General features: G+C 67.8%; 51 protein-coding genes (1 of these 51 cut by a window edge). 20 read left to right on the top strand and 31 right to left on the bottom strand.

Annotated elements, in window-relative coordinates; genetic code table 11:
- From ACZ54P_RS30820 to ACZ54P_RS30765, 12 genes are all read right to left on the bottom strand, one after another.
- A protein-coding gene (locus tag ACZ54P_RS30820; protein ID WP_465465100.1) for an alpha-L-arabinofuranosidase C-terminal domain-containing protein crosses the window boundary here: on the bottom strand, positions 1-175 show its beginning. The gene continues 2357 nt to the left of window position 1, outside the view; only the first 175 of its 2532 coding nucleotides appear in the window; its start codon is at positions 173-175; its stop codon lies off the left edge, out of view.
- 104 nt (positions 176-279) lie between these two features.
- On the bottom strand, positions 280-1527 hold the full coding sequence (gene mmsB, locus ACZ54P_RS30815; RefSeq protein WP_465465099.1) for a multiple monosaccharide ABC transporter permease: 1248 nt from the start codon (positions 1525-1527) through the stop codon (positions 280-282).
- A gap of 4 nt (positions 1528-1531) precedes the next feature.
- Positions 1532-3055, bottom strand: coding sequence for a multiple monosaccharide ABC transporter ATP-binding protein (mmsA, locus tag ACZ54P_RS30810; protein ID WP_465465098.1), 1524 nt, complete (start codon positions 3053-3055; stop codon positions 1532-1534).
- Between the two features lie 5 nt (positions 3056-3060).
- Positions 3061-4191 carry a multiple monosaccharide ABC transporter substrate-binding protein gene (chvE, locus tag ACZ54P_RS30805; RefSeq protein WP_465465097.1) on the bottom strand — a complete coding sequence of 377 codons (1131 nt, stop codon included), beginning with the start codon at positions 4189-4191 and terminating at the stop codon, positions 3061-3063.
- 26 nt (positions 4192-4217) lie between these two features.
- Positions 4218-5723, bottom strand: coding sequence for an L-arabinose isomerase (araA, locus tag ACZ54P_RS30800; protein WP_465465096.1), 1506 nt, complete (start codon positions 5721-5723; stop codon positions 4218-4220).
- Positions 5720-6406 carry an L-ribulose-5-phosphate 4-epimerase gene (locus ACZ54P_RS30795; protein WP_465465095.1) on the bottom strand — a complete coding sequence of 229 codons (687 nt, stop codon included), beginning with the start codon at positions 6404-6406 and terminating at the stop codon, positions 5720-5722. The genes araA and ACZ54P_RS30795 overlap by 4 nt, the downstream gene beginning before the upstream one ends.
- A complete protein-coding gene (araB, locus tag ACZ54P_RS30790) occupies positions 6403-8085 on the bottom strand; it encodes a ribulokinase (protein ID WP_465465094.1) in 1683 nt (560 codons plus the stop codon). The genes ACZ54P_RS30795 and araB overlap by 4 nt, the downstream gene beginning before the upstream one ends.
- Before the next feature lie 68 nt (positions 8086-8153).
- Complete coding sequence (gene yjfF, locus ACZ54P_RS30785; RefSeq protein ID WP_465465093.1) at positions 8154-9140, bottom strand: galactofuranose ABC transporter, permease protein YjfF; 987 nt, start codon at positions 9138-9140, stop codon at positions 8154-8156.
- Positions 9137-10183 (bottom strand): ABC transporter permease, encoded by a 1047-nt coding sequence (locus ACZ54P_RS30780; RefSeq protein ID WP_465465092.1) that lies wholly within the window; start codon positions 10181-10183, stop codon positions 9137-9139. Before ACZ54P_RS30780 ends, yjfF begins: the two co-directional genes overlap by 4 nt.
- Complete coding sequence (locus ACZ54P_RS30775; protein ID WP_465465091.1) at positions 10180-11700, bottom strand: sugar ABC transporter ATP-binding protein; 1521 nt, start codon at positions 11698-11700, stop codon at positions 10180-10182. The genes ACZ54P_RS30780 and ACZ54P_RS30775 overlap by 4 nt, the downstream gene beginning before the upstream one ends.
- A gap of 35 nt (positions 11701-11735) precedes the next feature.
- A complete protein-coding gene (locus ACZ54P_RS30770) occupies positions 11736-12737 on the bottom strand; it encodes an ABC transporter substrate-binding protein (protein WP_465465090.1) in 1002 nt (333 codons plus the stop codon).
- Between the two features lie 55 nt (positions 12738-12792).
- A complete protein-coding gene (locus ACZ54P_RS30765) occupies positions 12793-13827 on the bottom strand; it encodes a LacI family DNA-binding transcriptional regulator (protein ID WP_465465089.1) in 1035 nt (344 codons plus the stop codon).
- Positions 13828-14581: 754 nt separating this feature from the next.
- On the opposite strand from ACZ54P_RS30765, the gene ACZ54P_RS30760 reads away from it, so the two are divergent.
- Entirely contained in the window at positions 14582-17701 is a 3120-nt protein-coding gene (locus ACZ54P_RS30760; RefSeq protein WP_465465088.1) for a family 43 glycosylhydrolase, read from the top strand.
- Between the two features lie 329 nt (positions 17702-18030).
- Here ACZ54P_RS30760 and ACZ54P_RS30755 read toward each other — a convergent pair whose 3' ends face one another.
- Positions 18031-19077: a LacI family DNA-binding transcriptional regulator gene (locus tag ACZ54P_RS30755; RefSeq protein WP_465465087.1), complete on the bottom strand. Its 1047-nt coding sequence runs from the start codon at positions 19075-19077 to the stop codon at positions 18031-18033.
- A 199-nt stretch (positions 19078-19276) separates the two neighbouring features.
- Between ACZ54P_RS30755 and ACZ54P_RS30750 the strand changes: the two genes are divergently transcribed.
- The 4 genes from ACZ54P_RS30750 to ACZ54P_RS30735 are packed head-to-tail and all read left to right on the top strand — an operon-like array spanning position 19277 to position 23846.
- Positions 19277-20578 (top strand): ABC transporter substrate-binding protein, encoded by a 1302-nt coding sequence (locus ACZ54P_RS30750; RefSeq protein WP_465465086.1) that lies wholly within the window; start codon positions 19277-19279, stop codon positions 20576-20578.
- Between the two features lie 3 nt (positions 20579-20581).
- Complete coding sequence (locus tag ACZ54P_RS30745; RefSeq protein WP_465465085.1) at positions 20582-21571, top strand: carbohydrate ABC transporter permease; 990 nt, start codon at positions 20582-20584, stop codon at positions 21569-21571.
- Entirely contained in the window at positions 21568-22440 is an 873-nt protein-coding gene (locus tag ACZ54P_RS30740; protein WP_465465084.1) for a carbohydrate ABC transporter permease, read from the top strand. The genes ACZ54P_RS30745 and ACZ54P_RS30740 overlap by 4 nt, the downstream gene beginning before the upstream one ends.
- Before the next feature lie 2 nt (positions 22441-22442).
- A complete protein-coding gene (locus ACZ54P_RS30735) occupies positions 22443-23846 on the top strand; it encodes a GH1 family beta-glucosidase (protein ID WP_465465083.1) in 1404 nt (467 codons plus the stop codon).
- A 73-nt stretch (positions 23847-23919) separates the two neighbouring features.
- Here ACZ54P_RS30735 and ACZ54P_RS30730 read toward each other — a convergent pair whose 3' ends face one another.
- On the bottom strand, positions 23920-24291 hold the full coding sequence (locus tag ACZ54P_RS30730) for a hypothetical protein (RefSeq protein ID WP_465465082.1): 372 nt from the start codon (positions 24289-24291) through the stop codon (positions 23920-23922).
- A gap of 518 nt (positions 24292-24809) precedes the next feature.
- Between ACZ54P_RS30730 and abc-f the strand changes: the two genes are divergently transcribed.
- The gene (gene abc-f / locus ACZ54P_RS30725) at positions 24810-26429 is read left to right on the top strand and encodes a ribosomal protection-like ABC-F family protein (RefSeq protein WP_465465081.1); all 1620 of its coding nucleotides are present in this window, start codon (positions 24810-24812) and stop codon (positions 26427-26429) included.
- A gap of 512 nt (positions 26430-26941) precedes the next feature.
- Here abc-f and ACZ54P_RS30720 read toward each other — a convergent pair.
- From ACZ54P_RS30720 to ACZ54P_RS30690, 7 genes are all read right to left on the bottom strand, one after another.
- Positions 26942-27355, bottom strand: a complete 414-nt coding sequence (locus ACZ54P_RS30720) for a RidA family protein (protein WP_465465080.1) — start codon at positions 27353-27355, stop codon at positions 26942-26944.
- Positions 27356-27652: 297 nt separating this feature from the next.
- Complete coding sequence (locus tag ACZ54P_RS30715; protein ID WP_465465079.1) at positions 27653-27997, bottom strand: MmcQ/YjbR family DNA-binding protein; 345 nt, start codon at positions 27995-27997, stop codon at positions 27653-27655.
- 69 nt (positions 27998-28066) lie between these two features.
- Positions 28067-29530, bottom strand: a complete 1464-nt coding sequence (gene menE / locus ACZ54P_RS30710) for an o-succinylbenzoate--CoA ligase (RefSeq protein ID WP_465465078.1) — start codon at positions 29528-29530, stop codon at positions 28067-28069.
- A complete protein-coding gene (locus ACZ54P_RS30705; protein WP_465465077.1) occupies positions 29520-30845 on the bottom strand; it encodes an MFS transporter in 1326 nt (441 codons plus the stop codon). Before ACZ54P_RS30705 ends, menE begins: the two co-directional genes overlap by 11 nt.
- A 16-nt stretch (positions 30846-30861) precedes the next feature.
- Entirely contained in the window at positions 30862-31314 is a 453-nt protein-coding gene (locus ACZ54P_RS30700) for a MaoC family dehydratase (RefSeq protein ID WP_465465076.1), read from the bottom strand.
- Between the two features lie 7 nt (positions 31315-31321).
- The gene (locus ACZ54P_RS30695) at positions 31322-32203 is read right to left on the bottom strand and encodes an amidohydrolase family protein (RefSeq protein ID WP_465465075.1); all 882 of its coding nucleotides are present in this window, start codon (positions 32201-32203) and stop codon (positions 31322-31324) included.
- A 1-nt stretch (position 32204) separates the two neighbouring features.
- Positions 32205-33110 (bottom strand): SDR family NAD(P)-dependent oxidoreductase, encoded by a 906-nt coding sequence (locus tag ACZ54P_RS30690; RefSeq protein WP_465465074.1) that lies wholly within the window; start codon positions 33108-33110, stop codon positions 32205-32207.
- A gap of 97 nt (positions 33111-33207) precedes the next feature.
- On the opposite strand from ACZ54P_RS30690, the gene ACZ54P_RS30685 reads away from it, so the two are divergent.
- From ACZ54P_RS30685 to ACZ54P_RS30670, 4 genes are all read left to right on the top strand, one after another.
- Positions 33208-34044: a PaaX family transcriptional regulator gene (locus tag ACZ54P_RS30685; RefSeq protein ID WP_465465073.1), complete on the top strand. Its 837-nt coding sequence runs from the start codon at positions 33208-33210 to the stop codon at positions 34042-34044.
- A 50-nt stretch (positions 34045-34094) separates the two neighbouring features.
- Positions 34095-34724: a class I SAM-dependent DNA methyltransferase gene (locus ACZ54P_RS30680; RefSeq protein WP_465465072.1), complete on the top strand. Its 630-nt coding sequence runs from the start codon at positions 34095-34097 to the stop codon at positions 34722-34724.
- Positions 34725-34752: 28 nt separating this feature from the next.
- Positions 34753-35505, top strand: coding sequence for a glycosyltransferase family 2 protein (locus ACZ54P_RS30675; protein ID WP_465465071.1), 753 nt, complete (start codon positions 34753-34755; stop codon positions 35503-35505).
- Positions 35506-35802: 297 nt separating this feature from the next.
- On the top strand, positions 35803-36255 hold the full coding sequence (locus ACZ54P_RS30670; RefSeq protein WP_465465070.1) for a carboxymuconolactone decarboxylase family protein: 453 nt from the start codon (positions 35803-35805) through the stop codon (positions 36253-36255).
- Between the two features lie 4 nt (positions 36256-36259).
- Here the strand turns inward: ACZ54P_RS30670 and ACZ54P_RS30665 are convergent, their stop codons facing one another.
- The gene (locus tag ACZ54P_RS30665) at positions 36260-36979 is read right to left on the bottom strand and encodes a helix-turn-helix transcriptional regulator (protein ID WP_465465069.1); all 720 of its coding nucleotides are present in this window, start codon (positions 36977-36979) and stop codon (positions 36260-36262) included.
- A gap of 132 nt (positions 36980-37111) precedes the next feature.
- Between ACZ54P_RS30665 and folE the strand changes: the two genes are divergently transcribed.
- The gene (gene folE, locus ACZ54P_RS30660; RefSeq protein ID WP_465465068.1) at positions 37112-37708 is read left to right on the top strand and encodes a GTP cyclohydrolase I FolE; all 597 of its coding nucleotides are present in this window, start codon (positions 37112-37114) and stop codon (positions 37706-37708) included.
- Here folE and ACZ54P_RS30655 read toward each other — a convergent pair.
- Positions 37698-38948, bottom strand: coding sequence for an MFS transporter (locus ACZ54P_RS30655; protein WP_465465067.1), 1251 nt, complete (start codon positions 38946-38948; stop codon positions 37698-37700). The two genes, folE and ACZ54P_RS30655, sit on opposite strands and share 11 nt — an antisense overlap.
- A gap of 106 nt (positions 38949-39054) precedes the next feature.
- Here ACZ54P_RS30655 and ACZ54P_RS30650 point away from each other — a divergent pair, with 106 nt between their 5' ends.
- Positions 39055-41598 carry a P-loop NTPase fold protein gene (locus ACZ54P_RS30650; protein ID WP_465465066.1) on the top strand — a complete coding sequence of 848 codons (2544 nt, stop codon included), beginning with the start codon at positions 39055-39057 and terminating at the stop codon, positions 41596-41598.
- Here ACZ54P_RS30650 and ACZ54P_RS30645 read toward each other — a convergent pair.
- On the bottom strand, positions 41547-42287 hold the full coding sequence (locus ACZ54P_RS30645; protein ID WP_465465065.1) for a flavin reductase family protein: 741 nt from the start codon (positions 42285-42287) through the stop codon (positions 41547-41549). The genes ACZ54P_RS30650 and ACZ54P_RS30645 overlap by 52 nt on opposite strands.
- 255 nt (positions 42288-42542) lie before the next feature.
- Between ACZ54P_RS30645 and ACZ54P_RS30640 the strand changes: the two genes are divergently transcribed.
- Complete coding sequence (locus ACZ54P_RS30640; RefSeq protein ID WP_465465064.1) at positions 42543-44612, top strand: AMP-binding protein; 2070 nt, start codon at positions 42543-42545, stop codon at positions 44610-44612.
- Between the two features lie 253 nt (positions 44613-44865).
- On the opposite strand, the gene ACZ54P_RS30635 is transcribed toward ACZ54P_RS30640, so the two are convergent.
- Positions 44866-45075 carry a hypothetical protein gene (locus tag ACZ54P_RS30635; protein ID WP_465465063.1) on the bottom strand — a complete coding sequence of 70 codons (210 nt, stop codon included), beginning with the start codon at positions 45073-45075 and terminating at the stop codon, positions 44866-44868.
- On the opposite strand from ACZ54P_RS30635, the gene ACZ54P_RS30630 reads away from it, so the two are divergent.
- Entirely contained in the window at positions 45052-45285 is a 234-nt protein-coding gene (locus tag ACZ54P_RS30630) for a response regulator transcription factor (protein WP_465465062.1), read from the top strand. The two genes, ACZ54P_RS30635 and ACZ54P_RS30630, sit on opposite strands and share 24 nt — an antisense overlap.
- A gap of 1 nt (position 45286) precedes the next feature.
- Here ACZ54P_RS30630 and ACZ54P_RS30625 read toward each other — a convergent pair whose 3' ends face one another.
- Positions 45287-45889, bottom strand: a complete 603-nt coding sequence (locus tag ACZ54P_RS30625) for a hypothetical protein (protein WP_465465061.1) — start codon at positions 45887-45889, stop codon at positions 45287-45289.
- A gap of 93 nt (positions 45890-45982) precedes the next feature.
- Here ACZ54P_RS30625 and ACZ54P_RS30620 point away from each other — a divergent pair, with 93 nt between their 5' ends.
- Together ACZ54P_RS30620 and ACZ54P_RS30615 are read left to right on the top strand one after the other, a co-directional pair.
- A complete protein-coding gene (locus tag ACZ54P_RS30620; RefSeq protein ID WP_465465060.1) occupies positions 45983-46960 on the top strand; it encodes a GlxA family transcriptional regulator in 978 nt (325 codons plus the stop codon).
- An 81-nt stretch (positions 46961-47041) separates the two neighbouring features.
- The gene (locus ACZ54P_RS30615) at positions 47042-48031 is read left to right on the top strand and encodes an alpha/beta fold hydrolase (protein ID WP_465465059.1); all 990 of its coding nucleotides are present in this window, start codon (positions 47042-47044) and stop codon (positions 48029-48031) included.
- Between the two features lie 252 nt (positions 48032-48283).
- On the opposite strand, the gene ACZ54P_RS30610 is transcribed toward ACZ54P_RS30615, so the two are convergent.
- Both ACZ54P_RS30610 and ACZ54P_RS30605 read right to left on the bottom strand, forming a co-directional pair.
- Complete coding sequence (locus tag ACZ54P_RS30610) at positions 48284-48553, bottom strand: hypothetical protein (RefSeq protein ID WP_465465058.1); 270 nt, start codon at positions 48551-48553, stop codon at positions 48284-48286.
- Positions 48547-49236, bottom strand: a complete 690-nt coding sequence (locus ACZ54P_RS30605; RefSeq protein ID WP_465465057.1) for a hypothetical protein — start codon at positions 49234-49236, stop codon at positions 48547-48549. Before ACZ54P_RS30605 ends, ACZ54P_RS30610 begins: the two co-directional genes overlap by 7 nt.
- A gap of 158 nt (positions 49237-49394) precedes the next feature.
- On the opposite strand from ACZ54P_RS30605, the gene ACZ54P_RS30600 reads away from it, so the two are divergent.
- On the top strand, positions 49395-49712 hold the full coding sequence (locus tag ACZ54P_RS30600; RefSeq protein ID WP_465465056.1) for a dsRBD fold-containing protein: 318 nt from the start codon (positions 49395-49397) through the stop codon (positions 49710-49712).
- An 8-nt stretch (positions 49713-49720) separates the two neighbouring features.
- Here ACZ54P_RS30600 and ACZ54P_RS30595 read toward each other — a convergent pair whose 3' ends face one another.
- Complete coding sequence (locus ACZ54P_RS30595) at positions 49721-51463, bottom strand: GAF domain-containing sensor histidine kinase (protein ID WP_465465055.1); 1743 nt, start codon at positions 51461-51463, stop codon at positions 49721-49723.
- 128 nt (positions 51464-51591) lie between these two features.
- Here ACZ54P_RS30595 and ACZ54P_RS30590 point away from each other — a divergent pair, with 128 nt between their 5' ends.
- Positions 51592-52572 (top strand): Acg family FMN-binding oxidoreductase, encoded by a 981-nt coding sequence (locus ACZ54P_RS30590; protein WP_465465054.1) that lies wholly within the window; start codon positions 51592-51594, stop codon positions 52570-52572.
- An 8-nt stretch (positions 52573-52580) separates the two neighbouring features.
- Here ACZ54P_RS30590 and ACZ54P_RS30585 read toward each other — a convergent pair whose 3' ends face one another.
- Positions 52581-53213 carry a response regulator gene (locus ACZ54P_RS30585; protein WP_465465053.1) on the bottom strand — a complete coding sequence of 211 codons (633 nt, stop codon included), beginning with the start codon at positions 53211-53213 and terminating at the stop codon, positions 52581-52583.
- A gap of 185 nt (positions 53214-53398) precedes the next feature.
- Here ACZ54P_RS30585 and ACZ54P_RS30580 point away from each other — a divergent pair, with 185 nt between their 5' ends.
- Positions 53399-53704 carry an ANTAR domain-containing protein gene (locus tag ACZ54P_RS30580; RefSeq protein ID WP_465465052.1) on the top strand — a complete coding sequence of 102 codons (306 nt, stop codon included), beginning with the start codon at positions 53399-53401 and terminating at the stop codon, positions 53702-53704.
- Positions 53705-53805: 101 nt separating this feature from the next.
- A complete protein-coding gene (locus ACZ54P_RS30575) occupies positions 53806-54180 on the top strand; it encodes a response regulator (protein ID WP_465465140.1) in 375 nt (124 codons plus the stop codon).
- Positions 54181-54245: 65 nt separating this feature from the next.
- Here the strand turns inward: ACZ54P_RS30575 and ACZ54P_RS30570 are convergent.
- Positions 54246-57671 (bottom strand): HAMP domain-containing protein (locus tag ACZ54P_RS30570; protein WP_465465051.1); only part of this gene is annotated, 3426 nt, incomplete at its 5' end.

The raw sequence follows: 57671 nt of genomic DNA, 5'->3' as shown, positions 1-57671 counted from the left end.
TGTCCTCGAAGAAGACGCCGTACAGCGAACGGTCGATCGTGGCACCACGCCCCGCCCCGTCGACGGCGAGCGTGTAGTCGGTCTGCGCCTGGCCCGAAGCGGGTTGAACGGGCACGAGGACACCGGCGGCGATGGTCAGGGTCAGCACACTGAGCCGGGCGGATCTGCTGCGCACAGCACTTCCTTTCGCGACATTGCGAGGAGCCTGGGGTGGGGAGGTGGGGCGCGTTGGTCGTGAGTGGCGTTTCGGGTTCTCACCCGAAACGCCACTCACGACCGTCAGGCGGCGGTCCGGGCCCGCCGTTTGGTCCAGATGTCGTAGGCGACGGCGGCGAGCAGCACGAACCCCTTGACCAGGTTCACGCTCTCGGTCGGCGCGCCGATGAGGGACATCCCGTTGTTGATGACGCCCATGATCAAGCCGCCGGTGATCGCGCCGACCACCTTGCCGACCCCGCCCTGTACGGCGGCACCGCCGATGAAGGCCGCGGCGATGGCGTCGAGTTCGAACATGTTGCCCGCGGTCGGACCGGCCTGGTTGAGCCGTCCGGCGACGATGATGCCAGCCAGCGCGGACAGCACGCCCATGTTGACGAAGATCCAGAACGTGACCGCTTTGACCTTCACCCCGGACAGCGTCGCCGCCTGGACGTTCCCGCCGATGGCGTAGATGTGGCGGCCGAACACCGCCCGCGTCGTCACCAGCGAATACCCGATCACCAGTACCGACAGCAGGATCAGCACCCACGGCAGGTTCTTGTACCGGGCCAGCTGGACCACCACGAACAGCACGACGGCGGCCGCGGCGACCATCTTCAGCAGGAACATCGGCAACGGGTCGACCTCTTGGAGGTAGTTGATCCGCGCCGTGCGCTTACGCCACTGCGAGAAGACCGCGCCCGCGATCGCCAGCACGCCGACGAGGAGGCTCACCAGGTCGGCACCGCCGAGCGGGCCGAGCCCGATGTTGCCGAGATAGCCGCCGGTGAACCCGTTCGCCAGTGTCCGCACCTCGTCGGGAAACGGGCCGATCCCCTGGTTACCCAGGACGGTCAGGGTCAGGGCGCGGAAGATCAGCATGCCGGCCAGCGTCACGATGAACGCTGGAATGCCGAAGTAGGCGACCCAATATCCTTGCCAGGCGCCGATCACCGCGCCGACGAGCAGCGTGATGAGCAGCGCCAACGGCCACGACATGCCGAGGTTCACCATCAGCACGGCCGAAATCGCGCCGGTCAGCGCCACCACCGAACCGACCGACAGATCGATGTGCCCGGCGATGATGATCAGGATCATGCCGATCGCGAGCACCAGCACGTAAGTGTTCTGCACGATCAGGTTCGAGATGTTCTGCGGTTCCAGCAGCGCGCCGCCGGTGAGGATCGAGAACAGCACGACGATCAGGGCGAACGCGACGTAGATACCGCTTTGGCGCGGGTTGAACGAGATTCGCCTCGGCGCTTTGGCCGGAGCGTCGTCGTTCCGTTCCGGGGCACCGCTGACGGTGCCGGCGGAGACGGTACTCATGGTGTTACTCCTGTTCCCTGGTCATGGCACGCATCAGGACCTCCTGGGTCGCCTCTTCCCGGCCGACCTCACCGGTGATCCGCCCGGCCGACAACGCGTAGATCCGGTCGCACAGACCGATCAGCTCCGGCAGCTCGGAGGAGATGACCAGCACGGCCTTCCCCTCGTCGGCCAGCCGGTTGATGATCGTGTAGATCTCGTACTTCGCGCCGACGTCGATTCCCCGCGTCGGCTCGTCGAGGATCAGCACGTCCGGATCGGTGAGGATCCACTTGGACAGCACGACCTTCTGCTGGTTGCCGCCGGACAGCGTGCCCGTCACGCTCTGCACGTTCGGGGCCTTGATGTTCATGCTCTTGCGGAAGCCTTCCGCGACCCGGTGTTCCTCGTTCCAGTCCACCCAGCCGCGACGCGCGATCTTGCCGAGCGCGGCTCCGGAGACGTTGCGCTGGATGTCCTCGATGAGGTTCAGCCCGTAGCGCTTGCGGTCCTCGGTGGCGTAGGCGATCCCGTGTTCGATGGCCTCGCCGACGGTCCGCGCTTCGATCTCCTTGCCGTCCTTGACCAGCCGGCCGGAGATGTCCTTGCCGTACGAGCGCCCGAACACGCTCATCGCGAGTTCCGTCCGGCCGGCGCCCATGAGTCCCGCGAGGCCGACGATCTCGCCACGGCGCAACGTCAGGTTCGCACCGGAGACCACCACCCGGCCACGCTGGGTGGGGCTGTGCACGGTCCAGTCCTCGATCCGGAGCACTTCGTCGCCGATCCGCGGTTCCCTTGGCGGGAAACGGTTCTCCAGTTTCCGGCCGACCATTCCGGCGATGATCCGGTCTTCGGTCACGCTGGCCGCGTCGAGTGTCTCGATCGTCCTGCCGTCGCGCAGGATGGTGATCGAGTCGGCGATCGCGGCGATCTCGTTGAGCTTGTGCGAGATCATGACGCAGGTGACGCCGTCGTCACGCAGTCCTCGCAGCAGCTCGAGCAGATGTGCCGAGTCGTCGTCGTTGAGCGCGGCCGTCGGCTCGTCGAGGATGAGGAGCTTGACCTTTTTGGACAGTGCCTTGGCGATCTCGACCAGTTGCTGTTTGCCGACACCGATGTCGAGCACCGGCGTCACCGGGTTCTCCCGCAGGCCGACCCGCTTCATCAGCTCGCCGGCCTCGTGGTTGGTCCGGTTCCAGTCGATCAGGCCACCGCGCGCCTTCTCGTTGCCGAGGAAGATGTTCTCCGCGATCGACAGCTGCTGGCAGAGGGCGAGTTCCTGATGGATGATCACGATGCCGCGGCGTTCGCTGTCGCGGATCGCGGAGAACGCGCACGGCTCGCCGTCGAAGACGATCTCGCCTTCGTACGAGCCGTGCGCGTACACGCCCGAGAGCACCTTCATCAGCGTGGACTTGCCGGCGCCGTTCTCACCGCAGATCGCGTGGATCTCACCCCGCCGCACCGACAGGTTCACGTCCTGCAGTGCCTTGACCCCGGGGAAGGTTTTGGTGATCCCCCGCATCCGAAGGATTTCGTCGGTCACTTCCACTACCTCAGCTGTTCCGCTTTGTAGTAGCCCGAGTCGATGAGTTCCTTCTGGTAGTTGCCCTTGTTGAGGATCACCGACTCCAGCAGGAACGCCGGGACGACCTTCTGGCCGTTGTTGTAGTCCTTGGTGTTGTTGACCTCGGCCTTGCCGCCCTTGAGCACCGCGTCGGCCATCTTGACCGTGGTGTCGGCGAGCTTGCGAGTGTCCTTGAAGATCGTCGAGTACTGCTCGTCGGCGATGATGGACTTCACCGACGCGACCTCGGCGTCCTGCCCGGTGACGACCGGATACGGCTGCCCCGGCGTGCCGTAGCCGTTGCTCTTGAGCGCCGAGAGGATGCCGATGGAGAGCCCGTCGTACGGCGAGAGCACGCCCTGCACCTTGTCGCCCGAGCTGTAGGTCTTGGTCAGCAGGTCTTCCATGCGCCGCTGCGCGGTCGCCGCCTGCCAGCGCAGGATCGCCGCGACGTTGAACGCGGTCTGGCCGCTCTTGACGACCAGCGTGCCGTTGTCCAGGTAGGGCTTCAGAACCGACATGGCGCCGTTGAAGAAGAACGTCGCGTTGTTGTCGTCCGGCGAACCGGCGAACAGCTCGATGTTGAACGGGCCCTTGCCCTCGCCGGGGGAACCGTCCTCCTTGAGCACCTTCAGCCCGGTGAGCAACGACGTCGCCTGCTGCACGCCGACCTTGAAGTTGTCGAAGGTCGCGTAGTAGTCGACGTTCGGGGTGTTGCGGATCAACCGGTCGTAGGCGATGACCGGGATCTTCTTGTCCGCGGCCTCCTGCAGCTGCGTGGTGATCGCGGTGCCGTCGATCGAGGCGATCACGAGCAGCTTCGCGCCCTTGGTGATCTGGTTCTCGATCTGGTTGACCTGGGTGGGGATGTCGTCCTCCGCGTACTGCAGGTCGACCTGGTAACCCAGCTTCTCCAGTGCCGCCTTGATGTTGTCGCCGTCGTGGATCCAGCGCTCCGACGATTTGGTCGGCATGGTGACGCCGACGAGACCACCCGCGGCACCCGCGCCCGCCGCCGGCTGCTGCTCTCCCGTCTTGGTACTCGAACCGCAGGCGGTCAGCGCCGCTCCGACGCCGATCGCCATGGCCAACGTGGCCAGTTTCGTGAACTTCATTGTTCCTTCTCTCCGGTGGGGACCGTTCAGAAACCTTGTGCGAGCCGGTAGTACGCCTGGTTCCAGCGCATCCGGTCCGCGATCGACTCCGGTGTCGTCGTCCGATCGATGACCAGCAGTTCGACGTCGAGCATGGTGGCCAGATCGCGGATCGATTCCGCGCCGACCGCCTGGGTGAGCACCGTGTGGTGCGGCCCGCCCGCGGTGATCCAGGCCTCCGCGGACGTCGCGAGCGACGGCGCCGGCTTCCACACCGCGCGAGCGACCGGCAGGTTCGGCAGCGGTTCGTCCGGTGCGACGACCTCGACCTCGTTGGCCACCAGGCGGAACCGGTCGCCGAGGTCGGCCATGCCGATCACCACGGCGTCACCGGGAGCGGCGTCGAACACCAGCCGGACCGGGTCTTCGCGGCCGCCGATGCCGAGCGGGTGGATCTCGCACGACGGACGGGCGGCGGCGATGCTCGGGCAGACCTCGAGCATGTGCGCGCCGAGGATCTTCGGTTCGCCAGGGCCGAAGTGGTAGGTGTAGTCCTCCATGAAGGACGTTCCGAGCGCGGAATCGCGGCCCATCGCCTTCACGGCGGTCAGCAGCGCGGACGTCTTCCAGTCGCCCTCGCCGCCGAAGCCGTACCCGTCGGCCATGAGGCGCTGCACGGCGAGGCCGGGGAGCTGGCGCAGCCCGCCGAGGTCCTCGAAGTTCGTGGTGAACGCGCCGAAACCACCGTTGGTGAGGAAAGTACGCAAGCCGTGTTCGATGCGGGCCGCGTAGCGCAGGGATTCGTGCCGCTCCGCGCCCTTCGCCAGCTCCGGCACGAGCGCGTACGAGTCGGCGTACTCCTCCACCAGCTTGTCGACCTCGGCGTCCGGCACCGCGTCGACCAGGGCGACGAGTTCGTTGACGCCGTAGGTGTTCACGGAAACGCCGAGCTTGAGTTCCGCCTCGACCTTGTCCCCGTCGGTAACCGCGACGTCGCGCATGTTGTCACCGAAGCGCGCGAGCTTGAGCGAGCCGAGGGTCTGGCGTCCGATGGCCGCCCGGACCCACGCGTCGATCCGCTTCACCACCGCCGGATCCGCCGCGTGCCCCGCGATGGTCTTGCGCGGCACGCCGAGGCGGGTCTGGATGTAGCCGAACTCACGGTCGCCGTGCGCGGCCTGGTTCAGGTTCATGAAGTCCATGTCGATGGACTGCCACGGCAGCGCCTCGTTGAGCTGGGTGTGCAGATGCAGCAACGGCTTCCGCAGCGCGTCCAGCCCGGTGATCCACATCTTGGCCGGCGAGAACGTGTGCATCCAGGCGATCACGCCGACACAGGCGTCGTCCGCGTTCGCGTCGAGCATCACCCGCCGGATCGCCGACGGCTCGGTGAGCACCGGCTTCGCGACGATCTCGGCCGAGATCCGGCCGGCGTCGGCCAGCATCCGCTGGATCTGCAACGACTGGCCCGCGACCTGCTCCAGGGTCTCTTCGCCGTAGAGCGCCTGGCTCCCGGTGAGGAACCAGACCTCGGTCTTCCGCTGTGTGCTCACTTCTCTCCCTGCTGGCCGTAGACGTTCTGGTAGCGCGCGTAGAGCCGGTCGATGTCCTCTTCGGACAGTGGCTCCGGTTTCCCGAGCGCGGAGGCGATGTGGACGGTCCTGGCGACGTCTTCGACCATCACCGCGGCCTTGACCGCGTCCTTGGCGGTCCGGCCGACGGTGAACGGTCCGTGGTTGCGCATCAGGACCGCGGGCGACCGGCTGGACCGGAGCGTCTCGACGATCCCCCGGCCGATCGAGTCGTCCCCGATCAGCGCGAACGGCCCGACCGGGATCTCTCCGCCGAACTCGTCGGCGATCATCGTGAGCACACACGGGATCGGCTCCCCGCGCGCCGCCCAGGCGGTGGCGTAGGTCGAATGCGTGTGGACGACGCCGCCGACCTCCGGCATGTGCCGGTAGACGTAGGCGTGCGCGGCGGTGTCCGACGACGGCGCGAGGTCACCGTGGACGACCTCGCCGTACAGGTCGGTGACGACCATCGTCTCGGCGCTCAGCGTGTCGTAGGAGACACCGGACGGCTTGATCACCATCAGGTCGTGGCCGGGGACTCGCGCCGACACGTTGCCCGCCGTCCAGATGACCAGTTCGTACCTGGTCAGTTCGCTGTGCAGCCGGGCGACGGTGCCGCGCAGTTCCTCGAAGGTGTCCGTGATCTCGGCGGCCAGGCTCATCGTTGCGGTCCTTTCCGGGCGGACGCGATCGCGCGACGGCGGGCGGCGAGGCGGTGCATGACGTCGTTGGTGCCGCGGCCGAAGTAGTCGTGCAGCGCGGCGTACTCGGTGTAGAGGTCGTCGTAGGCCTTGACGTTCTCGGCGATCGGCCGGTAGACGGCGCGGCGGACCGAACCCATCTCGGCCGCCGCGGCGGGGACGTCCGGATGCGCACCCGCGGCGACGGCGGCGTGGATCGCCGAGCCCAGCGCGGGACTCTGCGCGGACCCCGCCACCGAGAGCGGCAGGTTCGTGACGTCGGCGTAGATCTGCATCAGCAGCGGGTTCTTGACCAGGCCGCCGGCCACGATCAGTTCCGTGACGGGGACACCCGCGCGTTCGAAGGTCTCGATGATGGTCCTGGTGCCGAACGCGGTGGCTTCCAGAAGTGCCCGGTAGGTGTCTTCGGCGCGAGTCGCCAGTGTCTGCCCGACGATCACGCCGGAGAGTTCGTGATCGACCAGCACCGAGCGGTTCCCGCTGTGCCAGTCCAGGGCGACGAGGCCGTGCTCACCGATCTCCTGCGTCGCGGCGAGCCGGGTGAGCAGCTCGTGTACGGAGACGCCCGCTTCCTGCGCGTCGTACACATAGGACGCCGGGACACCGTGTTCGACGAACCAGCCGAAGATGTCGCCGACCCCGCTCTGGCCCGCCTCGTAGCCCCACTGCCCGGAGATGATCCCGCCTTCGACGACGCCGCACATGCCCGGCACCTCGCGCAGTTCGGCGCCGTTCATCACGTGACACGTCGACGTGCCCATGATCGCGACCATCTGCCCCGGCCCGACCGCTTGGACGGCGGGTGCGGTGACGTGCGCGTCCACGTTCCCGACGGCGACCGCGATCCCTTCGCGCAACCCGGTCCACTCGGCGGCCTGCGCGCTGAGCGTGCCGGCCTTGTCGCCCAGCGAACCCAGCGGATGAGCGAGCTTTTCGTCCACAAAGGACCCGAAGCCCGGTGCCAGCGCTTCGAGGAAGCCGACGCCCGGGTACCGGCCGTCCTGGAGGATCCCCTTGTACCCGGCAGTGCAGGCGTTGCGCACGTAAGTACCGGTGAGCTGCCAGACGATCCAGTCGGCCAGTTCTACCCAGTGCCGCATCCGGGCGTAGACCTCGGGCGCCTCTTCGAAGATTTCCAGGGCCTTGGCGAACTCCCACTCCGAGGAGATCAGCCCGCCGTAGCGCGGCAGCCAGGACTCGCCGCGCTCGCGGGCCAGCGCGTTGATCCGGTCCGCCTGCGGCTGCGCGGAATGGTGCCGCCACAGCTTCACGTAGGCGTGCGGTTCGCCGGCGAAGTCCGGCAGTTCGCACAGCGGTGTGCCGTCGGCCGTGGTCGGCACCATGGTGCACGCGGTGAAGTCGGTCCCGATGCCGATGACGTCGGCCGGATCCACTCCGGCGGCCCGGACGGCCTCCGGCACGGCGGTGCGGAGGACGTCGACGTAATCCGACGGCACCTGCAACGCCCAGTCCGGCGGCAGGCCCTGGCCGGTCTCCGGCAGGATCCGGTCGATCACGCCGTGGCGGTACTCCGAAACCGCGCTGCCCAGTTCCGCGCCGTCACGGACCCGGACCACCACGGCCCGGCCGGACAGCGTCCCGAAGTCGACGCCGACGACCAGCGGTTCCCCTGTACTCACTTCTTCTCCCGCAATGTTAGCGTTCACATTCTTGATCGTTGGCCACCGCGGAGAGCGGTGGCGCGGCTTTATGTCGCCCGCCTCCCGGCGAGCCGTTGCAGGACGATGAAGGCGAACAGCAGCGCTCCCGTGATGATCGAAGTCCACCAGGAGTTGAGCGTGCCGTCGAAGGTGATCAGCGTCTGGATGATGCCCAGCACCATGATCCCGAGCACCGTGCCGAGGACGTAGCCGGAGCCACCGGTGAGCAGCGTGCCGCCGATGACGACCGCCGCGATCGCGGTCAGCTCCAGCCCCACCCCGTTCAGCGGGTCACCGGAGGACTTGTACAGCACCAGCAGCAGCCCGCCGAGCGCCGAGCAGAACCCGCTGAGCGTGTACACCGCGATCCTCGTGCGGCCCACGTTCAGGCCCATCAGCAGCGCGGACTTCGGGTTGCCGCCGATGGCGTACACCGTCCGGCCGAACCGCGTTCCATAGAGGACGTACGCCGCGACGGCGACCACCACGAGTGCGACGACCACGCCGATCGAGATGTGCAGTTCCGGACCGAGCGGGATCTGCGTCTGCGCCAGGCTCGCGACCGTGGGATCGTCGATCGAATACGCCTGGGTGCTGATCGTGTAGCAGAGCCCCCTGGCGAAGAACATCCCGATCAAGGTCGCGATGAACGGCTGGATCTCGAAGACGTGGACCAGCACGCCCATCCCGAAACCGAGCGCCGCGCCGATCACCAGTACCGCCGGGATCACCGCGTACACCGGCCAGGACTGGTTCTGCAGCAGGTCGGCGGAGACCACTGTGGACAGTGCGACCACCGAACCGACGGACAGGTCGATCCCGCCGGTGAGGATCACGAACGTCATCCCGACCGCGACCACCAGCAGGAAAGCGTTGTTGATGAACAGGTCGAGCACGACCTGGCCGGATCCGAACGCCGTGTAGCTGGAGGCGCCGTAGACGTACGCGCCGATGAGCATCGCCATCGTCGCCAGGATCGGGAGGTGCCGCCGCTGGGGCCGGTAACCCTTGACACGGGTCAGCATGGTGGTCATACCCCGGCCTCCACCTTCTCCGGCGCGACGATGGGTGACGGTGGCGGCGTTTTCCGCCGCCTGCCGAACTTCCTGCGGAACACCGGCGACTGCAGCAGGCAGACCACCAGCACGACCAGCGCCTTGAACAGCATGATCGCCTGCGGCGCGATGCCGAGCGCGTAGACCGTGGTGGTCAGCGTCTGGATGAGCAGCGCGCCGATCACCGATCCGGTGAGCGAGAACCGGCCGCCGGTCAGCTGTGTACCGCCGATGACGATGGCGAGGATCGCGTCGAGCTCGATGAACTGCCCGGCGTTGTTGCCGTCGGCGCTGTGCACGTTCGCGCTGATCATCAGCCCGGCGATCCCGGCGCAGAGGGCGCAGAAGACGTAGGTGAGCCAGATCAGCCGGGCCGACCGCAGGCCGGCGAGCCTGCCGGCCTCCGGGTTTCCGCCGACGGACTCGACCAGCAGCCCCAGCGCGGACCGCCGCACCAGCACCGCGGCGATGGCGAACACCGCCAGCGCGAGGAGGATCGCGCTCGGCAGGCCGAAGACGAACCCGCTGCCGATCCACTCGTACGGCCGGGCGTTGACGGTGATGATCTGGCCGCCGGTGATCAGCTGCGCGATCCCGCGCCCGGCGACCATGAGGATCAGCGTCGCGATGATCGGCTGGATCCCCAGCACCGCCACCAGCCAGCCGTTCCACGCGCCGAGCGCGACGGCCAGTCCGAGCGCCATCCCGACCGCGGCGAGAGTGCCGCCCAGACTGTTCTGATCGCCCAGACCGCTGATGTGCAGGCAGGCGAGCGCGCCGCTGATCGCGACGACGGCGCCGACGGAGAGGTCGATCCCCCGGGTCGCCACCACCAGGGTCATGCCGATCGCGATGAGGATCAGCGGTGCGCCGTTCTTCAAGATGTCGATCAGGTTTCCGTAGAGATGCCCGTCGCGCAGTTCGAGGGCGAAGAACGACGGCTGCGCGATGAGGTCGCCCAGCAGCAACGCCAGCAGCGCGACCACGGGCCAGAACAACCGATGCCCGGTCAGTGCCTTCATCGGCCGACTCCTTCCGCCATTGTCGCCATGACCCGTTCGGCGGTCAGGGATTCGTTGTCCAGCACCGCGACCACCGCCCGGTCGCGCAACACGGCGACGCGGTGGCTGAGCCGGAGCACTTCTTCGAGTTCGGCCGAGATGAACACCACGGCCATGCCCTCCCCCGAAAGCTGCGTGACGAGCCGCTGGATCTCCGTCTTGGCACCGATGTCGATGCCGCGCGTCGGCTCGTCGAGGATCAGCAGCCGCGGTTCGGTGATGAGCCACCGTGCGAGCAGCACCTTCTGCTGGTTACCGCCGCTGAGGTCGCCGACCTTCGCCTCGGCGTTGGCGGGACGGATGTCGAGCGCCTTGATGTAGCGCTCGGCGATCTCTTCCTGCCTCCGCCGCGAGATCGGCCGCGCCCAGCCACGGGAGGCCTGCAGCGCCAGCACGATGTTCTCGCGCACCGTGAGTTCTTCGACGAGGCCTTCGGTCTTGCGGTTCTCCGAACAGAACGCGATGCGCCGGTCGAGCCCCGAACGCGGGGTCTTCAGCGACACCGGTTCGCCGTTGATCCGGACCGAACCGCTGTCCGCGTGATCGGCGCCGAACAGCAGCCTGGCCAGTTCGGTGCGGCCGGAGCCGAGCAGACCCGCGAGGCCGATGACCTCGCCCTCGCGGATGTCGAGCGAGAACGGCGCTACACCGCCCTTGCGCCCGACGCCGTCCGCTTCGAGGAACACCGGAGCGCCCGCCACCTCGGAGCGGCTGTGGCCCGCGTCCTCGAGGTTTTCGAGAACGGCGAGTTCCTTGCCGATCATCCTGGTGACCAGGTCGACCGGGCTGATCTCCTCGGTGCGGTACTCACCGATGAGCTTTCCGTTGCGCAGCACCGTCATCCGGTCCGCGACGGCGAAGACCTGCTCGATGAAGTGCGAGACGAACAGGATCGCCATCCCCTGCTCCCGCAGCGACCGCACCACGTTCAGCAGCTGCTCGACCTCACCGGCGTCCAAACTGGACGTCGGCTCGTCGAGGATGAGGACGCGGGCGTCGACGTCGAGCGCCCTGGCGATCGCGACCAGCTGCTGCACCGCGATCGAACAGCGGCCCAGTTCCGCCGACACGTCCACTTCGACGTCCAGCCTGGCCAGCAGCGCGGCCGCCCGCCGGCGCATCTCGCGCCAGTCGATGCGGCCGCGCCGCCGCGGCTCCTTGCCGAGGCAGATGTTCTCCGCCACCGACAGGTTTGGGCAGAGGTTCACTTCCTGGTACACGGTGCTGACGCCGGATCGCTGCGCCTCCCCCGGACCACTGAACGCGACCGGATTCCCGGCGAGTTCGATGGTGCCCGCGTCCACCCCGTAGACGCCGGTGAGCACCTTGATCAGGGTGGACTTGCCGGCACCGTTCTCACCCATCAGCGCGTGCACCTCACCGGGGAACATCCGGAAGGAGACGTCGTCGAGGGCGACCACACCGGGGAATTCCTTCCGGATGTGGCTCATCCGCAGAATCGCAGGGGGTTCTGTCATCGCTGACCTTGTTTCGGGGGGACGCGGGCGGGAGATCAGTACTGGCGCTGCGGCAGCGCGGCCTTGGCGGCCGCCTGGTCGAACTCGGTCTCGGCGGTCTCGATGCGCGGCGGCACCTGCTCACCGGCGGCGACCTTCTTGACCAGGTCCATCAGCTGCGGGCCGAGCAGCGGGTTGCATTCGACGACGTGGTTGATCTTGCCGTCGGCCAGTGCCTGCAGCGCGTCACGGACGCCGTCGACCGAGACGATCTTGATGTCCTTGCCCGGCGCCTTCCCGGCGGCCTGGATCGCTTCGATGGCACCGAGCGCCATGTCGTCGTTGTGCGCGTACAGCACGTCGATCTTGGGCTGGGACTTCAGGAAGGCCTCCATGACCTCCTTGCCCTTGGCGCGGGTGAACTCACCGGTCTGCGACGCGACGACCTTGAACTTGGGGTTCGACGCGATGACGTCGGCGAAGCCCTTCTTGCGGTCGTTCGCCGGCGCGGAGCCGGTGGTGCCCTGGAGCTCGACGATGTTCACGTCGCCGGCGGCCGAGCCGAACTCCTTGGCCAGCCACTCGCCCGCTTTCTTGCCCTCGGCGACGAAGTCCGACCCGAGGAAGGTCTTGTAGAGCGTCTTGTCTTGGGAGTCGACGGCCCGGTCGGTCAGGATCACCGGGATGTTCGCCGTCTTCGCCTCCTTCAGCACGGTGTCCCAGCCCGACTCGACGACCGGTGAGAAGGCGATCACCTTGACCTTCTGCTGGATGTAGGACCGGATCGCGGTGATCTGGTTCTCCTGCTTCTGCTGCGCGTCGGAGAACTTCAGCTCGATCCCGGCCGCCTTCGCGGAGTCCTGGATCGACTTGGTGTTCGCGGTCCGCCAGCCGCTTTCCGCGCCCACCTGGGCGAACCCGAGGGTGATGGCGCCGCCGTCACCCGTTCCACCGCCGCCACCGCCGCAAGCGGTGAGCACGAGCATCCCGGCCACGCCTGCCACGATCGCCGTCCACGGTTTTCTTGCCACATCGACTCCTAGATCCGCACTGATCATTTGAGTTAGCGCTAACAGTTGAGGGTGAAGCCACGGGCGGGAACCGCCACCGGCACTACGAGATGCCGGTGCTTTCCCGCACGATCAATTCGGGGGACACCAGGTCACGCGCCCGTTCTTCGCCGCCGTTCATCCGGCGGCGGAGCAGGTCGAACGTGCGCCTGCCGACTTCGACGAAGTCCTGCCGCACCGTCGTCAGCGGCGGTGTGTAATAGGCCGCCTCCGGCACGTCGTCGAAACCGACGATCCGCACCTCGCCCGGCACGTTCACCCCGGCTTCGGTGCAGGCGCGGAGAAAGCCGAGTGCCATCTGGTCGTTGGCCACGAACACCGCGTCCAGTCCCTTTTCGCCGACGAGGGATCGCCCCGCCGCGTATCCGGAACGCGCACTCCAGTCACCCCGCACGACGGGCGGGATCCGCGCGCCGTGCCGCTGCAGGGTCTCCCGCCAGCCACGCTCGCGGTCGAGTGCCTCCAGCCAGTCTTCCGGTCCGGCCACATGCCAGACGGTCTCGTGCCCCAGCCCGAGCAGATGTTCGGTCGCCCGGCGGGCGCCGTCGTACTGGTCGACCGAGATGACCGGTACCGGCGCGTCCTTCCCGCCGCCGACCGCGACGAGCGGCACGTCACTGGGCGCCGCTTCGAGTGCGCGCCCGGCGGTGACGTGCGGGGCGATGACGACGATGCCTTCGACAGCCTGGCGCCGCAGCCGCTCCACCGCGTCGGTGATGGATGACCGACCGGGACGGCTGATGCTGGTTATGGTCGTCGCGTAGCCGGCTTCGCGGGCGGCGTGTTCGATTCCGCTCAACGTGCTCGCCGGACCGTAGAGGTTGGCCTCCAACGCGACCACGCCGAGCGTGCCCGAGCGGCCGGTGACCAGTGCGCGGGCGACCGAGTTCGGCCTATAGTCCAGTTGCTCGATCGCGGCGTTGACCCGGACGCGGGTCTCGGCGCGGACCGGGCCGGTGCCATTGATGACCCGGGAGACCGTCATATGCGAAACCCCCGCGAGCGCAGCGACGTCGGTAAGGCTCGCTTGCTTGCCCGCGGGCACCTTGCTCTCCTCGCCGACGGTGTCGCGTGCCATCGCCTGTCTCCTATCGCAGCCCTCGCCGGGTGACGAGTGTCGCAAGTGTTAGCGATAACACGGACAGGGTCAAGAGGACTTTCAGTCACAGTCGGATCACGAGCCGGGCCGCCGGACTCGACGGCTCCGGTTCGCGCCGCGGCCTGAAGATCACCTGACTGAGCGCACTGTGCCGGGGTGGTCGTGGGTTGTGGCTTTGGGTTGGAACCCAACCCGCCCCTCCCACCACCCGTGCCCACACCCCCACCTCGAACCTCGAGCGTGGAAGGGGGGGCGTGGTCGCTGCGTGGGTCGGGGGTGGCGATTCGGGTTAGAACCCGAATCGCCACTCACGACCACCTGTACCGACGCCACACCTCCGCTCACGCCGGCTTCACGCGATGAGTCACCGCGCCGAGCAGGGAGCGAGATCCGCCGGGAAACGCGATGGACACCTGCTCTTCGAGACATACCGCTCTCCATTGTCGAGTGAATAGGGAAATAAATGCGGCAATGAATCGGCGATCGCCGACTTCACCGGCGCGTATCGCGACCTCGTCACTACGGCTTCGTCCAGAGAACCGACCGGAAAAAGAAAAGAGAAATCTCATTGAACCGAACCGTTCTCCGGCACGTATCCAACAAGGAAGGGAAGGCCGATCGAGCGGGCCGCACACTTGACCGAAACGGAGCGCCGTTCTAGCGTCAGCATGCAGAACAGACTGTTAACGCTAACAGTTTCATCGGTCAAGGAAGCCCGAGGGAGCCCTCCACGATGATCTCCTCGCGTCCACGCCGTTCCGGCGTCCTCTTCGCGACGGTGGCCCTACTGATCGCGAGCGTCGGAACGGCCTCGGCCGCCTCGGCGACTTCGAGCGGCACCACCGACCTCGCCAAGGCACGGGAAGTGGCGGACACGCTCACGGTTCCCGGCATCGACGATGTCCGCGGGAACCTCACCCTACCCGGCAGCGGACAGGGCGGCGCCACGATCCGCTGGCAGTCCTCGAATCCCGCGGTGATCACGCCGACCGGCGAGGTCGCCAGGCCGGACGCGGGCACCACGACGGTCACGCTCACGGCGACCGTCGCCAGCGGACGGGACACGGCGACCCGGCGGTTCACCGCGAAAGTGCCGCCGAAACCGGCCCCGCAACCGCTCAAGGGCTACAGCTTCTTCTACTTCACCGGGGAAGGCACTCCGGACGGCGAGCAGATCTACACCGCCGCCAGCAAGGGCAACGACCCGCTGAACTGGACCGAACTCAACAACGGCAAGCCGGTACTGAGGTCGAGCCTCGGCGAACTGGGCGTCCGCGACCCGTTCATCCTCCGCTCCCCCGACGGTGACAAGTTCTACCTCCTCGCCACCGATCTCAAGATTCACGGCGGTCGCGGCTGGGACGCCGCGCAGCGCACCGGCAGCCGCTCGATCATGGTGTGGGAATCCACCGACCTGGTGACCTGGTCCCGCCAGCGCAGCGTCCAGGTCTCCCCTCCGACGGCGGGCAACACGTGGGCGCCGGAGGCGTTCTGGGACGCCAAGCGCGGGAGCTACGTCGTCTACTGGGCCTCGAAGCTCTACGCGGAGAACGACCCCGCGCACACCGGCGACAGCTACAACCGGATGCTCTACGCGACGACACGTGACTTCGTGACCTTCAGTCAGCCGAAGGTGTGGATCGACCCGGGATACTCGGTCATCGACTCCACGGTCATCCAGGACAAGGGCACGTACTACCGGTTCACCAAGGACGAACGCAATCCGACGTCGTCCTCGCCGTGCAGCAAGTACATCACCGCGGAGAAGTCGACCGATCTGCTCGACCCGTCCTACGACTTCGTCGCCGATTGCATCGGCAAGGGGAACCCGGGGCTGGACCGCGGCGAGGGGCCGACCGGCTTCAAGTCGAACACCGAGAACAAGTGGTACCTGTTCATCGACGAGTACGGCGGCCGCGGCTACGTCCCCTTCGAAACCACGGATCTCGCGTCCGGCAAGTGGACGATGTCGGCGGGTGCCAAGCTGCCGTCGTCGCCCCGGCACGGCACCGTTCTCCCGGTCACCCAGGCCGAACTCGACAGGCTGACCGCGCCTCCAGCGCCGGCGAAGGCCGACCGGAACGGTCTCGTCGCGCACTGGCCGCTCAACGGCAAGACCGGCACGACCGCCGCCGACAGCACCGGTCACGGCTACGACGGCGCGCTCGCGGGTGACGTCAAATGGGCGGACGGCGCACTGCAGTTCGGCGGCACGACCGGTCATGTGCAGTTGCCGAACAACCTGCTCAACGGCGCGGCGTCGGCCACCGTGTCCGCCGACGTCTTCGTCGCCCCGGAGCAGCAGGCTCCCTATTTCCTCTACGGTTTCGGCAACACCGGGTCGTCCGGCGCCGGGGACGGATACCTCTTCACCACCGGCGGGACCGATGGCGGCGGCTTCCGGGGCGCGATAGCGACCGGGAACTGGACCACCGAACAGGCGGCCGCGGCGAGCGGCGGACTACCGCGCGGAGTGTGGAAGAACGTCACGCTCACCGTCGGCGGAGGCAGCGCCGTACTGTACTCCGACGGCGTCGAGGTGGCGCGCAACGACAAGGTCACCATCAAACCGTCCGACCTCGGCGGCGGTGTCACCGCGGCAAACTACCTCGGCCGCTCGGTCTACTCGGCGGACAAGACGTTCAAGGGCAGGATGAAGGACGTCCGCCTCTACAACCGGGCCCTTTCCGGGGCCGAGGTCGCGGGGCTGCCCTCGAACAGCACGCTGATCCGCTCGGTCGAACTCGACGCGCTGAAGGTGCCGGCGATCGTCGACGCGGGCAGCGGCAAGGTCGTGCTGCCGGTGCGGCCCGGCACCGACCTGCGCCGGCTCAGCCCGCGCTTCGTTCTCGCGCCCGGGGCGAAGATCGCTCCGGGTGACGGCCGCCCGGTCGACCTCAGCCGTCCGAAGAAGTACACGGTCGTCGCGCCGGGCGGGCAGACGCGGGTCTGGACCGTCGAAGCCAGGGAAATGCGCGGCCCCACGCTTCCCGGCTTGAACGCGGATCCGAACATCGTCGTCTTCGGCGACACCTACTATCTCTACCCCACCACCGACGGCTTCGACGGCTGGAGCGGCACGACGTTCTCGGTGTGGTCCTCGAAGAACCTCGTCGACTGGACGAACCACGGCGTCGCACTCGACCTCGGACCCGGCGTGAGCTGGGCGGACAAGAACGCCTGGGCACCGACGATCGCCGAGCGGAAGGGCAAGTACTACTTCTACTTCTGCGCCGAGGCCAAGATCGGCGTCGCCGTCAGTGATTCGCCGACCGGCCCCTTCGTCGACACCGGCAAGCCGCTCATCGCGAAGAACCCGGGCGGCGGTCAGGCGATCGACCCTGCGGTCTTCCTCGACCGATCGGGTAAACCGTACCTGTACTGGGGCAACGGCGAGGCGTACGTCGTGCCGCTGAACGACGACATGGTCTCCTTCGACGAAGGCCGGATCCAGCACATCACCGGACTCGACGATTTCCGCGAGGGGCTGTTCATGGTCGAACGCGACGGCACCTACTACCTGAGCTGGTCCATCGACGACACCCGCAGCGAGAACTACCGCGTCGCGTATGCCACCGCGAGCGGCCCCCTCGGCCCGTTCACCGATCGCGGCCTGATCCTGAGCAAGGACACCTCGCTGGGGATCAAGGGCACCGGGCACAGTTCGATGCTGCGGATACCGGGAACGGACGACTGGTACATCGCCTATCACCGCTTCGCCATCCCCGGCGGTGACGGCATGCACCGGGAGACCGTCATCGACCGGCTGCGGTTCACCCGGGACGGCCGGATCTTGCCGGTCGTGCCGACCCTCGAAGGCGTCGCGCCACGGCCGATACGCCCGGTGTCGTGAGTGATTTGAGTCGTTAGAGCCGACCGTGTTTTAGGTACCTACGGTGGGCGAGTTCGGTAGCGGCCGGTCCGTGAAGGACTCTTGAGGGACTCTACCTTCACCCCCGGAAGGCCCTCAGGAGCCTCAGCAGCACCACCAGCCACAGCGGCGGCGCGTGAAGGCACCTTCCCCAGTGCGTGATGGCCCCCTTCCTTGCGCTAGGCGCAAGGAAGGGGGCCATCACGTACTTCGCTCGACAAGACCGCAGGCCACAAGTAGGTACCTAAGAGCCGGTTCGTTAGAACGACCCAAATCACTCACGACTTTCTGGACCAGGCCTCTTCGGCGGTTCAGCTGGAGGCGCGGCGGGTGAGGGAGACCGGCAGGACCTGCTGACGGGGTTTGAGATCCCGGTCGTCCATCACCGCCAGCAGCGTCTCGACCATCGCGTGGACCTGCTCGCGCGGGTCCTGGTGCACCGAGGTCAGCGGCGGATCCATCTCCGGCGCCAGCGTCGCGTTGTCGTCGAAGCTGACGACGGCGACGTCGGTGGGGATCCGCCGTCCGGCCGCGTGCAGGGTCCGGAGCGCGCCGAGGGCCATCATGTCGCTGGCCACGAAGACGGCGTCGAGGTCGGGGCGCCGCTCGAGCAGGTTCGACATCGCCTTCGCGCCACCTGTCAGGGTGAAGTCGGCCTCCTCGACCAGGTCGGCCGGATCGAGTCCCGCGTCGAGCAGGGTCTTGCGCCAGCCGGAGAGGCGGTCGATCGCCGCGCTCTGGTCCTGCGGTCCCGCGATCGTGGCGATCCGCCGGTGACCGGCGTCGACCAGATGCGCGACAGCCAGTTTCGCGCCGCCCTCGTTGTCGAAGTCGACGACGTGGACGCCGCGTTTGAGCCCGGCGGCCTGTCCGCCGTACACCACCGGGATCCGCAACTGGCGCAATGCCTTGGGCAGCGGGTCGGTCCGGTGCGGCGCGAACACCAGCACGCCGTCGACGTGTCCGCCGTCGAGGAACCGCACAGTGCGGTCGAGGTCCTCGCGGGTGTCACTGAAGATCAAGACCATCTGGCAGCCGATGTCGGCCAGTTCGCGGTAACCGGCCCGCATGACCGCGGTGCGGTACGGGTCGTCGAGCAGTCGCGCCTCCGGTTCCGACAGGACGACCGCGACCGCGCCGGTCCGCCTGGTCACCAGCGACCGGGCTGCCTGGTTCGGGGAATAGCCGAGCGCGCGGGCCGCGGCCTGCACCTTCTCCCGGGAACGCGCGCTGACGTAGCCGTCGTCGTTGAGCGCGCGCGACGCCGTCGACCGGCTGACCCCGGCGGACGCGGCGACGTCTTCCAACGTCGGCCGCTCGTCTTCCCCTGGTCGAGGACCCACCCGCGTCACCTTCACTCTTCAGCACCACCCGGACACCGACAGCTTAATCTCCGGCGGCCGAAACGCTGAGAGCGCTCCCCTGATGGAAACGCTCTTATTACAAGCCCTTGACACGGCCAAAGCGTGGCGACAGACTCTCCGCATCCTCTGGGAGCGCTCCCACTTTCTGGGTCACGCGACGGGCGTTCCCACCCATCGGCAAGGGGTTTGACACGTGAGAACCATCCGGAACGGCCTGGTGCTGGCACTGGGTATCACGATGACGGCGTTCGGCGTAACGGCGTGCGGGAGTGACGACGGCGGGACACCCGCCGCGTCCGATCCGAACGCCAAGGTCGAGCTGACGCTGGCGACGTTCACCGAGTTCGGCTACGAGGACCTGATTCCCGAGTACGAACGGCTCCACCCGAACATCAAGGTCACCCACCGCAAGACCGGCCAGGGCGGGCCGTACCACCAGGACCTCATCACGAAGCTGGCGGCGGGTTCCGGTCTCGCCGACGTCACCGCGGTCGAGGAGGGCCACCTCTCGAACGTCCTCGACAAGGGGGCGAAGTTCAACGACCTGCCCAAGATCGGCCCGGCGGAAGCCGCCCCCGACCGCTGGCTCCCCTGGAAGTACGAAGCGGCCAAGACCAAGGACGGCAAGGTCATCGGCTACGGCACGGACATCGGGCCGCTCGCGATGTGCTACCGCAAGGACATGTTCGAGGCGGCGGGCCTGCCGACCGATCCCGAGGCGGTCAAACCGCTGTTCGCGACCTGGGACAGCTACTTCGCCGCGGGCGACCAGTACGTCTCCAAGACCGGCGGCAAGGCGTGGTTCGACTCGGCCGCGCAGAACTTCAACGCCATGGTCAACCAGCTGCCCACCGGCTACATCGGGAATGACGACAAGCTGGCGGTCGAGGGGAACCAGGGCATCAAGGACGCCTGGACCAAGGTGACCGCCGCTGTCGCGAAAGGACAGTCCGCCAAGCTGACCGCGTTCAGCAACGAGTGGAACTCCGGCTTCAAGCAGGGTGCTTTCGCCACGAAGGCCTGCCCGGCGTGGATGCTCGGCGTCATCAAGGAGCACTCCGGCCCCGAAAACGCCGGCAAGTGGGCGGTCACCGCGGCCTTCCCCGGCGGTGGCGGGAACTGGGGCGGTTCGTACCTGACCGTGCCGACGCAGTCGAAGCACCCGAAGGAGGCGGCCGAACTCGCCTCGTGGCTGACCGCACCCGAACAGCAGCTCAAGGCGTTCAAGGCCAAGGGCACCTTCCCCAGCCAGGTCAAGGCGCTGGAGGACCCGGCACTGCTGAGCGAGACCGACGCCTACTTCGGTGACACCAAGGTCGGTCAGCTGTTCGCCGAGCAGGCGAAGAAGGTCACCAAGCCGCAGTACAAGGGCCCGGGTGACGGCCAGATCCAGGAGAACGCTTCGAGCCCGGCACTGCAGGCCGTCGAACAGGGCAAGTCGGCGGACGAGGGCTGGACGCAACTGCTCGACGCCGCGAAGAAGATCACGCGCTGACTGATGACCGTCGTCGACAAGATCGCGCCGGAAGGGAGGAAGGCCGGGGAGCGCAAGTCGCCCCGGCCCACCCTCCGGCACCGGCTGAGCAGGTGGGACGTCAAGGTCTCGCCCTACCTCTACATCGCCCCGTTCTTCATCGTGTTCGGGATCGTCGGGTTGTTCCCGTTGCTCTACACGGCGTACGTGTCGCTGTTCAGCTGGGAGGCGGGCGACGACAACCCGGACTTCATCGGGCTGGACAACTTCAAGGAGCTGTTCGCCGACACGCAGTTCTGGAACGCGCTCGAGAACACCGTCAGCATCTTTCTGCTCTCCAGCGTTCCCCAGCTGATCATCGCCGTGGCACTGGCGGCGTTGCTCAGCAGCAGACTGCGCGGGGCGACCGGCTGGCGCGTCGGCATCCTGCTCCCCTACGCCGCCAGCCTGGTGGCTCTCGGGATCATCTTCGCGAACCTGTTCGGACCGAAGTACGGCCTGGTCAACGGCCTGTTGCAGACCATCGGCCTCGATCCGGTCGACTGGCAGGCGGACCGGTTCAGCAGCCACGCCGCGATCGCGATCATGGTGAACTGGCGCTGGACCGGATACAACGCGCTGATCGTGCTGGCGGCCATGCAGGCCGTCCCGAAGGAACTGCACGAGGCCGCCCTCATCGACGGCGCGGGCGCGGCACGCCGCTTCTTCAGCATCACCCTGCCGCTGCTGAAGCCGACGCTCATCTTCGTCACGATCACCTCGACGATCGGCGGACTGCAGATCTTCACCGAGCCCAAACTGTTCGACGCCATGCCGGGGTCGAACAACGGCGGTTCGTCCAACCAGTTCCAGACGGTGACGCTGTACCTGTACCAAACGGCCTTCGAGAACTACGAACTCGGCTACGCCTCGGCCATCGCGTGGGTGCTGTTCGTGATCATCGTGCTGATCGCGCTGGTGAACTTCTTCCTCACCGGCAGGCTCGCCCGGACCCCGGCGGTGAAGAAGAAATGACCCTCCTCCACAGTGGACCCATTACCGGCGGGCTCAAGCGAAGTGTTTCAGCACTGGGCAAACCACGCCGGTCGACCTACATCGTGCTCGCCATCTTCGTGCTGGGCTCGCTCTTCCCGTTCTATTGGTCGTTCCTGGTCGCCAGCCGGGACAGCGGGATGCTCACCGAACGGGTGCCGCCGTTCCTGCCGGGCGGCAACTTCTTCGCCAACGCGGCCAGGGTGTTCGACACGGTGCCGTTCTGGAAGGCGCTCGGGAACAGCCTGATCGTCTCCGGCACGGTCACCCTGACCACGGTGCTGTTCTCCTCGCTCGCCGGGTTCGCGTTCGCCAAACTGCGGTTCCGGGGCCGGAACGGGTTGTTCGTGTTCATCGTCATCACCCTCGCCGTCCCGACCCAGCTCGGCATCATCCCCTTGTTCATGGCGATGTCGGAGTTCGGCTGGGCCGGCGGCCTGCAGTCGGTGATCGTGCCCAACCTGGTGACCGCGTTCGGCGTGTTCTGGATGCGTCAGTACACCTTGGACGCGGTGCCGTACGAACTGATCGAGGCGGCGCGGGTCGACGGATGCAGCATGATCCGCATCTTCTGGAACGTCTGCCTGCCCGCGGTCCGCCCGGCCGCGGCGATCCTGGCGATGTTCACGTTCATGACCTCGTGGAACGACTTCCTCTGGCCACTCGTCGTGCTGGACGCCGGCAATCCCACCGTCCAGCTGGCACTGGAGAAGCTGCAGAGCGGCTATTACGTCGACTACTCACTGGTGCTGGCCGGGACCACCCTGGCCACCATCCCGATCCTCATCGTCTTCCTCCTCCTCGGCCGCCAGATCGTGGCCGGGATCATGCAAGGTGCCGTGAAAGGGTGACCATGTCCACTCAACCCGACAGTGTTCGGGCGAAGACCGCGCTGCTGTTCCCGCCCGGATTCGTGTGGGGCGCCGCCACCGCCGCCTTCCAGGTCGAAGGCGCCACCGCCGCCGACGGCCGGACCGACTCGATCTGGGACGTCTTCGCCCGCCGTCCCGGCGCCGTCGTCGGCGGCGACACCGGCGAACCGGGCGCCGACCACTACCGGCGCTACGCCGAGGACGTCGACCTCATGCGGCGGCTCGGCCTCGGCGCGTACCGGTTCTCCCTGTCGTGGCCGCGGATCCGCCCCGACGGCGGCGCACCGAACCCGCAGGGGCTCGCCTTCTACGACCGGCTCGTCGACAGGCTCCTCGAAGCCGGGATCCAGCCTTGGGCGACGCTCTATCACTGGGATCTCCCCCAGGCGCTGGAGGACGAGGGCGGCTGGACCTCACGCGAGACCGCGTTCCGCTTCGCCGAGTACGCCGAAACGATCGTGGCGCGACTGGGCGACCGGGTCGCGAACTGGTCGACCTTGAACGAGCCGTGGTGCGCCGCGATGCTCGGCTACGCGGGCGGGATCCACGCTCCCGGGCGAAAGGAACCCGACGCGGCGGTCGCCGCCACACACCATCTCCTGCTGGGACACGGGCTCGCGATGGACGTCCTGCGAGCGCACGCCCCGGCGGCGTCCTCGGGGATCACGCTGAACCTGTACCCGGTCTCCGCCGCCGATCCTTCGTCCACAGTGGACGTCGAGGCCGCGCGCCGGATCGACGGCCTGCAGAACCGGCTCTTCCTCGACCCGGTGCTGAACGGCGGCTACCCCGAGGACATGCTCGCCGATCTCGCCCCGCTCGGCATCGAAGCGCTCGTGCGGGAGGGGGATCTCGCGGCCATCGCCGCCCCGATCGATTGGCTGGGCATCAACTACTACCGCGGCTACCAGGTCGCGGGCACGCCCCGGCCCGGCAGCGAGCCGGCCGGCCCCGACTGGCTCGGTGTCCCCGACGTCCACTTCGTCCCCGACGAAGCGGCGCCGCGCACCGACTCCGGCTGGGAGGTCCAGCCTTCGCGGCTCACCGAATGCCTGCTGCAGGTGCACCGCGATTACCCGCAGATCCCGTTGTACATCACCGAAAACGGCGCGTCCTATCCGGACGCCCTCATCGGCGGGGACGTCGCGGACACCGACCGGATCGCCTTCCTCGACTCGCATCTGCGCGCCGCCTACGAGGCCATCGAAGCGGGCGTCGACCTGCGAGGCTACTTCTACTGGTCGCTGCTCGACAACTTCGAGTGGGCCGAGGGGTACGCCAAGCGGTTCGGGCTCGTGCATGTCGACTACGAGACGCAGCAGCGGACGCCGAAGCAGAGCGCGCTCTGGTATGCCCGGGCGATCAGCCTCAACGGCCTGAGCTGAGCCACCGACTGGGGGTCGCGAAGGGTCGTTTCCGGTAGTGGGTCCGGAAACGACCCTTCACGGCAATCTCAATTCATTTGGTCCCGTGAGCCGCGATCGCGGCCTGTTCGGCGACCGTGCGATCGTCGGCCTCGCGGCGGTCCGGAATGCCGGCGGCGCGGAAGGGATTGACGCAGCCTGGTACGTCGGCCACGGAATAGCAGTTGTCGGGCCGGTTACCGCTCACTGCCGCCTCGTCGGTCAACGTGACCTGCGCGTCGAGCGTGTAGATGCCACCACCGGAGGCGGGCTGCGGGAAGGAGCCCGACCCCGGCTCGCCCGCGGCGTTGTCGCCGACCTTCCCGCCGCCGAGCGTGAGAGTGTCGTGGAAAACGCTGAGGCCGGCACCGCTCCCCCTGTAACCGGCATACCCGCCTGGCCCGGCGACACCGGCGTCGCCCGCCACGGCCGGCCGGGTTTCCGGTGATTGATGGTGAGCTTCCCGGCGATGGCGGGCAGTCCGGCGTTCCAGGTGGCATCCACGGGTTCGTGAGGGTGTAGACGCACTTCGCCGCCAGGGACAACGTGTCCGGAACCGTGGTCGCGTTGGCCTCGGCGACGGCCTGAACGAGCGCCCACATCACCGGCGATTCCGAGTACCGCTTCCGAAAGCGTGCCCATTTCCCGGATACGAATCCAAATTCGCACTGAGGATTCCTTGCGACAGCACACTCGGCTATTCGCCGTACGCGGATCAGCCCGCTGGCACCCCAGGCGCGCGTGGGTCAGGTTTGTTATCGTGGAGGCGGACCTGAGCAACGAACAGGAGACCAGACGTGGCAGGTGAAGACGACATCTCCGGGTGAGCCGGAGTTGGCAGGCCACCGGCGGTAACGCCGAAGTGGCCATTTCGTCGTCCCCTCAACGCCACGTCCACCGCGGTGCTCCCTTGAGGCGCCCGCTTTCTCCGTGAGGTCTTTCTCCATGTCAGACGCCTTCGTCGTCGTGTCCGCCTTGTCCTTCGCCTGGCCTGACGACACGCCGGTCTTCGACGACCTGTCCTTCACCGTTCCCGGGGGCCGCACCGGGCTCGTCGCGCCCAACGGGGCCGGCAAGAGCACGCTTCTCAAACTGATCGCCGGCGAGCTGCGGCCCCTCACCGGAACCGTGTCCACCCAAGGCGTACTTGGCTACCTGCCGCAATCGTTGCCGCTCACCGCCGAACTGACCGTGTCCGAGGTGCTGGGCATCGCCCCGCAGCTCGCGGCACTGAACGCCATCGAGTCGGGTGACGCGAGCGAGGAGCACTTCACCACCATCGGCAACGACTGGGATATCGAGGAACGCACGCGTGCCCAGCTCGACCGGCTCGGTCTCGACGGCATCACGCTGGACCGCAGCCTGCGCACGTTGAGCGGTGGGCAGATCGTCTCCCTCGGGCTGGCGGCTCAGTTGCTGAAGCGGCCCGACATCCTGCTGCTGGACGAACCGACCAACAACCTCGACCTCGACGCCCGCCACAAGCTCTACGGCGTACTCGAAGACTGGTCCGGTTGCCTGATGCTGGTGAGCCACGACCGTGAACTGCTCGACCGGATGGACCGGATCGCCGAACTCGACCACGGCGACCTGCGCTATCACGGCGGGAACTTCACCCAGTACGAAGCGGCGGTGAAGGCCGAGCAGGAGGTCGCCGAGCGCAATGTCCGCAGCGCCGAGCAGGAGGTCAAACGCGAAAAACGGGAGATGCAACAGGCCCGCGAACGCGCGGCCCGACGAGCCGGCAACGCGGCCCGCAACCTCGGCAACGCCGGTCTGCCGAAGATCTTCGCCGGAACCATGAAGCGCAACGCCCAGGAATCCGCGGGCAAGGCGAACGAGACACACGCCGCTCGGGTCAGCGAAGCCAAGAACCGCCTCGATGAGGCGGAGCGCTCCCTCCGCGACGACCAGAAGATCGCGCTGATCCTGCCGGGCACCACCGTCCCGGCGGGACGCACGATGTTCCACGGCGAAGGCATCCAGGTCCGCTACGGCGACCGGAACGTCTTCGCGGGCGGCGGTGTCGACCTGACGATCCGCGGCCCTGAGCGGATCGCGCTGACCGGCGGCAACGGCAGCGGGAAGTCGACGCTCCTGCGAGTACTCAACGGCGACCTCGAACCGTCGGACGGGGTGATCAAACGGTCCGAGGGCCGGATCGCGTACCTCTCCCAACGACTGGATTTGCTCGACCTGGACCGGACCATCGCCGAGAACTTCGCGGCGTTCGCCCCCGGCCTGCCCGAATCGCAGCGCATGACACTGCTCGCCCGATTCCTGTTCCGGGGCGCGCGCAGCCAGCTTCCCGTCGGCGCGCTCTCCGGCGGCGAACGGCTTCGGGCCACTCTGGCGTGCGTGCTGTTCGCCGAGCCCGCACCACAGTTGCTCCTGCTGGACGAGCCGACGAACAATCTCGACCTGGTCAGTGTCGGGCAACTGGAGAGCGCGCTGGGCGCCTATCAGGGGGCTTTCGTGGTCGTGAGCCACGATGAGCGCTTTCTGAAGGAGATCAAGGTGAATCGACGGGTGCTGTTGACCGATGGAGTGCTTCGTGAGGGGTAAGGGTCGCGCCTCGGCGACTTGCCGCGATCAGCCGGTTAAATGCGGGTGCTTCCGGTGCGCGTGGTCGTGAGTGGCGATTCGGGTTCTAAACCGAATCGCCACTCACGACCACCGCGCCGCTCGCCGCACTGCCCAGCCGACGGCGAGGCCGCCTGCCCTTCACCGCCAAACTCCTGCACGCCCCGAGGAGGGCGGGTCCCTCGCCCATGCCACAGCGTCTCTCACTTTGGAAAACAAAAGATCCCGCTTCCGCTCAGCGAAGGTCTGGGGGTTACCTGCGAGCAGAAGCGGGAGTTCAAGGCCGGTACGGAGGGCCGCCTCTCGGCGAAAGGCACGACATGGCTCCGGCCGAACCGGTATTCCATGAAGGCAAAAGGTGAGGCCCGGGGGCACCATCCGTACCGACACCCATTACAACGCACACATCCACCAAACGTTCCCCAGAACCCCCACGCGACCAAGTGACCTACATCGCCCGAACCCTTACCGGATAAAGGGAACAGACAACACCGTCACACGCGCGGAATCGCCGCCACGGCTTCCACTTCGACGGCGTACTCCGGCGCCGCCAGCGCCGCAACCACGGCCAGCGACTGCGCCGGGAAATCCCCCTCCGGGAACCATCGCCCGAAGGCCTCCGCCTGAGCGGAACGGTAGCCCGCCAGGTGCTCGGTGCCACCGACGAGCGTCAGCAGTTTCACCAAGTGCCGGGGTTCACCACCGGCGGCGGTCAGCAGTGCCTCGATGTTGGCGAAGATCTGCCGCCCCTGTGCTTCCGCGTCCGAGCCTGCCAGGCTGCCGTCCGGGAGCACGCCGAGCTGTCCCGACAGGAAGACGAGCTCGCACTCCGGCGGGGCAGTGGCCAGGTGGCTGTACCGCCCGGCGGGCGACGCGACTTCTTCAGGGTTCCAACGACGTGAGTTCATCCTTCAATGATCCACATCCGCGTTCGGGACGTGCACCACGGCCCCGGACGGACAAAAAAGGCCCGCCCCCGCTCAGCGAAGGCCTGGGGGTCACCTGCGAGCGGAGGCGGGAGCTTAGGGTCGATACGGTGGGCCGCCTCTCGGCGAAAGGCACGACATGGCTCCGGCCGAACCGGTATTCCATGAAGGCGAAGGGTGAGGCCCGGGGGCACCATCCGTATCGACACCCTGTACAACGCAGACACGGGCCGAATGTTCCAGCCGGGACAGTGACCCACGTCAACACGCTCGTAACCCTCAACAGGGCGGCGGAACCTGCTCGATCAGCTCTTCGGGAGCGGACAGCCGCCAGGCCTCGTAGACGAGTTCGTTCAGCTCATCGGCCTCGAGACCGTCGAGGTGGACGACCACCCAGCCGAATCCTCCCGCCGTGAACTGCACCTCGAACACGTCCGGCCGCTCGGCCACGAGGGCCTCTTGTTCCGTCAGGGTCTGCTTCAAGCCGACGGTCTGGGTGCGCGGCCAGTAGTAACCGAAGCGCTTTCCGCGCACGCTGTACGACTCCCAGTCCCTCGCGTCGGAACGCTCGACATCGGCGAGCTTCTCCAGCATTCGGTGGAACTCGTCGCTCGGCACACCCATCCTGAACCCCAACCACAGCTGCCCCCAGAAAACCCGGCGGCCACAGTCTAGGCGGACAGACCGACAAGATCAGGAGCCAGCCCGTAGCTCCGCCTTGCGCACCTTGCCGGACGCGGTCCTGGGCAGCTGCTCGACGAACTCGAACCGAGCCGGCACCTTGTACTTCGCCAGCCGTCCGAGCAGGAACTCGCGCAGCTCGTCGCCGTCGACGTCACCTGAGCGGACGACGAAGGCACAGCCGACCTCACCCCATTTTCCGTCCGGGACGCCGATGACCGCGGTCTCGGTCACCGCGGGATGTTCGTACAGGACGTTCTCCACTTCGGCCGGGTACACGTTTTCCCCGCCGGAGATGAACATGTCCTTCAGGCGGTCGACGATCCGGTAGTGCCCGTCCTCGTCGACGGTGGCCACGTCACCGGTGCGGAACCAGCCGTCCTCGTTGAACACGGCCGCGGTCGCCCTCGGGTTCCGCCAGTAGCCGGGGGTCACGTTCGGCCCTTTCACCAGGATCTCCCCCGGGCCCGCGCCCGGCGGGTCGAGCCGGACGTCGGCGAAGAACACGGGCACGCCCGCGGAGCCGGCCCTGCCTTCGCTCTCGCGTGCCTCCAGGAACGTCACGCCCGGCGCAGTTTCGGTCAGCCCGTAGCCCTGGCAGAACACGAGCCCGCGCCGCTGGTATGTCCGTACTAGCTCCTCCGGGACGGCGGCGCCACCGCAGATCAAGCTCCGCACCGACGACAGGTCGGCCGACGGCCAGCGCGGGGACGCCGACAGCGCGGCGTACATCGTCGTCACCCCGAACATCCAGGTCACCCGGTGCCGTTCGATCAGGTCGAAACAGCGATCGACGTCCCAGGATTCCGTGAGCAGGGCGCAGCCGCCCTTGATCAAGGTCGGCAACAGCGTCTGCGCCAGCGCGGCGACATGGAAGAGCGGCGCGGTGACGAGGGTGACCTCGTCACCGCCGACGTCCACCCCGATCAGCAGGTTGAAGGTGTTCCAGAGCAGGTTGGCGTGCGTGAGTGTCGCGCCCTTCGGCCGTCCCGTGGTTCCGGACGTGTACAGGATCAGCGCGACGTCGTCGGGCTTCACCGTCACCTCGGCCGGAATTTCCTCGCCCTCGGCGAGCCAGGTTTCGTAGCCTTCCAACGTGACCAGCTGCGCGGTGACGCTGTCCAGCCCCTCGACGACCTTTGCCGTCCGCGGCGCGTAGATCAGCACTGTGGCGCCGGAGTCGGTGAGGATGTGGTCGATCTCCGGCGTGGTCAGCCGGAAGTTGAGCGGGACGAAAATCGCGCCGAGCGAAGTGGCCGCGAACAGGGTCTCGACGAACGCCGGATGATTCGGGCCGAGGTAGGCCACGCGATCACCCTGGCGTACACTTGCCGCCGCGAGCCGGGACGCCAGCTTCGCGACGCGTCTGGCCAGCTGGGCGTACGTCGTCGGCTCGTCTTCGAAGAGCAGCGCGGTCCGCTGTGGGGAGATCCGCGCGCGACGGGCGGGCCAGCCGCCGATTCCTTCATCCCGCATCTGCGGCCTCGGCGGTGGAGCGGACGGGGCGGGCCTCGATCAGGTCTCGCCGGTTCGTCTCCTTCAGCGCGAGGACACAGCCCGCCGAGAGCAGGCAGAACGCCGCGATCGTCAAGGACACCGCCGTGGTCGACGGGCCGCCCGACGCACGCTGGAACTCGGCGAACAGCACCGGCGCGAAGCCGGCGCCGAGACCGGCGAGCTGGTAGCCCAGCGACGCGCCGGTGTACCGGTTCTCGGTGGCGAACAGTTCGGTGTAGAGCGCCGCCAGCGGCCCGTACATCATCGGATGCAGCACGCCTTGCCCGATCACGAGCGCCACGAGCAGCAGCGCGCCGCTGCCGCTGTCGACGAGCGGGAACAGCAGGAACCCGTACACCGCCGTGACGATCGCGCCGATCAGCACGATCGGCCGTCTGCCGAACCGATCCGACACCGCCGACCAGCCGATGATCCCCACCACCGCGCAGACGGACGAGACGGTGAGCGCGTTCAGCACGGTTTGGCGTCCGTGTCCCGCTTGGACGCCGTACGCGAGCACGAACGTCGTCAGCGTCCCCTGCACGACGAATGCGGCCAGGCCGACGCCGACCCCCAGCAACAGCGTCTTCGGCTGATCGCGCAGGACCGCGATCAACGGGAATCGCCGCCGCGGTGCCGCGGTCTTGGCGGCGAGGAACGCCGGGGTTTCCTCGACCCGGGACCGGACGAACAATCCGATTCCGAGCAGCACGACGCTGAGCAGGAACGGCACCCGCCAGCCCCAGTCGAGGAACGCCGCCTCGCCGGTGATCGCCACCGTCCCCGTCATCGCGACCGTGGACACGACCATCCCGCTCGGCGCGCCCGCGTTCGCGAAGCTGGCCCACAGGCCGCGGCGGGAGGTGGCGTGCTCGGCCGACATCAGGACCGCGCCACCCCATTCCCCGCCGACCGAGATGCCTTGCAGTACCCGCAACACGATCAGCCCGATCGGCGCGGCCGCGCCGACGTCGGCGTAGGTGGGCAGCAGCCCGATGAGGAAGCTGGAGACACCCATCAGCGTCATCGTCAGCACGAGCATCCGTTTGCGGCCGAGCTTGTCGCCGAAGTGGCCGAAGAGCACACCGCCGAGCGGCCGCGCGAGATAGCCGGTGGCGAAGGTCCCGAAGCTGGCGACGGTCGCGAGCGCGGGATCGAGGTCGGAGAAGAAGACCTTCGTGAACACGACCGCGGAAGCCGTGGCATAGAGCAGGAAGTCGTAGTACTCGATGAGACTGCCGAGGTAACTCGAAGCGACCGCTCGGCGGAGCTGCACGTTGCTGTGGGATCGCATGGCTTTCCCCTTGTCGTCAGGCGTAGTGCCGGTATACGGCCCGCGCGACGCACGCGGGTTTGGCGGAACCGTCGAGTTCGACCGTGAAGTCGAGGACCATCTGCACTCCCCCGGCGATGTCGGTCACCTCGGCGACCTTCCCGGCGAGGCGGATCTTGCCGCCCGCCGGGACCGGGGCGGGGAAGCGCACCTTCTCCAGCCCGTAGTTGACGCTCATCCGCACACCGGTGATCCGCAGCAGATCGCCGAAAAGCGGGATCAGCAGGGAAAGGGTCAGGTATCCGTGCGCGATGGTGCCGCCGAACGGGCCGTCGGCCGCGCGCTCCGGATCGACGTGGATCCACTGGTGATCGTCGGTGGCGTCGGCGAACCGTCCGATGCGGTCCTGGGTGATCTCCAGCCAGTCGCCGTGCCCGAGGTCCGCGCCCGCGAGTGCCTTGATCTCTTCGATGCCGTTCGCGTGGGTCATGCTTCTCCTAGTCGGTTTTGACGAGACCGAGCAGCTTCGCCGCGTTGTCCTTGAGGATCTTCGGGCGGACTTCGGGTTTGATCTCCAGCTCGGCGAAGTCGGCGAGCCAGCGGTCCGGGGTGATCACCGGATAGTCGGAGCCGAACAACACCTTGTCCTTCAGCAGGGTGTTGGCGTACCGGACGAGTTGCGGCGGGAAGTACTTCGGTGACCAGCCTGAGAGGTCTATGTGGACATACGGTTTGTGTGTCGCGACGGCCAAGGCCTCGTCCTGCCAAGGGAACGACGGATGCGCGAGGATGATCCGGAGTTCCGGGAAGTCGACGGCGACGTCGTCGACCAGCATGGGATTCGAGTACTTGAGCCGGATCCCGCCCCCGCCGGGGACGCCGGCGCCGATCCCGGTCTGTCCGGTGTGGAAGAGCGCGGGAACGCCGAGTTCCTCGATGGCCTCGTAAAGCGGGTACGCCATCGGGTCGTTCGGCGCGAAACCTTGGATGCTCGGATGGAACTTGAACCCGCGGACGCCGTATTCGCCGACCAGTCTCCGTGCCTCGCGGACCCCCGCCCTGCCCTTCCACGGATCGACGCTCGCGAACGGGATGAGCACGTCGCCGTGTTCGGCGCAGCTCTCGGCGACCTCCTCGTTGGCGATCCGCGGATGGCCGGTGGCGTACTCGGCGTCGACGGTGAACACGACCGCGGCCATCTTTCGTTCCCGGTAGTACGCCGCCATCTCCGCGATCGAAGGCTGCCGGTGCCCCTGTGCCTTGAAGTACTTTTCCGAGGCCCCGAACAGTGCCGGGCTCAACGAGCCGTGGCCGTCCTTGGAGATCTCCGCGTGCGTGTGGACGTCGATGGCGACGACCTCGTCGAGGTTGACGGGCATGTCACGGCCCCTTCGGCGCGGGGATGCCGAAGCTCTCCGGCGCGGCGCCGACCCCCGCGTGCCAGGAGGCCGCGATCCCGTCGGCGGTCCAGCCACCCTCGGCGAACGCGACGGCTTTCTCGTGCGGGTGCGCCCAGAGCGCGAGCCGGTCGCCGCCGATGCCGATCGCCTGACCGGTGATGCCTTTCGCTTCGTCCGAAGCCAGGAAGACGACGAGTGAGGCGGCGTCCTCGACCGTTCCCAGTCCTTCGTCACGGCGGAGCCAGGGCGGGAAGGGTTTTCCGGTGCGCTCGGCCTCTTCGATCACCGGCGCGAAAGTCGGGATGGTGCGGGTCATCTCGGTGGCAGCGACCGGGACGACGGCGTTGACCAGGATCTCGGCCTTCGCCAGTTCCGCCGCCCAAGTGCGTGCCATCGCGGCGATTCCGGCCTTCGCGGCGGCGTAGTTGGTCTGCCCGAAGTTGCCTCGCTGCCCCGCCGGCGAAGAGACCAGGATCAGCCTGCCGCCATCCCCCTGCTCCCGCATGCGCACCGCGGCGGCCCGCGCGCAGGTGAACGTGCCGCGGAGGTGGACGCGGACGACGTCGTCGAAATCGTCGTCGGACATCTTCCACAGCACCCGGTCCCGCAGGATCCCGGCGTTGGTGACCATCGTGTCGAGCCGGCCGAACTGCTCGACGGCGGTGTCCACCAGCCGTCCGGCGACCTCGGCGTCCCCGACCGGCGCGACGACCGGAACGGCGCGTCCGCCCGCTTTGCCGATCGCGTCGACGGTTTCGACGGCGGCGGCCTCGTCCACGTCGTTGACCACGACCGCGGCACCGGAGGCGGCGAGCGCTTCCGCGTAGGCCCGTCCCAGTCCGCGGCCGCTGCCGGTGACCACCGCGACCTTGCCCGACAAGTCCATGGAGCCGTCCTCTCGTCGTCCAGTGCACGTCTCAAAGTAGGCATAATCGAAACCGTCGTCAATAATCTGCCCAACATCGTCGGCTAAGCTGCTCTCCGTGACCGAAGACGACACCGCGCCCGGCCAGGCCCATCGGCCGCAATCCCTCATGCTCACGTTCCTGGGCATGCACGTGCTCGGCCACGAAACCGCCGTCTACTCCGGAAGCGTGATCGACGTATTCGCCCGCGTCGGTGTCTCCGAAGAGGCGGTTCGCTCGACGCTGACCCGGATGGTCGGCCGCGACCTGCTGCTCCGGCGGCGTCATGGCCGCCGGGTCTACTTCGGACTGACGGCCCGCGCGACCGAGGTGCTGGAAGACGGACGGCGGAGGATCCGCGACACCGGCGCGGTCAACCGCGATTGGGACGGCACGTGGACTCTCGTCGGCTATTCGCTGCCCGACAGCAGGCGCAGCGACCGGCATGATCTGCGCAGTCAGCTCGTCTGGGCGGGTTTCGGCCTGCTGCAGAACGGTTTGTGGATCGCGCCGGGCACGAGGGACGTCACCGCGATCGCCGGGCCGCTCGGCCTGCTCGACCACGTCACCGTGTTCACCGCGCAGGAGGCCAAACCGACGGAATCGGCCGACCTGGTCCGCAAAGCCTTCGACATCGACGCGATTTCCGCGCGATATCACACTTTCCTGGACCGCTGGGACACGCCGAAGCCGCTTCCGGCGGCTCCGGACGACCTCGCCCGCCGCCTGCTGCTGCACACCGATTGGCTCCAGGCCGTACGCCAGGATCCGCATCTTCCGGCGGAGCATCTGCCCGAGGACTGGCCCGCGATCCGGGCGGAGCAGGTCTTCGCGCGGCTGGACGAGCGGATGCGGGACGCTTCCACTCGATTGGCCGAAGAAGTGCTCGACGTCGTCGAGGTCACGGACGACTGATCCTCGCTACCCTCGCTCGGAAAGGATCGCGCGACTTGGGGAGCTGCGAAATGGATCGTCCGGCTACAGCGGCGGAATTGTTCGACGCCATCGGTTCCGCCTACGAGGACGCCTTCGGCCGTCCGCCGGTGGTCGACAAGGCGGTGCGGCAGCTACTCGACGCGCTGCCACCGGCGTCGAGGGTGCTCGACATCGGCAGTGGGACCGGCCGTCCGGTCGCCGAGGATCTCACTGCCGCCGGACATCGGGTGACCGGGCTCGACGTCTCGTCGGTGATGATCGAACTGGCCCGCGAGCAGGTCCCGGCCGCCACCTTCGTCCACGCCGATGTGCGCGAGTGGACCTCACCGGCCGAGTCTTGGGAGGCGGTCTGCGCGTTCTTCCCGTTCCTGCAGATGCCACGCAAGGACACCGAAGCCGTCCTCGCCGACATCGCCCGCTGGCTGGTACCGGGTGGTCTTTTCGCGCTGATCACCGTCCCCCGCGACATCGAGGACGTGCCGGTGGAGTTCTTCGGCCGCACCTTCCACGCGACCAGTTTCGCGCCGGAAGACCTCGCACGACGAGTGGAAGCAGCCGGGCTGGAAATCACCGGGACGCATTCGGAGATCTTCACCGCGGACGAACCGGGGACCCCACCCGAAGAGCACTTGTTGATCACCGCGGGCAAGCCGGGCTGACGCAGATCGAGACAGGTAACTTCCCCTCGTGCCCGTCATCAGCGTCATCACCCCGGTCCACCCGCCGAGCCTGCCGTATCTGACCGAGGCCTACGCATCCCTGGCCGCGCAGGAACTCCCGCCGGGCTGGACCTGGGAATGGCTGGTGCAGGAAGACGGCGATACCGGTCTGCTCGACGACGTCCTCCCCGCCGACGAGCGGGTACTGACCGGTTCGGGTCGGCGAGGCGGGCCCGGGGTCGCGAGGATGTTGGCGCTGTCCCGGGCTTCCGGGAAGTTGATCAAGGCACTCGACGCGGACGACGTGCTGGCGCCGGGAGGACTCGCGCGGGACATCGCGGCGCTCGAGGACCCCGCGATCGACTGGACCACCTGCCGGGTCCTCGACCTCTTCCCGGACGGGACCACGGCGGGTGTCGACAGCGATCCGAAGGAAGGGCCGATCGAACCCGGCGCGATCCTGCGGTACTGGCAGCGCAACGACTACCTGTCACCGGTGGTCGCCGGGACGTTGTGCATCCGCCGCGAACTGCTGCTGGAGCTGGGCGGCTGGATGGCGCTGCCCGCGTCGGAGGACACCGGGCTGGTCCTGGCGGCGAACGCCTCTTCCGTCGGGTACTTCGTGGCCACCTGCGGCATGTACTACCGGAAGTGGGCCGGGCAGGTCACCAGATCGGCCGCGCACAACGACGACGCCGAACGGCTCGCACGGATGAAGCTGATCGGGGAACGCGCCGAGGTCATGCTGGCGCGGCGGGCTCAGCGCGCGCCGAACTGTTGAGACGTAAGGCAAAGATGGCAGGCTTGAGCGCGTTCAACAGGCTAAACGCGAGCAGCCGGTCCACGTGCCCGGGACTTGGCGTCACGGTTTGCCCCAGCGTCACCGGTGATCACCTCGGCGGGGGTGGTGAAGGGCCCTCTCACTACCCTCAGGGTAGGCAAGGAGGCCTTCACGGCGCGGGGGCTCAGTTCCTCGACCTGCACGGTGAAGTCGTGCGTTGGTAGCACCCGGTCACATTCTTTTGGCGGGATCCGTCAGTGCGGTGAAAGCAAGACGGAAACCTCGAAGGAGAACAGCATGGAATCCCGGATTCCCAACCCCGCGATGGCGAACCCCGCCACGCTGAAGGCCCTGATCGCACTGGCGGAGTCGAGCGGGGACACCGGTGTCCCGAACACCACGCACTACCTCATGCACGTTCGCGCCAGCCAGATCAACGGCTGCAGCGGCTGCCTGGAGATGCACACCAAGGAACTGCGCAAGGCCGGCGAGTCCGACGAGCGGATCTTCACCGTGGCGGCGTGGCGGGACACGGCCTACTTCACCGGCGCCGAACGCGCGGCGCTCGCGCTGGCCGAGGCCCTCACCCGGATCGCGGACCAGGCCGATCCGGTCGACGACGAGGTGTGGAACGAGGCTACTCGCCACTACGACGAGAAGCAGCTCTCGAGCCTGGTCCTCTCCATCGCCGCGATCAACACCTGGAACCGGCTGAACGTCGCGACCCGGCAGATCGCCGGCGCCGCCTGAGGTCTCACCGGGCCTGCCGCAGCTCCACACAGCACTCGGCCGCGCCGGGAGCGAGGACGGCCTCCACGTTCCCGGCGCGCACGCCGGTCAGGAAACCGGCGAGGAAGGCCTGGTTGAGCGCGCAGACCAGCTCGGGCGCCTCGGCGGCCAGCGGATGGAACGGGCAGTTCCGCAGCCGCACACAGGTCTGGGTGTCCCGGCTCGGCTCGAACCCGAAGCGGCGAAGCATTCCTTCGGCCACGGTGAGCGCGCGTTCCACGCCGAGCCTGCCCGGCCGGGTCAGCGCACGTTCCTCCTCACCCAAAGCGACGCCTCGCTCTCCCGCGACCCGCAGCACGGCGTCCCGCGCTGTTTCACCGGATCCCTCGGCGAGCACGGCCTCGGCGAGGATTCCGGCCAGGATCTCGTGCCGCCTCGCGGGAAGCTGCACCTGGACGGCTTCGTCGACGGGTTCGTAGACCTTGGGCTTGCGGCCCACCTTGGTCACCGAGCCCGCCGCGAAGCCGAACCGGAGCAGCCCGGCGGCCACGAGTTTGTCGAGGTGGAACGCGGCGAGTTTGCGGGAGATCCCGACCGCGGCCGCCGCCTCGTCCCGCGTCACCGGACGCCGCGCGCGCCGGGTGAAGGCGTACATGCCGCGGCGCAGGTCGTCGTCGAGTGCCGCCACCGCGGCGATGGCGGTGGCGTCGAGGCCGTCCGGGTCGGACACTGTCACGTACACCATGATATCGCCCATCTCGACGGGCGGAACATCCTGGACCAGGGATCTACCATGTAGGGTGAATCAGCAGGCGCTAAAACGCCAAAGGATTTTAGTCGAATAGCACGAGGTTCGCGGTACAGCCTAGGAGGCCTCATGTCCACTCCCGCCTTGCGTGTCGTGCACGAACCCGGGCCGGGACCGGACCTGGAGGCCGCCGAAGCCGCGGCCGCCGATCTCCTCACCGCACTGGGCATTTCGCTCGACTCCGAGAGCCTCCGCGGCACCCCCGGCCGGATGGCGCGCGCGTACGCCGAGCTGTTCACCCCGCGCTCCTTCGACCTCACGACCTTCCCCAACGACGAGGGCTACGACGAACTCGTCCTCGCCAGGGGCATCCCCGTCCGGTCGGTCTGCGAACACCACCTGCTGCCGTTCGTCGGCGTCGCGCACGTCGGTTACCTGCCGGGCGAGCGGATCCTCGGCCTGTCCAAGCTGGCCAGGATCGTCGAGCACTTCGCCTGCCGCCCGCAGGTTCAGGAGCGGCTCACGAAACAGGTCGCCGACTGGCTCGACGAGCAACTCGACCCGCGCGGTGTCGGTGTGGTGATCGAGGCCGAGCACTCGTGCATGACCCTGCGTGGTGTCCAGGCCACCGGATCGAGCACCGTCACCTCGACCCTGCTGGGCACGCTCCGCGAAGACGCCCGATCGCGCCAGGAGTTCTTCGCCCTCACCCGCATCAACGGCTGACGGCGGGTTCCTCCGCGTAGGCCGCCGAAACGACGGCGCGGTCGAACACCCGCCAGGTGACCGCGGAAACGAGTACCGCCACCACGAAACCGGCCCAGTACGGCGTCGTCAGCCCGAATCTGGAGGCCACCGCGCCACCGAGCAAGGCCCCGACACAGTTACCGCCCGCGACGATGAACAGGCTGGTGCTGCCGACCCGGCCGAGCATTTCCGGTGGGGTCAGCCGCTGGCGCAGGGAGCTGCCGACGATGCCCCACAGCGCGCCGTGCACCCCGAACAGGAACAGCGTGACGCCGACCACCGCCGCGCTCGTGCTCGTCGCCAGCACCAGATGGGTCCCGGCCTCGATCAGCAGGCCGATCCGCAACGTCCAGGTCGGTGTGCACCAGGCGATCAGCCGGTCGCCCGTGATCGAACCGAGCAGGCCGCCCACCGCGATGCAGGTGAAGAGCAGGCCGTAGCCGACGGCCCCCAGCTGGAGGCGCTCCCTCGCGAGCAAGACCAGTACCGACGTCGCCGCGACGAGGGTCAGGTTGAGCAGGCCGATCAGCCCGACCATGGTCCGCAGCAGGCGCTGGCCCGCGAGCCAGCGGAACCCTTCGGCCGCCTCGGACCGGATCGAGCGCCGCTTCACCGGCTCACCTGGGCCGTCCTCAGGCCGTGACCGGTAGGCGCCCGCGATCAGCCCGAGCAGGAGCGCGCTGACCGCGTAAGTCGCGGCGTTGACGAAGAACGGGATACTCGCCGCGACACCGAACAGCAGTCCGCTCAACGGCCCGGAAAGCATGCCGTGGGCCAGCGTCGTCCCGGCGTACAGCCGCCCGTTCGCCCGCTCCAGCAACGGCTTCGGGACGATCGCGGGCAGCATCGCGCCGCTCGCCGTCCGGAACACGACCTCCCCCGCGTTGATCACGAAGAGGACGGCGTAGACCAAGGCGACACTGACGTTCCCTGTCGTGATCGCGACCGCCAGCAACGCGACGGCGGGCACACGGATCCAGTCGAGGGTGATCATCAGCTTCCGCCTGTCGACCCTGTCGACCAGCACGCCACCCGGCAGTGCGAAAAGCAGCCAGGGCAGCCATGCCACCGCGAATCCGCCCGAGACCACGAGGGGGTCGTCGGTACGGGAAGCGATCAGCAGCGGCGCCGCCACCGTCGCGAGACCGCTGCCCAGCGCGGAAGTCGTACTCGCCGCCCAGATCTTCGCGTATCTCCCGTCGAGCTTCTCCCCGGCCATGAGGTCACCGTAACGAGAGGTGACCGAGAGGAGGCGGAGTTTCACGCAGAGCTGAGCGGCCGCCCTCTAGACTGCCCTTCCGTTCGGCCTTGGGAGGGGACCACGGATGGTGCTGGTGCGCGACGTCGATCCGTCGATTCTGCTGAAGAGCAACCCACTGGATTCGAAACTCGGTGTCTACCTGCCTCGCGACATCGATAAAGACGTCAAGGCCACGCTTTCGGCCGACCAGTTCACGCTCATCGTGTTCGAGAGCAACTCGGGGGCCCGTCGAACAGCCTTCGAAGCCCTGCTCGCGGTACACGCCGGAAGGGAACTGGTCATCGAGCCGGAGATCGACGATCTCGTGTTCGACCAGGGCGACGCCCCGGCGGTGATCTGGCTCGACAGCAAGCTGCCGCGGGTTATCGTCCGCGACGCCGATTCCGTTGCCAACTGGCTTGCGAAGAACCCCGCCCGGCGCGTGCTCGGATTGATCGGGGCTAGAAACTACGAGAACCGGGATGTGCGCCTCGGTCTCAATCGCCTTCGTCCCTCAGTCCACCACATCCTTCCGGAGTTATCCGACGCGGAGCGTGCCGCCGCCGAGCAGATGTACGTCGGCCCGCCGACACGGACCGTCGGTCAACTCGCCAAGGCACGTGGGAAGAATGATGACTCGAGTGTGGCGGTGGGCCCCGACCCTTTCTCCGCTCACGTCGCCGACTACCGCCCCGACACCGACGACGGCGTCGACCGCCTCGGCATCGGTCCCGACGTGCGGATGCTCGCCGATCTCGTTGTCTCGCGGATGATCACCCCTCCCCTGTCGATCGGCCTGTTCGGCAGTTGGGGTTCGGGCAAGAGCTTCTTCATGCGCCAGATGCAACTGCGCGTCCGCGAACTCGCCGATTCCGCCCAGGAGGCCGAAATCGCGGCCGGAGCGCACGGCAAGACCGTGTCGTCCTACTGTTCGAGCGTCCGCCAGATCAGCTTCAACGCCTGGCACTACAGCGAAGCGAACCTTCTCGCCAGTCTCGCCACCCATATCTTCGACAACCTCGCCGCGAGTGGCGCCGAGAACGACCTCCAGCGCCAAGCCGACGCGCTCGCGGAACGCCGCAAAACGGAGAAGACCCTCCTCGGCAGGCTCAGCGCTGTCCGCCTCGAACGCCGCACCCTGACAGCCCAACAGAAACAGGCGAAGCGGCGACGAAGGAAGCCACGCGAGTACGTCCGCGCGGTCTTCGACAGCCTCACCGACGCGGACAAGGCCTGGATCGCCTCCCGGCTCGGCGTCGAGCGGCCGACCGCCGAGGACCTCGAACGCCTCGCACAGGAATCCGGCGGGCTGCGCTCGGACGTCGCCGAATTCTGGCGACGGCTGCGGCAGGATCCGGTTCCGTTGCTGGTCCTGATCGGTGGACTGGTGACCGTACTGGTCGTCACGCTTCTCCTGGGCCAGTCGCAGGTGTCGGGCGTACTCGGCGGGCTCACCGTGGTGAGTTCCGCTTTGACCGTCGTCCTGCGGATGCGCGCCAGCGCCGGCCGGATCCACCAGGCGCTCGACGATCTCGGTGGTCCGTCAGAAGAAGACACCGAGACCGAGCGGCGCCTCGCCGAACTGGACGCTGAATCCGACCGGCTCGAAAAGGCGGTCACCGAACTCGCGCCCGGGCTGGATCTCGTGTCGTTCGCCGAGTCCCGGGTCTCGGACTACGTCGAACACCTGGGCGTGGTCTCGTTGCTGCGCAAGGATCTCGAGACGTTCGCGACCATGCTCGCCGAGGTACCGCACGGTTCGGGGAAGATCGAACGGACCGTGCTCTACATCGACGACCTCGACCGCTGCCCGCCCAAGGTCGTCGTCCAGGTGCTCGAAGCCATCCACCTCCTGCTGGCGCTGCCGGTTTTCGTCGTCGTGGTGGGTGTCGACTCCCGCTGGCTGAAGAAGGCCGTCGAGCAGCACTACGAGGAGATGCTCGGCGACGATCCGGAGACCTTCGCCGAGAATTACCTGGAGAAGATCTTCCAGGTGCCGTTCACGTTGTCCCCCATGGATGACCCAGGGTTCGCGGGGCTCGTGCGCGGGCTCGCCGCCACCGAGGGTCAGGACGCCACACCGGCGGCCGCTCCCACCGGACCGGATCAGCCCACCGAGGCTCCCGCTCCGGCCGCGGTCGTGCCGGTTCCCCGTCGTGAGGAAACAACCGGACCGTCGTCCGAACAGTCCACAATAGACCTTCGACCTCCTCGTCTGGTGATTTCGGCCGCCGAACTGGACTTCCTGGCCACACTGGCCCCGCTCGTCCGGTCACCGCGGGCCGCGAAACGGCTACTGAACCTGTACCGGTTGTTGCGGGCGCGCCTCGCCGGCGAAGAACTGGCCGAGTTCCTCGACGGCGGTAGCCGCGAAGCACCGTTCCGCGCGGTGCTGGTGCTGCTTTCGGTACTCGTCGGACATCCGGAGGCGGTCGCCGGGTTCTTCGCCTCGCTCGACGGGACGGATCCCGACGACAGCGCGCTCGAGATCGTGTCGTCGCTGAACGACCACGAACTGCGGCCGAAACTCGAACGTGGCCTGACCGGCGAGTCGTGGCCGGAACAGGCCGCGTCCTATCAGCGCTGGTTGCCGTTGGTGAACCGGTTCTCGTTCTCCCACGACGGCTGAACCCGCGACCGCTCGATGTCGGGTCCCCGGTAGAGCCGCTCCGGAATCTTCGCCAGTGCCGACGGATGAACCTGCGGGCCGAGGCCGTAGAGCTTTTGGAAGCTCATGATCAGCGGCCGCCACCGGTCTGGGTCGATCCGGTCGTCGGTGCCCGGCATGCGGATGTCGTCGTGGACGTGGACGCGCTGCACGCGGACCTCGAACACGAGCACGCCGCCGCGCTGCGCCTCGTCGTCCTCGGCGAGCGGGTGGACGGCCTCGACGACGGCCTCCATCGTCACCGGGCATTCCGCCACCCGTGGCGGCCGGACGGTCTCCGAGTCGACCGGCGTGAGCCCGGCCCGACCGAACTTGTCGGCTTCGTACCGGTAGCCGCGTTCGTATTTGCGGGCCGGGACCGGATCCGATCCGGTGGTCAGGGCCAGCTTGTCGACGGCGGCCGCCAGATCGTCCGAAGGGAGATTCAGAACACATTCACGACTGCGCATGAGATTTTGCGCCGTCTTGGATTTCGCGCCCAAGCCGAGCATGCCCCGCCAGCCGAGCCAGAACGCCGACGACATCGGAGCCAGGTTCGGCGCCCCGGTCTCGTTCGACGTGGAGAGGAGCACCACCGGGGTGCCGAAGTAGAGGATTCCTGGCTCGATACGGGTGTGCGCGGTCTCGGCCGCCGACGTAGTAACTGTCACGTTCGTCAGCTTCGCCGCGCCGAACGATGAAGGCTGGCGTGAATCGGACGTCGCGATCGACCCTGTCGGCAGGCAGCCCGCCGGGCCGGAAGCGCCTACCCTTTCGGTGAAGGTTCCCTTGGGCGGGCGCGGACCCGGGGTCGTTCGGAGTATTGCGTTCGGCCGATTGCTGGTAGGTTCGCCGAACTTGAACAACGGAGGAGGCGCCGGCAGCTGCCCGGTCAACACCCGAACGCGCGTGGTGAGGCGAATCGCATGCGAGACGATGTGGTCCAGGCGAGCTCGATCATCGGGCACTCTCCCGGTCAGGTTTGGGAAGTGATCGGCGATCCCGAGTCCTACTCGAGGTTCGTCGCGGAGATCAGCTGGTGCGAGATCCGGCAGCCCGCCGAACGCGGGCGTGGTCCGAAATGCCTCATTCGCCTGGAGCCGCGGCCGGGCAACCTCGTCGTCGGTGACATCGAGGCCAGGGTTTGGCGCCCCGGTGAGCACGTCGTCTGGTGCGGGGTCGAGGACGACGGCAACTGGGTCTCGGTCGAACTGAGCCAGGCTCCCGACGGCGGTACGGAACTCGTCGCGCAGTTGATGCTTCCCGCGCGGCATTCACATCTCGTGTCCGCCGCGTCGTTCAAACGCAGTGTCCGCGCGGTGTCCCGGCGGATCGAACTGCACCTTTCGGGCCGGGCCGCGCCGCCGCAAGAGGAACCCGCGCATACCAAGGCCACCACGCTGCACACGGCGAGCACGCTGATCAAGGCCGGCGTGCTCGCGGCCGCGCGGCCGGACAAGATCGCCCGGCAGCTGACCTCGCTGTCGCAGTGGGGCGCGACCGTCGCGGGTGGATACACGGCCAACGCCGCCCGCGTGCCGGACGAGGTGGCGCTGCGCGACGAACGCCATGTCCGGACGTTCAAGCAGGCGGCGGACCGCAGCAACCAGATCGCGAACGCGCTGGCACTGCGCGGAATCCGCTCCCGTGACCGGATCGCCCTGTTGTGCCGCAACCACGCCGCGATGGTCGAGTCGCTGATCGCGTGCAGCAAACTCGGCGTGGACGTCATCCTGCTCAACACCGGGCTTTCCGCCAGCGCGGTCGCGAACGTCATCGGCCTGCACGAACCGGTCGCGGTACTCGCCGACGACGAGTTTTCGCGGATCATCGCCGACATCCCCGGCGATTTCCTGAGGCTGTCCACCTGGCCGGAAACCGAGAACGGCTACCCGACGATCGACCAGCTGATCGCCGGGGTGCCCGCCACCAAACTCAAACCGGCGGACCGGGTCGGCAGGCTCGTCGTGCTCACCTCGGGCACCACGGGCACCCCCAAAGGCGCCCGCCGCCCGACGCCGAAAGGACTCGCGACCTCGGCCGCCATGCTGGACCGCATCCCGCTCCACAGCGGCGATCGCTTCGTGGTGGCCGCGCCGCTGTTTCACAGCTGGGGCCTCGCCGGGATGCAGATCGGGATGGCGGTGCGCGCGTCGCTGTCGCTGGTCCGCCGGTTCGACGCCGAGGAGATACTGAGGACGATCGCCGAACACCGGTGCGGCGTGCTGTTCGCCGTCCCGATCATGCTGCAGCGCATCCTCGACCTCCCCGAACGGATCCGCGCCCGGTACGACCTGTCGTCACTGCGCATCGTCGCCAGCAGCGGATCCGCGCTGCCGGGAACGATCGTCACCGAGTTCATGGACACCTTCGGCGACGTGCTCTACAACTTCTACGGCTCCACAGAGGTTTCCTGGGCCAGTATCGCCACGCCCGAAGACCTCCGCGCGGCGCCGACCACCGCGGGCCGTTGCCCGCCCGGCACCCGGGTCGCCATCCTCGACGACGACCACAATCGCGTCCCGCCGGGCTGGGAGGGGCAGATCTTCGTCGGCAACGACATGCTGTTCGAGGGCTACACCGACGGCGCCACCGTCCCGCGTGCCGAAGAACTGATGGCGACCGGTGACGTCGGCTACCAGGACGCCGCCGGACGCCTTTTCGTCACCGGCCGCGCCGACGAGATGATCGTGTCCGGCGGGGAGAACGTGTCCCCTCGTCCGGTCGAGGAGGCCATCGTCGCGCTCCCCGGTGTCCACGAAGCGGCCGTGATCGGCGTGCCGGATCGCGAGTTCGGGCAGCGGTTCGCTGCGTACATCGTTCCGAAGCGCGGTGCCCGGATGAACGCCGAGGACGTCCGTGCCTACATTCACCGGCGCCTCGCGCGTTTCGCGGTGCCCCGCGACGTGTACTTCGTCGAGGAACTTCCCCGGAACGCGACCGGGAAGGTGCTCAAGCGGCTACTCCGGGACGAGACCTGGCCGATCGACCAGTAACGTCCTTTGTGGACTGGACAGCGGGCTCGCACAAGAGGCTCATCCCGACCCTTGACTGTCCACAAGGGACACTTTTCGAGACAAAAGCGCCCGATTTGGGTAGATTGCGCGGTTTCGCGAGGGGGTCGTGAGTGATTTGGGTCGTTCTAACCCTCATTAGCACTCACGACCCCACGCAGAACCAGACATGATAAGCATCAAGCGGACATCATTCTGTCCTTTGTGGACACCGAAGCTCGGTCGGCGTACAGAATCAGGTTGGTCTTACCCCGACTTTGCCGGGACCCTGACTCTCAAGGTACGGACGGAGGCCGTTCACGGACTTCCGGGCTTGAGGCTGCCGGTATGGGATGGGCTGGGTTGGTCGTGAGTGGCGATTCGGGTTCCCACTGGGCGTCTTGGGCAGCTCGTCCACGAAGTGCACTTCACGCGGATAGGCGTGCGCCGCGAACCGCGTCTTCACCAGCGCCTTCAGTTCCTCGGCCAGTCCGGCGTCGGCGACGACGCCGTCGCGCTCGTCGCGCTCGGCCTCACCAACGGCGAGATCGCACACCGGCTCGGCCTGCCCGCCGAGACGGTCAAGAGCTACCTGCGGGACGCGATGCGGAAACTCGACGCGCACTCGCGGCCGCAGGCAGTCACGCACGCGCGGCGACTCGGCATGCTTCCCTAGCTCAGCCCGCCGGCGGAAGCGAGACCGAAGAGATGCAGTACTGGCCTTCACCCACCCGGCGAACCTCCATCATCCCGGTGAAGTTCGTTTCGTAGTTCAGGGTTCCGGACATCGTCACCGAGATCAGGTCAGGACCGACCGCTCGCGGGTCCTTCGCGGTGAGCGACGCGTTCTTGTCTCCCAGAGCCTTCGCCGCGGCACGGACCTTTTCCTTGGAATCCGCACAGGCCGATTCAGCGGCCTTGTCGGCTTCGTCTCCGTACACCGCGAGCATGAACTTGCCCGCCAGGACCGGTCCCCAGTCGAGACTGAGCGGGGTTTCGCCGCCGCTCGACGAAGACGCGGACTTGCTGTCGCTGAGCAGGAATCCGGGGGCCACGAACGCGAGGATCACGAAGACGACCACCACCACGAGCGCGCCACCACCGGCGATGAGCCCGATCATCAGGCCGTTGCCCTTCTTCGGCGGCGGCTGCTGCCCGGCGAACTGCGGCCCGCCGTACCCGGGCGGCGGGTAACCGGGTTGCTGCTGCGGGTAGCCGGGCTGTTGCGGAGGCCCCCACTGCTGGCCGTGTGGTCCCTGAGGGCCCTGTGGATACGACATCGAAGCTTCCTTCCCCCGAGGATCTGTGCGGCGAATCTACCGTCCCCTTCGGACAGTCCAAACCCGCCTCCGGGACCTCTACACTGCTGTGCCATGAGACGGCTGGCCGTGGTGGTCTTCAACGGGGCGTCGCTCGGCGCGATGTCGTTCGCGTTCGGGGTGTTCGAGATGGCCTCGGCCTTCGGGGAACTGCCCGGCCTGGAGATCAGGGTCGTCGGTGGCGAACCGGACACCGCGCTGCGGGGCGGCGGCCTGACCGTCCCGGTCCCCGAGGACCTCGACGCGGTCCGGACCGCGGATCTGGTGCTCGTCCCGAACTGGCGGTCGCCGATGGAGAATCCGCCGGAAGCGGCACTGGAGGCCCTCCGGACGGCACACGACCGCGGTGGCCGGGTGGCCGGATTGTGCAGTGGCGCCTTCGTGCTGGCCGCCGCCGGGCTGCTGGACGGCCGTCCGGCGACCACGCACTGGGCGATGGCGCCGCTGCTCGCGGCCCGTTTCCCGGCGGTCCGGCTCGACGAGTCGGTGCTCTACATCGACGACGGCGACATCCTGACCGCCGGCGGGGGCGCCGCCGGGATGGACCTGGGCCTGCATCTGATCCGGTCGTGGTGCGGCGCGGAAGCGGCGAACCGGCTCGCGAAGGGCATGGTCGTCCCGCCGCACCGGCCCGGTGGGCAGGCGCAGTACATCGAATCGCCGATGCCCGAACTCGACGAAGGCGACCCGGTCTCGGAGTCGATGGCCTGGGCGCTCACCCGGCTGGACACCGCCCTGCCGGTCGACGAACTGGCCGGCCGGGCACATATGAGCAGGCGCAACTACGACCGTCGGTTCCGTGAGATCACCGGCACCGCGCCCGGTACCTGGCTCACCCATCAGCGGGTCATCCGCGCCCAGCAGCTGCTGGAATCCACCGATCTCCCGGTCGACGAGATCGCCCGGTACTGCGGGTTCTCCTCGTCGGCGGCGCTCCGGCCGCATTTCCGGCGGCAGGTCGGGGTCACCCCGATGGCGTACCGGGAGACGTTCGGGCCCCGCCCCGCTGTCCTCGAGCCCGTGCTGTCCTGAAGATCGGCCTGTCCGAAAAACGACTTCGGTTGGCGAAAACACCGCTCACGGTCAGGCTCCCGCCGGGCCCAGGATCAAGGCATGACCGAAGACAGCCGCTCCTTCCTCAGCCGCCGTTCCATGCTCACCCTCGGCGCGGGGGCCGCGGCCGCGCTGGTGGCCTCGACCGGTACCGCCGCGGCCGGACAACCGTCCGTACCGGCGGACGCGGAACTCGCCCGCTCCCTGCCCGGCGGTTTCCGCAGTGCGTTCGCCCAGGTCAACGGCGTACGGCTGCATTACGTCGCGGGCGGCCGGGGTGAGCCGCTGATTTTGCTGCCCGGCTGGCCGGAGACCTGGTGGCAGTACCACAGGATCATGCCCACGCTGGCGAAGCGGTATCGCGTGATCGCCGTCGACCTGCGCGGTATGGGCGGGTCGGGCAAGCCGCAAGGCGGGTACGACAAGAAGACGATGGCCCGCGACATCCACGAACTCGTCCGCGCGCTGGGCTACCGGCAGGCGCATATCGCCGGGCACGACATCGGCGCCATGGTCGCGTTCAGCTTCGCCGCCAACCATCCGGAAGCGACGAAATCGCTCACGCTCATGGACGTCTCGCATCCGGACGAAAGCCTGTACCAGATCCCGTTGCTGGCTCCGCCCGGACAGCCGGTGCACGTCTGGTGGTTCGCCTTCAACCAGGTCGCCACCCTGCCCGAACAGCTCGTGACCGGCCGCGCGCGTTTCCTCGTCGACTGGATGTTCGACCACCTGCTGGCCGATCCCGCCTCGATCGGCGACCGCGACCGCGCGATCTACGCCGCGGCGTACGACCGCCCGGACGCCATCCGGGCAGGCAACGGCTGGTACCAGGCGTTCGGCCAGGACATCGAGGACCAGAAGGCCTACGGGAAGATCACCGTGCCGACGCTGGGGCTTGGCTCGGAATTCAACTACGACTACCTCGCCGCGGTCCTGCCGTCCAAGGCGGCGGACGTCCGGGTGCGGCGGGTCGCCGCTTCCGGCCACTTCGTCGCCGAGGAACAGCCTCAGACGATCATCGACGAGCTGCAGGCCTTCCTCGGGTGAGCCCCCTATCCCGAACAGGGCAACGGCGCCCACCAAACCGCCTAATTCACTCGGTCAGGTGAAAGACGCGGCCAGCCGTCATTCTCGCGGCGGGGGTCCCTCTTCTCTGGTGTGTCGGTACCGGCCGGGCAGCCCCCCGAACGGCCGGTACCGGCACGGAAGTACAACTCAACCGATCCGCCAGCGGGCCTTGTAGCTCCACGCGTCGTGCAGCGCCAGCTCGGCGCGTGGAAAGGCCGGCCGGACAGCCTTTCAGAGCATCGCCCCGGACCGCACCATCACCGCCTCGACCGGACGACGTGCCGTCATCGGCACCGGACGGCCGTGGCCGAGGCGCAGCACCGCGTGTGGACGGCCGAGGTCGGCGAAGATCCGGTCCATCGCGAACCGCGTTTCCCTCGTCTCGAACGGCCTGCCGACGAACGACGCCGCGAGCCCGGCCGCCGTCGCGGTCAGCAGCACCCGTTGCAGCACCATTCCCGCCCGGAGGTCCGCGGCCGGCCCGCCCTCCGCGGTCAACACGGCGCCCAGCACCGGCTCGCCGCCCGCCGGTTCGGTGACGGAGAACGGCTCTTGCGCGGGGATCGTGTGCGGCGACGGCGGTTGGGCGGACGCCGGGACACCGTCCGGAGCGTTCGCCGTCCCCCGGGTCCACAACGCGATCTCCGCTTGGAAGGCTCCGTTGCGCGCCTGCGCGGCTTCGGCGCGGTGCAGGACGCGCGCGACGGCGTTCGCCCGGTCACCCCGGCCGAACAGTTCCAGCAGCCCCCTTCCACCAGCGCGGCCGCCCGCAACGTCGACCAGGCCTCGGCGGGCACCTGCCTGTTCAGGAACGGACGGCGGTTCGTGTGACGGCGAAAAACGGCCTCCGCCAGCCTCCGTTCCTCCGCTGAGGAAAACCGGTCACCACCGATCCGGAGGTCGGCGAGGAGGTCCGGCTCCTCCGGCGAAGGGAGCAGCCGCAGCGAGAGCGTCTTCCCGTTCGACCGCAGCGAAATGATCAAGTTGAACACCGCCGCGCCACACGAAAGCCGTGCCTCGCGGGCGTCCGGGTCGGCGATACGGAGCACCCTGGCGCGGTCGAGCCGTACTTCGATCCGGTCCCGGTCGACGACGAACCGCCACGGCTGGGTGTTGAGCGGTGACGGCGCGCGCACGGCGGCCGCCACCGCTTGGTCGACATGGGTGGGCAACGGGATCTTCATCGTGGACTCCGGGGAATGAGGGGTTGGCCAACGCTCCTCCGGGGTACCCGGCGACCGCAGCGGCCGCCGGTCACGAATTCCGAGGACTTTCGCCCCCCGTCCCCCCGGGAGCGAGGACTTAGGACTCTGTGCCACGAACGGCGGCGGTGAGAGTCTCGATGACCGGAACGGAGCCGATGATGACCGACAACACCGGTAAATGGACCATTGAGGTGTCCCTGCAGCCCGGGCCGTACCGGGTCCGCGCGGAAGCGCTACTCCGTCTCGAAGACGGCGGTGAGTTCGTCGGCGTCGGGCTGGCGCACGCCGGACTGAGAGACGGTTCGATCTCCCAGGTCGGCTCCTACCTGGCGGTGGCGCGGGCGCTTTCCGACCTCACGGCGGAACTTCTGGAGACCGTCGCCTCCGACGTCGACGCCGAGGTCTCCCGCTCCATCGAGGTCGACGGGATCCTCGCCGTGCAGTCGACGAATTAGGCCGCACGTCAGCGCAAGGGGGCGGACCACTCGACCCGGGTGCCGCCCTCTTCGCGCGTCTCCACCCGGAACGTCCCGCCGGCCCGTTCCGCGCGCTCACGCAGATTCCGCAGGCCACCGAAACCGCCGGGTTCCCCGTCGATGCCGTCGCCGTCGTCGGTGACCACGATCCGCAGGGCGTCGTCCTTCACCGCGACGCTCACCGAAACGCCGCTCGCCCGCGCGTGGCGGACGACGTTGCCGACCGTCTCCCGCACCACCGCCTCGACGTGTTCGGCGAACGGGAACGGGATCGAATCGAGCGGTCCGGAAAGGCTGATCGTCGGATGGATCGCGGTGTCGTCGGTCAGTTCGGTGATCGAGTCGTAGAGGCGGTACCGCAGCCGGACACCTTGTTGTCCCGCCGCGCCGCCGTGGAGATCGAAGATGGCCGTCCGGATTTCGTGCACGATCTCGTGCATCTGGTCGATGCTCTCGCCGATCCGCCGCCGCAATTCCGGTGTGCGCGCGCGGCGGTGCGTGCTCTGCATGGCGAGACCGACCGCGAACAGCCGCTGGATCACGTGGTCGTGCAGATCCCTGGCGATCCGGTCCCGGTCGGCCAGCACGTCGAGTTCCCTCGCCGTACGCTGCTGCGCGGCGAGCTGCAGCGCGAGCGCCGCCTGGTCGGCGAACGAGGCGACCACCGGCAGCTGGGCGAGCTCGAACGGGACCGCGCCCGGATTCCGTACCGCCATCAGCACCCCGGACGTGCGTTCCCGCGCACGGAGCGGAACGACCAGCGTCGGCCCGAGGCGCACCTCGCCGTCGTCACCGAGCACCAGTTCCGGCACACTGCGCGGAGTCCGATCGCGGTAGACCGCCCCCGGCAACGAGGCGGCGACGCTGATCCGAGCCCCGGTCAGTTCCCCCGAGCGAGCGCCCGAGCAGACGGCGATGGTGAGTTCGTCGGCCTCGTCTTCACCGTCCGGGCTGACGTCGAGCCTGCCGGAATCGGGCAGCGCCAGCAAGGTCAGGTCGGAGCCGGTCAATTCCAGTGCCCGGCTGGCGATCAGGTTGAGCGCCTCGACGGGATCGGTGCCACCCAGCAGTTCGGTGGTCACTTCGCTGGTGGCGGCCTGCCACTGCTGGCGGATCCGTGCCTGCTCGTAAAGATGGGCGTTCTCGATCGCGATCCCGGCCGCGGCGGCGAGCGCCTGGACGACCACCTCGTCGTCGTCGGTGAAACCGTCGCCGCGTTTCTCGGTGAGGTAGAGATTTCCGAACACCTCGTCACCGACCCGGATCGGCACGCCGAGGAAGGACCGCATCGGCGGATGACACGCCGGGAAGCCGACCGACGCGGGATGCCGGGAAATGTCGGCCAGGCGCACCGGCTTCGCCTCGTCGATGACGAAGCCCAACAGCCCGTGGCCTTTCGGCAGATGGCCGATCTGTTGTTTCGTCTCGCCGTCGATCCCGAGATAGACGAATTCGGCGAGCGAACCGTCGTCCGCGATCACCCCCACCGCGCCGTAGGTGGCCTCGGCGAGGTCGATCGCCGCCTGCACGATCCGGCGCAGTGTCGTGTCCAGCTCCAGTCCGGACGCGACGGCGAGTACCGCTTCGAGCAGGCCGTCCATCTTGTCGCGTGTGCCGATGAGCCGTTCGATGCGGTCCTGGAGATCCCGCAACACCTCACGAACCCGCAGCTGGGAGAGCGCGCCGGTGACCCGGTCGTCCGTTCCGCCCAGCCGGTCCTGAGCCGACATCCTGCTTCGCCTCCGAAGATCGGGACGACTCGCGGCCGTGGTGACTTTCTCCTCTTTCGGCCTCGCACCGCAGGCGGGACCGTCTCACCGGGACACCACTTGCCCGTGGCGCGGCGGCGGGAGAAACCATGACCTTACAAGTCACCAGGGTCGGGCGTCTGAACTCCGATCAGGTGAATTCCGTGCTCCGGTCGGCCATGTTGGCACCGTCGACGCACAACACCCAACCGTGGCTCTTCCGGTGCACCGGCACCGGAATCGAACTCCACGCCGATCCACGCCGTATGCTACCGGTCACGGATCCGGACGGGCGCGAACTCATCCTCTCCTGTGGTGCCGCCTTGTTCACGCTCCGGACGGCGATTCACGCATTGGGCTTCCATCCGGCGACCACCCTCATGCCGAGCCGCGCCGATCCCGATCTGCTGGCCGTCGTCCGCCCGTTCGCCGAACGCACCCCCGAGCCCAAGATCACCCGGCTCGCCCGCGCGATCCCCCGCCGCCGCACCAACCGGCGCCCGTTCCTGCCCACCACCCTCCCCCGATCCACGCTCGCCGTACTCCGCCACGCCACCGAACTCGAGCACGCGTGGATGCCGAGCCTGAGCGCCGAACAATGCGGCCACCTGCGCGACCTCACCGCTCGCGCGCGGCTGGCCCAGCTCGCCGATCCCGCTTTCCTCGCCGAACTCCGCCGGTGGACCGAATTGAGCGCGGGCACTCGCGACGGGGTGCCGTCCTATGCGACCGACGGCTCCCCCGCCGACGAAAGCTGGCTTCTCGAAGAATTCGGGCCGCCCGGTGCCGCCGGCCGGCCGGATCCTCCACTGGTGGTGGCGATCGGATCGTTGACCGACGAGCGACTCGATCGGCTGCAGGCAGGGCAGGCGCTGCAACGGGTTCTGCTGACCGCGACCGGCGCCGGACTCACCGCGTCGTTCATCTCGCCGCCGGTCATGGTCCGTTCGGCACGCGCCGAACTCCGGCGGCTTCTCGGCTGCGGCGTGTGGCCGCAGGTGCTGTTGCGTCTCGGCTACAGCTCACCACTGCCGTGGACGCCGCGCCGTTCGCTGGAAGACGTCCTGCTCGAAACACTCGTTTCCGCCTGAACACTCTTTCACTGACGACGCAGCTCCGTGGCCAGTACGGCCGCCTGGGTACGCCGCTGCATCCCGAGTTTCGTCAGCAGCCGGGAGACGTAGTTCTTGACGGTCTTCTCGGCGAGGAACATCCGTTCGGCGATCTGGCGGTTGGTCAGCCCCTCGCCGATCAGTTCCAGCAGCGTGCGCTCCTGTTCGGAAAGCCCGGCGAGCGGGCCCTTCTTCACCGAGACGTCGCGGAACTTCGCCATCAGCGTCGCGGCGGCGCGCGTGTCGAGCAAGGAGCGGCCGAGGCCGACGTCCTTGACCGCGGCGACCAGGTCCATCCCCCGGATGTCCTTGATGACGAAGCCGCTCGCGCCCGCCATGATCGCGTCGAGCATCGCCTGCTCGTCGGTGTAGGACGTGAGCATCAGGCATTTCAGCTCGGGGACCCTGGACCTCAGTTCCCGCGCGAGTTCGACGCCGTTGCCGTCCGGCAGCCGGACGTCGAGAACCGCGACGTCGGGCCGCAACGCCGGAATCCTCGCCAGCGCCTGGGAAAAGGTGGCCGCCTGACCGACGACGCGGAGCTCGGCGACCTCCTCGAGCATGTCCGCCACCCCTCGACGGACCACCTCGTGGTCGTCGACCAGAAACACCCGGAGCATTCCGACCTCCACGGTATCCTTCCTCCGCTCAGAGCGTACGGTGCACGACCGGTCACTGCGACCGGCCAAAGGACCCTGTTCGGCACCCGTTCGAGTGGCCGCCCCCCGGACCAGGTTCATTTGCATCAGGCGAGTCAGGACGTTCTCTTCTTTCCCGCGCCGCCGACCGCTGCGACGATCGCCCCATGTCCGAGACCACGCTTTCGCCGGCCCACTCGTCCGGCACACCAGACCCGGCAGACGAGCTCGTGGCCATGCGCGACCACATTCGTTTCTACCGCGCCCGTGCTGAACAACTCCAGTACGCGCTGGACCACCGGCTGCCGATCGAACAGGCCAAAGGAATACTCGCGGAGCGTTACCAGATCGACATCGACTCGGCGTTCGAGATGCTGCGTTCGTTCTGCCGCAACAACAACGTGAAGATCCACGACGTCGCCAGGACACTGGTCGAACAGCCACGTGAGGGCGAACGACGGCTGTCTTGCTGAGTCACGCCAAGTTCGGCGGCGGGCCCGCGACCACCACCGGCACCGCAGACCTCGCGGGCACGGACTGGGTCATGGACCGAACGCAGCCCCTCAGACTTCGGGTGCTCCTCGCGGACGACAATCCGGTCATCGGCGATGCCCTGCGCGCCCTGCTGGAGACCGAACCCGACATCGAGGTGGTCGCCGTCGCGCTCACCGCCGGTGAAGGCGTCGCGCTGGCCGAACTGCTGGCGCCGGAGGTCGCCGTCCTCGATGTCCGGATCCCCGGCGGAGGCGGCGCTTGGATGGCAAGGGAGATCCGGCGGCGGGTCCCCCACACGCGGCTGATGGCGTTCTCCGCGTACAGCGATACCCGGTCCATCGCCCAGATGGCCTCCGCCGGCGTCACCGAGTACCTCGTCAAGGGCAGCCCGAACACCGAGATCGTCGCCGCCATCCGCCGTCTCTGCGCGAACAGCGCCAACGGGACCGAGTAGCGGATCGTGAGTGATTCGGGTCGTTCTAACGACCCAAAACACTCACGACAAGCCTTCGCGGGACCTCAGTCCGAAAGCCAGCGTTCCATGCAGGCCAGCAGTTCCGCCGCGTTCACGGGTTTGGTGACGTAGTCGCTCGCCCCGGCGGCGAGGCTCTTCTCGCGGTCGCCCTCCATCGCCTTCGCGGTCACCGTGATGATCGGCAGGTCGGCGAACTTCGGCATCTCGCGGATCGCGGCCGTCGTCGCGTGGCCGTCCATCTCCGGCATCATCACGTCCATCAGGATGAGGTCGATGTCGTCGTCGGACAGCAGTTCCTCGATGCCTTTGCGGCCGTTGGGCGCGTGGACCACCGACAGGCCGTGCAGTTCGAGCATCCCGGAGATCGCGAAGACGTTGCGGGCGTCGTCGTCGACGAGGAGGACCTTGCGCCCCTGTAGTCGCCGAGGTCCCGCGGGCCGGTCGGCGGCCTTCGCCTCGGGAGGCACCGGGGTCACTTCGGGCTGCCGCATCAGCGGGAGGATGCCGTCGAGTTCGCTGGCCGAGATGTGCAGCATGATGCGTTCCCGCAGCATGTCGAGCGACGGCAGCAGTTCGACCGGGTGCTGCCTCGCGTGGCCCTGCAACAGCCGGTCCTGTGCGGCACTGAGCTTGCGGCTCGCGTGCGCCAGCACCGGAATCTCGACAGCGTCCGGTCCTTCGACAAGACGCTTGAGGAACGACAGCGCGCTGGTACCGGGGATGCTGGTGTCGAGCACCACGCAGCGATAGCTGTTGCGGTTCAGCTCATCGAACGCTTCGGCCGGGTCGCCCACGGCCCGCACCTGGACGGAGCCGTGGCTGTCCGCGAGATCGGCGGCGACCCCTCTGGCAAGCAGGGTCAGCAGACTGTTCTGCTCACTTTCCACGACCAGGACGCGTCGCCCGGCCGCCCCCGATATGTCCACAGTGGACTCGGTCGCGGGCACGGGTGCGGCGAACCGGGCCACCGGCAGGTAAAGGGTGAAGGTGCTGCCCGTTCCCAGCACACTGTCCGCCCGGATCTCGCCGCCGAGCAGGTAGGCGACCTCACGGCTGATCGACAGGCCGAGTCCGGTGCCGCCGTATTTGCGGCTGGTGGTGCCGTCGGCCTGCTGGAAGGCACCGAAGATGGATTCGAGGTTCTCTTCGGCGATCCCGATCCCGGTGTCGATCACGCTGAACGCCACCAAGGACTCGCGCTCGTCGGACGGCGAGATCGGACCGACCAGTTTCACCCGCAACTCGACGCTGCCGTCTTCGGTGAACTTGACCGCGTTCGACAACAGGTTCCGCAGCACCTGCCGCAGCCGTTGCTCGTCGGTGAACAGCAGTTCCGGCACGTTGGGCTCGACGGTGACCTGGAAGTCGAGACCCTTCTCCACGGTCAGGGGGCGGAACGTGGTGCCGACGTAGTCGAGCAGCTGGCGCAGCGGGAACGGCTCGTGGTGGATGTCCATCTTGCCTGCCTCGACCTTCGAAAGGTCGAGGATGTCGTTGATCAACTGCAGCAGGTCGGTGCCCGCGGATTGGATCACCTTCGCGAACTCGACCTGTTTGGGCGTCAGGTTCTGGGTCGAGTTCTGCGACAGCACCCCGGCGAGGATGAGCAGGCTGGTCAACGGCGTCCGGAGTTCGTGCGACATGTTCGCCAGGAACTCGGACTTGTACTTCGACGCCAGCGCGAGCTGCTGCGCACGCTCCTCGATCTCCTGTCGTGCCTGCTCGATTTCGAAGTTCTTCACCTCGATGTCGCGGTTCTGCCGCGCCAGCAATTCGGCCTTCTCCTCCAGTTCCGCGTTGGATCGCTGGAGTTTCGCTTGCTGTGCCTGGAGTTCTTCCGACCGCGCCTGCAGCTCCTCCGCCAGCCGCTGGGATTCCTCCAGCAGGGAGTCGGTCCGGGCGTTGGCGATGATCGTGTTGACGTTGACCCCGATGGTCTCCATCAGTTGTTCGAGGAAATCCTTTCGGACAGCGGTGAATGCGCCGAACGTCGCCAGTTCGATGACGCCGAGCACCTGGTCCTCGAAGACGATCGGCAGCACGATCAGGGTGACCGGCGGGGCGGAACCGAGACTCGACGAGATCTTCACGAAACCCGGCGGCGTCCGGTCGACCACGATCGGCTTCTTGGTGTGCGCGGCCTGTCCGATCAGTGATTGGCCCATGGCGAACTGCGAGGGCACGTCCGGATCCTCGCCGTGCCCGTAGCTGGTGATCAGCCGCAGCCGGGTGCCGTTCTCACCGGATTCGGTGAGGAAGAACGTCCCGTGCTGCGCGCCGACCAGCGGGGTCAGTTCGTTCATGATGAGCGTGGCGACCACCCGCAGGTCCCGATGGCCCTGCATCAGGCCGGAAATCCGCGCCAGGTTGGTGTTGAGCCAGTCCTGTTCCTCGTTCGCCCTGGTCGTCTCGCGCAGCGACTGGACCATCGCGTTGATGTTGTCCTTCAGTTCCGCGACCTCGCCCTGGGCCTCGACGGAGATCGACCGGGTGAGGTCGCCGGTGGCCACCGCGCTGGTGACCTCGGCGATCGCCCGCACCTGGCGGGTGAGGTTCCCGGCCAGTTCGTTGACGTTCTCGGTCAGCCGTTTCCAGGTTCCCGAGACGCCTTCGACCTCGGCCTGGCCACCGAGCCGCCCTTCGCTGCCGACCTCGCGGGCGACGCGGGTGACTTCCGCGGCGAACGCGGAGAGCTGGTCGACCATCGTGTTGATGGTCGTCTTGAGCTCCAAGATCTCGCCGCGCGCGTCCACGTCGATCTTGCGGGTGAGGTCGCCTTGGGCGACGGCGGTGGTGACCTGGGCGATGTTGCGGACCTGGCCGGTGAGGTTGTTCGCCATCGAGTTGACGTTGTCGGTGAGGTCCTTCCAGGTGCCGGCGACGTTCGGAACCCTGGCCTGCCCGCCGAGGATGCCTTCGGTGCCGACTTCGCGGGCGACGCGGGTGACCTCGTCCGCGAACGCCGAGAGCGTGTCGACCATCGTGTTGATCGTCTGCGCGAGCGCCGCGACCTCGCCTTTGGCCTCGACGGTGATCTTCTGGGACAGATCCCCTTTGGCGACCGCGGTCGCGACCTGGGCGATCGAGCGGACCTGGTCGGTCAGGTTGTCGGCCATGACGTTCACCGACTCGGTCAAACCCTTCCAAGTCCCCGACACGCCTTTGACATCCGCCTGACCACCGAGCCGCCCTTCCGTGCCGACCTCGCGGGCCACGCGCGTGACCTCGTCGGCGAACGACGACAACTGGCCGACCATCGTGTTGATCGTGTCCTTGAGTTCCAGGATCTCGCCGCGTGCGTCGACGCGGATCTTCTGTGACAGATCGCCTTTCGCCACCGCGGTGGTGACCTCGGCGATGGACCGCACCTGATCGGTCAGGTTGTCGGCCATGACGTTCACCGACTCGGTCAAACCCTTCCAAGTCCCCGACACGCCTTTGACATCCGCCTGACCACCGAGCCGCCCTTC

This window comes from Amycolatopsis sp. NPDC034160 (assembly GCF_055575355.1).
The sequence above is the reverse complement of the archived record's forward strand: the minus strand, read 5'-3'. Positions and strand labels throughout refer to the sequence as shown.

What these genes read in the sequence shown, in the direction of transcription:
- abc-f (WP_465465081.1), top strand. Translation starts at nt 24,810, where the DNA reads ATGTCAGACGCCTTCGTCGTCGTGTCCGCCTTGTCCTTCGCCTGGCCT.
- ACZ54P_RS30695 (WP_465465075.1), bottom strand. Translation starts at nt 32,203, where the DNA reads ATGCCCGTCAACCTCGACGAGGTCGTCGCCATCGACGTCCACACGCAC.
- chvE (WP_465465097.1), bottom strand. Translation starts at nt 4,191, where the DNA reads ATGAAGTTCACGAAACTGGCCACGTTGGCCATGGCGATCGGCGTCGGA.
- ACZ54P_RS30620 (WP_465465060.1), top strand. Translation starts at nt 45,983, where the DNA reads ATGAGACGGCTGGCCGTGGTGGTCTTCAACGGGGCGTCGCTCGGCGCG.
- ACZ54P_RS30625 (WP_465465061.1), bottom strand. Translation starts at nt 45,889, where the DNA reads ATGTCGTATCCACAGGGCCCTCAGGGACCACACGGCCAGCAGTGGGGG.
- ACZ54P_RS30585 (WP_465465053.1), bottom strand. Translation starts at nt 53,213, where the DNA reads ATGCTCCGGGTGTTTCTGGTCGACGACCACGAGGTGGTCCGTCGAGGG.
- ACZ54P_RS30680 (WP_465465072.1), top strand. Translation starts at nt 34,095, where the DNA reads ATGGATCGTCCGGCTACAGCGGCGGAATTGTTCGACGCCATCGGTTCC.
- ACZ54P_RS30580 (WP_465465052.1), top strand. Translation starts at nt 53,399, where the DNA reads ATGTCCGAGACCACGCTTTCGCCGGCCCACTCGTCCGGCACACCAGAC.
- ACZ54P_RS30765 (WP_465465089.1), bottom strand. Translation starts at nt 13,827, where the DNA reads ATGGCACGCGACACCGTCGGCGAGGAGAGCAAGGTGCCCGCGGGCAAG.
- ACZ54P_RS30735 (WP_465465083.1), top strand. Translation starts at nt 22,443, where the DNA reads ATGTCCACTCAACCCGACAGTGTTCGGGCGAAGACCGCGCTGCTGTTC.
- folE (WP_465465068.1), top strand. Translation starts at nt 37,112, where the DNA reads ATGTCCACTCCCGCCTTGCGTGTCGTGCACGAACCCGGGCCGGGACCG.
- ACZ54P_RS30715 (WP_465465079.1), bottom strand. Translation starts at nt 27,997, where the DNA reads ATGGGTGTGCCGAGCGACGAGTTCCACCGAATGCTGGAGAAGCTCGCC.
- ACZ54P_RS30600 (WP_465465056.1), top strand. Translation starts at nt 49,395, where the DNA reads ATGACCGGAACGGAGCCGATGATGACCGACAACACCGGTAAATGGACC.
- ACZ54P_RS30650 (WP_465465066.1), top strand. Translation starts at nt 39,055, where the DNA reads ATGGTGCTGGTGCGCGACGTCGATCCGTCGATTCTGCTGAAGAGCAAC.
- ACZ54P_RS30615 (WP_465465059.1), top strand. Translation starts at nt 47,042, where the DNA reads ATGACCGAAGACAGCCGCTCCTTCCTCAGCCGCCGTTCCATGCTCACC.
- ACZ54P_RS30760 (WP_465465088.1), top strand. Translation starts at nt 14,582, where the DNA reads ATGATCTCCTCGCGTCCACGCCGTTCCGGCGTCCTCTTCGCGACGGTG.
- yjfF (WP_465465093.1), bottom strand. Translation starts at nt 9,140, where the DNA reads ATGACCACCATGCTGACCCGTGTCAAGGGTTACCGGCCCCAGCGGCGG.
- ACZ54P_RS30655 (WP_465465067.1), bottom strand. Translation starts at nt 38,948, where the DNA reads ATGGCCGGGGAGAAGCTCGACGGGAGATACGCGAAGATCTGGGCGGCG.
- ACZ54P_RS30745 (WP_465465085.1), top strand. Translation starts at nt 20,582, where the DNA reads ATGACCGTCGTCGACAAGATCGCGCCGGAAGGGAGGAAGGCCGGGGAG.
- ACZ54P_RS30740 (WP_465465084.1), top strand. Translation starts at nt 21,568, where the DNA reads ATGACCCTCCTCCACAGTGGACCCATTACCGGCGGGCTCAAGCGAAGT.
- ACZ54P_RS30775 (WP_465465091.1), bottom strand. Translation starts at nt 11,700, where the DNA reads ATGACAGAACCCCCTGCGATTCTGCGGATGAGCCACATCCGGAAGGAA.
- ACZ54P_RS30690 (WP_465465074.1), bottom strand. Translation starts at nt 33,110, where the DNA reads ATGGACTTGTCGGGCAAGGTCGCGGTGGTCACCGGCAGCGGCCGCGGA.
- ACZ54P_RS30700 (WP_465465076.1), bottom strand. Translation starts at nt 31,314, where the DNA reads ATGACCCACGCGAACGGCATCGAAGAGATCAAGGCACTCGCGGGCGCG.
- ACZ54P_RS30595 (WP_465465055.1), bottom strand. Translation starts at nt 51,463, where the DNA reads ATGTCGGCTCAGGACCGGCTGGGCGGAACGGACGACCGGGTCACCGGC.
- ACZ54P_RS30670 (WP_465465070.1), top strand. Translation starts at nt 35,803, where the DNA reads ATGGAATCCCGGATTCCCAACCCCGCGATGGCGAACCCCGCCACGCTG.
- menE (WP_465465078.1), bottom strand. Translation starts at nt 29,530, where the DNA reads ATGCGGGATGAAGGAATCGGCGGCTGGCCCGCCCGTCGCGCGCGGATC.
- ACZ54P_RS30720 (WP_465465080.1), bottom strand. Translation starts at nt 27,355, where the DNA reads ATGAACTCACGTCGTTGGAACCCTGAAGAAGTCGCGTCGCCCGCCGGG.
- ACZ54P_RS30770 (WP_465465090.1), bottom strand. Translation starts at nt 12,737, where the DNA reads ATGATCAGTGCGGATCTAGGAGTCGATGTGGCAAGAAAACCGTGGACG.
- ACZ54P_RS30640 (WP_465465064.1), top strand. Translation starts at nt 42,543, where the DNA reads ATGCGAGACGATGTGGTCCAGGCGAGCTCGATCATCGGGCACTCTCCC.
- ACZ54P_RS30795 (WP_465465095.1), bottom strand. Translation starts at nt 6,406, where the DNA reads ATGAGCCTGGCCGCCGAGATCACGGACACCTTCGAGGAACTGCGCGGC.
- ACZ54P_RS30605 (WP_465465057.1), bottom strand. Translation starts at nt 49,236, where the DNA reads ATGAAGATCCCGTTGCCCACCCATGTCGACCAAGCGGTGGCGGCCGCC.
- ACZ54P_RS30665 (WP_465465069.1), bottom strand. Translation starts at nt 36,979, where the DNA reads ATGGTGTACGTGACAGTGTCCGACCCGGACGGCCTCGACGCCACCGCC.
- ACZ54P_RS30590 (WP_465465054.1), top strand. Translation starts at nt 51,592, where the DNA reads ATGACCTTACAAGTCACCAGGGTCGGGCGTCTGAACTCCGATCAGGTG.
- mmsB (WP_465465099.1), bottom strand. Translation starts at nt 1,527, where the DNA reads ATGAGTACCGTCTCCGCCGGCACCGTCAGCGGTGCCCCGGAACGGAAC.
- ACZ54P_RS30780 (WP_465465092.1), bottom strand. Translation starts at nt 10,183, where the DNA reads ATGAAGGCACTGACCGGGCATCGGTTGTTCTGGCCCGTGGTCGCGCTG.
- ACZ54P_RS30705 (WP_465465077.1), bottom strand. Translation starts at nt 30,845, where the DNA reads ATGCGATCCCACAGCAACGTGCAGCTCCGCCGAGCGGTCGCTTCGAGT.